Origin of the sequence: Azospirillum sp. SYSU D00513, from assembly GCF_017356015.1 — a bacterium.
Classification (GTDB): domain Bacteria; phylum Pseudomonadota; class Alphaproteobacteria; order Azospirillales; family Azospirillaceae; genus Azospirillum.
This window is the reverse complement of sequence record NZ_JAFIQV010000007.1, coordinates 110,893-164,156: the sequence shown is the minus strand read 5'-3', so window position 1 is coordinate 164,156 and position 53,264 is coordinate 110,893. Positions and strand designations below refer to the sequence as shown.

The following is a 53,264-nucleotide window of genomic DNA, read 5'->3' as shown; positions in this document are numbered from 1 at the left end:
GTCGACCAGCGAGATCGTCAACACCGCCAAGCGGACCGGCGCTCGGGTGCGCGGGCCCATCCCGCTGCCCACGCTGATCGAGAAGTTTACGGTCAACCGCTCGCCGCACATCGACAAGAAGTCGCGCGAGCAGTTCGAGATCCGCACCCACAAGCGGCTTCTCGACATCGTCGACCCGACCCCGCAGACCGTGGACGCGCTGATGAAGCTCGACCTCGCCGCCGGTGTCGACGTCGAGATCAAGCTCTGATTTGTTTCGCGTAAGGGACCTCTCCCTTCACGAGGATGTCCCTTTTTAGGAGATAGAGAACAATGCGGTCCGGTTTGATCGCACAGAAAGTGGGCATGACCCGTCTCTTCACGGATGACGGGCAGCATGTTCCGGTGACTGTGCTGAAAGTCGACAACTGCCAGGTCGTCGCTGTTCGCACCGAGGAAAAGGACGGCTACAGCGCCGTTCAGCTCGGCGCCGGCGCCATCAAGGTCAAGAACGTCACGAAGCCGATGCGCGGCCACTTCGCCGCCGCACAGGTCGAGCCCAAGCGCAAGGTCGTGGAATTCCGCGTCGCCCCCGATGCGCTGATCGAAGTCGGTGCCGAGCTGTCGGCCGCCCATTTCGTTCCGGGCCAGTTCGTGGACGTGACCGGCACCTCCATCGGTAAGGGTTTTGCCGGTGCGATGAAGCGCTGGAACTTCGGCGGTCTTCGTGCAACGCACGGCGTGTCGGTGTCGCACCGCTCGCATGGTTCGACGGGTAACCGCCAGGACCCCGGCAAGGTCTTCAAGAACAAGAAGATGGCCGGTCACCTCGGCGACGAGCGCGTCACGGTCCAGAACCTCACCGTCGTCCAGGTCGACGAAGCCCGTGGCCTGATCATGGTCAAGGGTGCCGTCCCGGGCTCCGAGGGTGGCTGGGTCCGCGTGTCCGACGCGGTCAAGAAGAAGGCTCCGGAAGGTCTGCCCTTCCCGGCCGGCATCAAGTCGGCTCCGGCCGCCGAAGCCGCCGCCGAGCCGCAGGAGTGAGCGCGATGAAGGCGACGATCAAGAACTTCAACAACGAAGCCGTCGGTGAGATCGATCTCGCCGAAGAGGTCTTCGGTCTGCCCGCGCGCACCGACCTGCTGGCCCGGATGGTGAACTGGCAGCTGGCCAAGCGCCGCTCCGGCAACCACAAGACCAAGGGCATCAGCGACATCCAGGGTACGACGAAGAAGCCGTACCGTCAGAAGGGCACCGGCCGTGCCCGTCAGGGTTCGACCCGCTCGCCGCAGTTCCGCGGCGGTGCCACCATCTTCGGCCCGGTCGTCCGCTCGCACGAGCATGACCTGACCAAGAAGGTCCGCAAGCTGGCCCTGAAGACCGCCCTGTCGACCAAGCTCGCCGACGGCAAGCTGATCGTGGTCGATCTGGCGACGGCCGACAGCCACAAGACCAAGGAGCTGGCGGCTCGTTTCGCCACGCTCGGCCTGACCTCCGCGCTGATCATCGACGGCTCGAACCTGGACGAGAACTTCGCCCGGGCCTCGCGCAACATCCCGCTGATCGACGTGCTGCCGGAGCAGGGCGCCAACGTCTATGACATTCTCCGCCGCGACACGCTGGTCCTGACCCGCAACGCGGTTGAGCAACTGGAGGCTCGCCTGAAATGAGCAAGCAGTCGAAACCTGCGGTGAGCCGGGAGCGGATGTACGACCTGATCCTGGCTCCGGTGATCACCGAGAAGTCGACGATGGTCTCGGAGCACAACCAGGTCACCTTCCGCGTGCCCCTCTCGGCGTCCAAGCCGGAGATCAAGGCCGCGGTCGAGGGTCTGTTCAATGTGAAGGTGACCGCCGTGAACACGCTGATTGCCAAGGGCAAGGAAAAGCGTTTTCGTGGCACCATCGGCCGTCGCTCGGACGTCAAGAAGGCCGTCGTGACCCTCGCCGAGGGGAACAAGATCGACGTGACCACGGGTATCTGAGCGGGAGTGTGATCCGATGGCATTGAAGCAATACCGCCCGATTACTCCGTCGCTCCGCCAGCTGGTCATCGTCGACCGCTCGGAGCTTTGGAAGGGCAAGCCGGTCAAGACCCTCACCGAGGGCCTGACCAAGTCCGGTGGCCGCAACAACACCGGCCGCATCACCGCGCGCCGGATGGGTGGCGGTCACAAGCGCGTCTACCGCCTGGTGGACTTCAAGCGTCGCAAGTTCGACGTGCCGGCGACGGTGGAGCGGATCGAGTACGATCCGAACCGCACCGCCTTCATCGCGCTCATCCGGTATGAGGACGGCACGCTGTCCTACATCCTGGCCCCGCAGCGCCTGAAGGCCGGCGACACGGTGATCTCCGGCGACCGCGTCGACGTGAAGCCCGGCAACGCCATGCCGCTTCGCAGCATCCCGGTCGGCTCCGTCGTGCACAACGTCGAGCTGAAGCCCGGCAAGGGCGGCCAGATGGCCCGTTCGGCAGGCACCTACCTGCAGCTGGTCGGCCGCGACGGCGGCTACGCCCAGCTGAAGCTCCCCTCGGGCGAGCTTCGCGTGGTGCGCGGCGACTGCATGGCCACCCTGGGTGCCGTGTCGAACCCGGACCAGATGAACACCAATCTGGGCAAGGCCGGCCGCAACCGCTGGCTCGGCCAGCGCCCGTCGGTCCGTGGCGTCGCCATGAACCCGATCGACCACCCGCATGGTGGTGGTGAGGGTCGCACCTCGGGCGGCCGTCATCCGGTCACGCCGTGGGGCAAGCCGACCAAGGGCAAGAAGACGCGTAGCAACAAGAAGACGGACGGCATGATCCTGCGCCGCCGTCATTCGAAGTAAGGAGGTCGGACCGTGGCACGCTCCGTTTGGAAGGGCCCGTTCGTCGACGGCTTTATGCTGAAGAAGGCCGACAAGGCCCGGGCTTCCGGCCGCAACGAGATCATCAAGATCTGGTCGCGCCGTTCGACCATCCTGCCGCAGTTCGTGGGTCTCACGTTCGGCGTCTACAATGGCCATAAGTTCCTGCCGGTTCTGGTGACCGAGAACATGATCGGTCACAAGTTCGGTGAGTTCGCTCCGACCCGTACCTTCTACGGCCACGCGGCGGACAAGAAGGCGAAGAGGAAGTAAGTATGGGCAAGTCTGCAAACCCCAGCCGCATCGCCGAGAACGAGGCCCTGGCCTCGGCTCCGATGATCCGGACCAGCCCGCGCAAGCTCAACCTCGTCGCCCAGCTGATCCGCAACATGGACGCCAGCCGCGCCGTGGCCGAGCTGACCTTCTCCAAGCGCCGCATCGCGGTCGAGGTGAAGAAGGTTCTGCAGGCCGCGATCGCCAACGCGGAGAACAACCACCAGCTCGACGTCGACCGCCTGTACGTCTCCTCGGCGACGGTCGGCCGCGCGCTGGTGATGAAGCGCTTCCACGCCCGTGCCCGCGGCCGCGGCGCCCGGATCGAGAAGCCGTTCAGCAACCTGACGATCATCGTGCGTGAGCGCGAGGAAGCCGCCGCCGAAGGGGCCGAGTAAGATGGGTCAGAAAATCAATCCGATCGGGCTGCGCCTCGGCATCAATCGGACCTGGGACAGCCGCTGGTTCGCCAAGCGCGAATACGCGACGATGCTGCACCAGGACCTTAAGCTGCGCGGCTTTCTCCAGGGCCGCCTGCAGCAGGCCGGCGTGTCCCGCGTGGTCATCGAGCGTCCGGCCAAGAAGGCCCGCGTCACCATTCACTCGGCCCGTCCGGGCGTGGTGATCGGCAAGAAGGGCGCGGACATCGAGAAGCTGCGTCTCGAGCTGGGCAAGATGACCGGCGCAGACGTGAGCCTCAACATCGTCGAGATCCGCAAGCCGGAAATCGACGCGCGTCTGATCGCCGAGAACATCGCCAGCCAGCTGGAGCGCCGCGTGGCCTTCCGCCGCGCCATGAAGCGCGCCGTGCAGTCCGCGATGCGTCTGGGCGCCCAGGGCATCCGGATCAACTGCTCCGGCCGTCTCGGCGGCGCCGAGATCGCCCGCATGGAGTGGTACCGCGAGGGCCGCGTTCCCCTGCACACCCTTCGCGCCGACATCGACTATGGCGTCGCCACCGCGAAGACCACCTACGGCACCTGCGGCGTCAAGGTGTGGGTGTTCAAGGGCGAGGTGATGGCCCACGATCCGATGGCCCAGGACAAGCGCATGGGCTCCGAGGCAGTTGCGACCGACGGCGAGCCGCGCCGGGATCGCCGGGACCGCGATGACCGCGGTGACCGTCGTGACCGTCGCGACCGCGGCCCGCGCGGCGAGTGAGGTAACGAGCGATGCTTTCTCCGAAACGTACCAAGTACCGCAAGGCCCACAAGGGCCGGATCCACGGCAACGCCAAGGGCGGCACCGAGCTGAACTTCGGCGCCTTCGGCCTGAAGGCCCTGGAGCCGGAGCGGATCACGGCGCGTCAGATCGAAGCGGCCCGCCGTACGATCACCCGCCACATGAAGCGTCAGGGCCGTGTGTGGATCCGCGTTTTCCCGGATCTGCCGGTCTCCACCAAGCCCGCCGAAGTCCGCATGGGCTCCGGTAAGGGTTCGCCGGAATACTGGGCAGCGCGCGTCCACCCGGGCCGCATCCTGTTCGAGCTGGATGGCGTCCCCTACGACCTGGCGAAGCGTGCGTTCGAACTGGCGGCTGCCAAGCTGCCGATCAAGACCAAGTTCGTGACCCGGCTTGGCGAGGAGGTGGCGGCATGAAGGCCGTAGACATTCGTACCCAGAGCGTGGACGAGCTGAACGATCAGCTCCTCCAGCTCAAGAAGGAGCAGTTCAACCTGCGTTTCCAGCGTGCTTCCGGCCAGCTGGAGAACACGGCGCGGGTGAACACGGTGCGTCGCGACATCGCCCGCATCAAGACGATCCTCGGCGAGCGTTCGCGCTCGACCGAAGCCGGCAAGTAAGGAGAGCACTATGCCTCGCCGCGTTCTGCAAGGCACGGTGGTCAGCGACAAGGGCGATAAGACGATTATCGTCCTCGTCGAGCGCCGCGTGATGCATCCCGTGTACAAGAAGTTCATCCGGCAGTCGAAGAAGTACGCCGCCCACGACGAAGCCAACCGCTTCAAGACGGGTGACGTCGTTTCGATCGTCGAATGCCGTCCGATCTCCAAGCGCAAGCGCTGGGAAGTCGTGATCGAGTCCGCCGCCGTTAGCGGCGCCGCGTGATAACGAAAGGTCTCAATCCATGATCCAGATGCAAACCAACCTGGAAGTCGCCGACAATAGCGGGGCGCGCCGGGTGCAGTGCATCAAGGTGCTGGGCGGGTCCAAGCGGAAGGTTGCGACCGTTGGCGACGTGATCGTCGTCTCGGTCAAGGAGGCCATTCCGCGTGGTCGCGTAAAGAAGGGTGACGTCCATCGCGCCGTCATCGTCCGCACTGCGAAGGAACTGCGCCGCGACGACGGCTCCGCGATCCGGTTCGACCGGAACGCGGCTGTCCTGATCAACAAGCAGGGCGAGCCGATCGGCACCCGTATCTTCGGGCCGGTCACTCGCGAACTTCGCGGCAAGAAGTTCATGAAGATCATCTCGCTGGCGCCGGAGGTGCTGTGATGGCCGCGAAGATCAAGACCAAGGACAAGGTCGTCGTCCTGACCGGTAAGGACAAGGGCAAGACCGGCGAGGTCGTTCGCGTTCTCCCCAGCGAGAACCGCGTGGTTGTCCAGGGCGTGAACGTCGTCAAGCGTCACCAGCGCCCCACCGCCACCTCGCAGGGCGGCATCGTCGAGAAGGAGGCGCCGATTCACGTCTCCAACGTCGCGCATGTCGACCCCACAGACAACAAGCCGACCCGTGTTGGGTTCAAGACCCTCGAGGACGGCCGCAAGGTCCGCGTCTCGAAGCGGTCCGGCGAAGTCATCGACCGGTGAGGGTGGACATGGCTGCTCGTTTGAAAGAAGTCTACGACGCGAAGATCCGCGCCGCTCTGAAGTCGGAATTCGGCTACAAGAACGACCTGGAAGTTCCGCGCCTCGAGAAGATCGTGATCAACATGGGTGTCGGCGAGGCTGTCGCCGACTCCAAGAAGATCCAGCTGGCCGCCGGCGAACTCGCCGCGATCACGGGTCAGAAGCCGGTGATCACCAAGTCTCGCAAGTCGATCGCGCAGTTCAAGCTGCGTGAGGGTATGGCCGTCGGGTGCAAGGTCACGCTTCGCCGTGACCGCATGTACGAGTTCCTCGACCGACTGGTCACGATCGCTCTGCCGCGTGTCCGCGATTTCCGCGGCATCCCCGGCAACAGCTTCGACGGCCGTGGCAACTATGCCATGGGCGTGAAGGAGCAGATCATTTTCCCCGAGATCGATTACGACAAGATCGATCAGATCCGCGGCATGGACATCATTTTCGTGACGTCCGCGAAGACCGACAAGGAAGCCAAGGCGCTCCTCAAGGCCTTCGACATGCCGTTCGTGAGCTGAGGCTGGAGCACCACCATGGCCAAGACCAGTGCCGTCGAGAAGAACAAGCGGCGCATCAAGATGGCGAAGCAATTCGCCGACAAGCGCGCCCGCCTGAAGGCGATCGCCAAGGATCCGTCCGTTTCTCCCGAGGACCAGTTCGCCGCCCGCCTCAAGCTGGCCGAACTGCCGCGCAACTCTTCGAAGGTGCGTGTCCGCAACCGTTGCGAAATGACGGGCCGTCCGCGCGCCTACTATCGCAAGTTCAAGCTTTCGCGCGTCACGCTGCGTGATCTGGCCTCAAACGGCCAGATCCCGGGCATGACGAAGTCGAGCTGGTAAGGAGGGTCGGAAAATGTCTTTGAGCGATCCGCTCGGCGATATGCTGACCCGTATTCGCAACGGTCAGCATGCTCGCATGTCTGTCGTTGTGAGCCCGGCGTCGAAGCTGCGCACCAACGTTCTCGAGGTCCTCAAGCGTGAGGGCTTCATCCGCGGCTATTCCGAGGAGCAGGTCCGTCCGGGCGTGCGCAACCTCAAGATCGAGCTGAAGTATCACGAGGGCGAGCCTGTCATTAAGCAGATCTCGCGCGTGTCCAAGCCCGGTCGCCGTGTCTATTCGAAGATCGCGGACATGCCGCGGGTCTACAACGGCCTGGGCATCTCGATCCTGTCGACGCCTCGCGGCGTCATGTCGGACCTTGAGGCCCGCGCTGCCAATGTTGGCGGCGAAGTCCTCTGCCGCGTGTTCTAAGGAGGCCCCGATGTCACGCATTGGCAAGCATCCGGTGCCGGTCCCGGCGGGCGTTGACGTGAACGTCAGCGGCCAGACGGTTTCGGCCAAGGGCAAGCTGGGCTCGCTCAGCCTGACGGTCATCGATGACATCCTCGCGACTCTCGAGGATGGCAAGGTGGTCGTCGCCCCCAGGAACGACAGCAAGCGCGCCCGCAACATGTGGGCGACCACCCGCACGCTGATCTCGAACATGATCACCGGCGTCAGCACCGGTTACACGGTGAACCTGGAGATCAACGGCGTCGGTTACCGCGCGGCCGTGCAGGGCAAGGAGCTGGTCATGCAGCTCGGCTACAGCCACGACGTGAAGTACCCGATCCCGGAAGGCATCGCGATCAAGTGCGACAAGCCCACCGCGATCTCGGTGTCCGGCTTCGACAAGCAGAAGGTCGGCCAGGTCGCGGCCGAGATCCGCGGTTGGAAGCCGCCCGAGCCCTATAAGGGCAAGGGCATCAAGTACGAGACCGAGACCGTCCTCCGCAAGGAAGGCAAGAAGAAGTAAGGCCCGCCATGCTGAAGCCCAAGCAACTCCACGAGCGGCGCAAGCAGCGCGTCCGCTCCCAGATTGCCAAGAAGGCCGGCGGGCGCGTTCGCCTCTCCGTCTTCCGGTCCAATCTGCACATCTACGCCCAGCTCATCGACGACGTGAACGGGAAGACCCTCGCGTCCGCCTCGTCGCTCGAGAAGGATCTGCGCGAGCAGCTGAAGCACGGCGCCAACGTCGATGCGGCCAAGCGCATCGGCGCCCTGATCGCCGAGCGCGGCAAGGCTGCCGGCGTCTCCGAGGTCGTCTTCGACCGCGGCGGCTATCTTTACCATGGCCGGGTGAAAGCCCTGGCCGACGCCGCCCGCGAGGGCGGGCTGTCGTTCTAAGGAGGTCCGAATATGGCACGTGAACAAGGCGGCCGGGACAACCGTGATCGTCAGCCCCGCGAGCGGGGTGAAGAGAGCGAGCTGATCGAAAAGCTCGTCGGCATCAACCGCGTCGCCAAGGTCGTCAAGGGTGGCCGTCGGTTCGGCTTCGCCGCCCTGGTCGTCGTCGGTGACGGCAAGGGCCGCGTCGGCGTCGGTTCCGGCAAGGCCCGTGAGGTCCCGGAAGCGATCCGCAAGGCCACCGATCAGGCGAAGCGCGGCATGATCCGCGTTCCGCTCCGCGAGGGCCGCACCCTGCACCACGACGTGAACGGCCACTTCGGTGCCGGCCGCGTCGTTCTGCGGGCCGCTCCGGCCGGTACCGGCATCATCGCCGGTGGTCCGATGCGCGCGATCTTCGAAGCCCTTGGCGTGGCGGACGTGGTGACGAAGTCCATCGGCACTTCCAACCCGCACAACATGATCAAGGCGACCTTCGACGCTCTCGGTCAGGTGGTCAGCCCGCGCAGCGTGGCCGCCCGCCGCGGCCGCCGCGTCAGCGACATCCTCGGCAAGCGGGAAGCCGCAGCCGGGGCGCAGGAGGCTTGATCATGGCTGACAAGAAGACCGTCATCGTCACCCAGGTGGGGAGCCCGATCGGGCGCGAGAAGGACCAGCGCGCCACGCTGGTCGGCCTGGGCCTGAACAAGCTGCACCGGACGCGCGAGCTGGAGGACACCCCGGCGGTCCGCGGCATGATTGCCAAGGTCGCGCATCTGGTCCGCGTCGAGAACGAGGGCTGATGCCATGAAGCTGAACGAACTCCGGGACAATCCCGGCGCCCGCAAGGAGCGCACCCGCGTCGGCCGTGGTATCGGTTCCGGCAAGGGCAAGACCGGCGGCCGCGGCGTGAAGGGTCAGACCTCGCGCACGGGCGTCTCGATCAATGGCTTTGAAGGCGGCCAGATGCCCCTTCACCGCCGCCTTCCGAAGCGCGGTTTCCGCAACATCTTCGCGAAGGAATACACGGTGGTGAATCTGGGCCTGATCCAGAAGGCCATCGACGCGGGCAAGCTCGACGCCGGTCAGACGATCGACGCCGAGGCCCTGCGGAACGCCGGCGTGTGCGGCAAGATCATGAAGGACGGCGTCCGCCTGCTGGGCAAGGGCGCCATCACCTCCAAGGTCAGCTTCACGGTCGCCGGTGCGTCCAAGTCGGCGGTCGAGGCCGTGGAGAAGGCGGGTGGCAGCGTCACGCTGACCGGCCCCGCCGCCGCCGAAGCCGCCGAGTGACCGGAACGCCCGTCCTCGCGGGCGGGCGTCTTCGGAGCGTAAACGAAGCGAAATTGCGATGGGGCGGCCCGCGTCAGCGGTGCCGCCCCGTTTGCACGTAGGGGCGAGGATACGACCCATGGCATCAGCGGCCGAACAGCTTGCCGCGAATATCAATTTCGGCACCTTCGCGAAAGCCACCGAGCTGAAGAAGCGGATCTGGTTCACGCTCGGGGCGCTGATCATCTTCCGGCTGGGCACCTACATCCCGGTTCCCGGCATCGACCCGCGCGTCCTGAACGAGGTGTTCCAGCAGCAGGGCAGCGGCATCCTGGGCATGTTCGACATGTTCGCCGGTGGCGCGCTCAGCCGCATGACCATCTTCGCGCTGAACATCATGCCGTACATCTCGGCCTCCATCATCGTTCAGCTGCTGACCGCGGTGTCGCCGCAGCTCGAGACCTTGAAGAAGGAAGGCGAGTCGGGACGCAAGAAGCTCAACCAGTACACCCGCTACGGCACGGTGCTCCTCGCGACGGTGCAGGCCTGGGGCCTAGCCATCGGCATGGAGGCCATGAGCGGGGCTTCGGGTCCCGCGGTCGTCGAGCCGGGGATGTTCTTCCGCATCGCCACGGTGATCACGCTGGTCGGCGGCACCATGTTCCTGATGTGGCTGGGCGAACAGATCACCGCCCGCGGCATCGGCAACGGCATCTCGCTGATCATTTTCGCCGGCATCGTCGCCGAGCTGCCGCGCGCTCTGGTGAGCACGCTGGAGTTGGGCCGCACCGGTGCCCTGTCCGCGCTCTTCATCATCTTCCTGCTGGTGATGGCTGCGGCCGTGGTGTTCTTCATCGTCTTCATGGAGCGCGCGCAGCGCCGGCTTCTGGTGCAGTATCCCAAGCGCCAGGTCGGCAACCGCGTGTTCGGCGGCGAGGCCTCGCATCTGCCGCTGAAGATCAACACCGCGGGCGTCATCCCGCCGATCTTCGCGTCCTCGCTCCTGCTGCTGCCTCTGACCGCCGTCGGCTTCGCCGGCAACGGCGGCCCGGAATGGCTGCGCACGGCCTCCGCCTATCTCGCGCACGGCACCTTGCTCTACATGGTGCTCTATGCCGCGATGATCGTGTTCTTCAGCTTCTTCTACACGGCCATCGTCTTCAACCCGGCCGAGACGGCGGACAACCTCCGCAAGAACGGCGGCTTCCTGCCGGGCGTGCGGCCGGGCAAGAACACGGCCGACTTCATCGACTACACGCTGACCCGCCTCACGGTGATCGGGTCGGCCTATATGGTCGCAGTCTGCCTCCTGCCGGAAATCCTGATTTCCCAGCACTCCGTTCCGTTCTATTTTGGCGGCACGAGTCTGCTGATCGTGGTCACGGTGACGATGGACACGGTCGCGCAGATTCACTCCCATCTGCTGGCGCACCAGTATGAGGGGCTGATCAAAAGAGCGAAGCTGCGGGGGAAAAAATAATGAATCTGATACTGCTCGGGCCTCCGGGCGCCGGCAAGGGCACGCAGGCCCGTCGCCTGGAAGAGAGCCGCGGCCTGGTCCAGCTCTCCACCGGCGACATGCTGCGCGCCCTGGTCGCCGAAGGCGGGCCTCTCGGTCAGCAGGCCAAAGACATAATGGCCGCCGGCAAGCTCATGCCGGACAGCCTGATGGTCGAGATGATCGGCGAGCGTATCTCCAAGCCGGACGTGTCGAAGGGGTTCATCCTCGACGGTTTCCCGCGCACGGTCGCGCAGGCCACGGCGCTGGACACCATGCTGTCGGAAAAGGGTCTGAAGCTCGACCATGTGATCGAGATGCAGGTCGTTGACGACATCCTGGTGGACCGCATCACCGGCCGCTACACCTGCGCCAAGTGCGGCAAGGGCTATCACGACCGGTTCGAGCAGCCGAAGGTTCAGGGCGTCTGCGACGCGTGCGGCTCCACGGAGTTCAAGCGCCGCGCCGACGACAAGGCCGAGACGGTCAGCACCCGACTCGAACAGTACCATCAGCAGACCGCGCCGATTCTTCCCTATTACCGGGACCGCGGCGTGCTGAAGTCGGTGGACGGCATGGCCGACATCGACGAGGTCACCCGCCAGATCGAGGCGGTCCTGGCCGGCTGAGGCCGGGATCGTTGCTGCGGAACCGGCATCCCGGCCTTCGGTGGAGGGCAGGGGATTGTGGTTTACTGTTTCGGTGACACATCTGGTTGACAAGGGCGCGCAACGTCATATACTGCGCGCCCTTGGACCCTTTCGGGGTCCAAACGAATTCCTATATCCTGGCTCCTCCACCTCTGAGCCGGGTCGTGTTGGTCGAGAGCAGCCCCGGAAGGGGCAGCAGAGAGAATCTGAGGAGAGCAGGCGTGGCGCGTATTGCTGGCGTCAACATTCCCACGCAGAAGCGCGTGGAGATCGCGTTGACCTACATTCATGGTATCGGTCCGTCGAAGGCCAAGGAAATCTGCGGCAAGCTGAGCATCCCGGTGGAACGCCGGGTGAACCAGCTGACCGACGACGAGGTCCTTCGGATCCGCGAGACCATCGACAGCGACTATTCGGTCGAGGGTGACCTCCGCCGTTCGGTCGCGATGAACATCAAGCGTCTGATGGACATGGCGTCCTACCGTGGCCTGCGTCACCGTAAGGGCCTGCCGGTCCACGGTCAGCGCACCCACACCAACGCCCGCACCCGCAAGGGTCCGGCGAAGCCGATCGCCGGCAAGAAGAAGTAAGACAGAGGATTACCTTCCATGGCTAAGCCTTCCGCTGCTTCGCAGCGTCTGCGTCGTCGTGAGCGCAAGAACATCACCGCCGGCGTCGCCCACGTGAACGCCTCGTTCAACAACACGATGATCACCATCACCGACGCGCAGGGCAACACCATCGCCTGGTCGTCCTCGGGCACGATGGGCTTCAAGGGCTCGCGCAAGTCGACCCCCTATGCCGCCCAGGTGGCTGCCGAGGATGCCGGCCGGAAGGCGCAGGAACACGGCATGAAGACCCTCGAGGTTGAGGTGAAGGGTCCGGGTTCGGGGCGTGAGTCGGCACTGCGCGCCCTGCAGTCGATCGGCTTCCAGATCACCTCGATCCGCGACGTCACGCCGATCCCGCACAACGGCGTTCGCCCGCCGAAGAAGCGCCGCGTCTAAAGGTCTCTCTGTTTCTCCGCTGCTGCGGGGACCGACCGTTCCGGGAAAGGCGGCCGCCAGCCATCGCGGCCACCCCAGCATGGGAACGGAGTTCGGTCCCCGCAGTCGTGCGTCCACCCGATGGCAAGAGGTGTTTCCGTGCTCCAGAAGAACTGGCAGGAACTGATTAAGCCGAACAAGCTCGACATCCAGCCGGGCGACGACGCCGACCGTCAGGCGACGGTCGTTGCCGAACCGCTCGAGCGGGGCTTCGGCCTGACCCTCGGCAACGCGCTGCGCCGCGTTCTGCTCTCCTCGCTGCAGGGTGCGGCCGTCACGTCGATCCAGATCGACGGCGTTCTGCACGAGTTCTCGTCCATCCCCGGCGTCCGCGAGGATGTGACCGACATCGTCCTGAACATCAAGACGATGGGTCTGCGCATGGGCGGCGAAGGCCCCAAGCGCATGCGCCTGCGCGCGGAAGGGCCGGGCGAGGTCAAGGCCGGCATGATCGAATCCGGCGCCGACATCCAGGTCATGGACCCGGACCTGGTCATCTGCACGCTGGACGCCGGCGCGCGGCTGAATATGGAACTGACGGTCGAGAGCGGGAAGGGCTACGTCCCGGCCAGCCAGAACCGTCCGGAAGACGCGCCGATCGGCCTGATCCCGGTCGATGCGCTGTTCTCCCCGGTCCGCAAGGTGTCCTACAAGGTCGACAACGCCCGCGTCGGGCAGGTCACCGACTATGACCGCCTGACCATGGTGCTGGAGACCAACGGTTCGGTGAAGCCGGACGATGCCGTGGCGCTCGCCGCCCGCATCCTGCAGGACCAGCTGCAGCTCTTCATCAACTTCGAGGAGCCGACGCACGCCGTCTCCGAGGAGAAGCACGAGGAGGTTCCGTTCAACAAGAACCTGCTCCGCAAGGTGGACGAGCTGGAGCTGTCGGTCCGTTCGGCCAACTGCCTCAAGAACGACAACATCGTCTACATCGGCGACCTCGTGCAGAAGACGGAGGCGGAAATGCTCCGCACCCCGAACTTCGGCCGCAAGTCGCTGAACGAGATCAAGGAAGTGCTGGCCCAGATGGGTCTGCACCTCGGCATGGAAATCCCGAACTGGCCGCCCGAGAACATCGAGGAACTGGCCAAGCGTCTGGAAGAGCCGTATTGATCTTCGCCTGACGATCCGTGTATGACACGGGCGCGTTCCGACCGGGGCCGAAAGGCCCCGGTCTTTTTATGAGAGCCGGTTTCGGGCGCTCGCTGCTTTCAGGACCGGATCGGTCCGCCTCCGTCCGTACCAGTCTCCTCCGTCACGCGCGGCGGCCTGGGCGGCGGGGTTCACCATCGGCTCCCCGAGGGGGGCCAAGCCATGCAGGAGGACCAAAATGCGTCACGGCGTATCTGGACGTAAACTGAGCAAGACCACCAGCCACCGTAAGGCCATGTTCTCCAACATGGCGAACGCGCTGATCAAGCACGAGCAGATCAAGACGACCCTGCCGAAGGCCAAGGAGCTGCGTCCGATCGTCGAGCGTCTGATCACGCTCGGCAAGAAGGGTGGCCTCGCCAACCGCCGTCTCGCCTTCGCGCAGCTGCGCGACGACGCGATGGTGACGAAGCTCTTCACCGCCGTCGCCGACCGCTACAAGGACCGCCAGGGTGGCTACACCCGCGTCCTGAAGGCCGGTTTCCGCTACGGCGACGCGGCCCCGATGGGCGTGATCGAGCTGGTGGACCGCGACGTCGATGCGAAGGGCCAGGACTCCGGTCCGGTCCAGATCAACGACGAAGACACCGACCAGGCCGCCTGAGTGCGGTTTCCGACCGGCCGGGCCTGAAAGGGCCGGGCCGGCGGTCGGGTCAAAAGGAGCCCTTCTTCCGGAGCGATCCGGGGGAAGGGCTTTTTTCTTGGGCTTTTCTTGAGCGCGGCCGTTCCTTTCGGGAGTTTCAGGGCGGCGGAGCCGTGGATCAATCCCATGTGGGTCCTGTTCCGCTCTTCGTGTCTGTCGTACCTTGTTCCGGACCGTCCGGCATGCCGGCGGGAAGCCTCGCGCCTCGGGCGCGGGTGCGCCACCATGGGCCACGGCCCGCGCGTCACGTACAGGAGCCCTAGCCGAGATGTTTCGTCGGATCACCCTTGTTTCCCTGCTGCTGCTGGCCGTTTCGGCCTGCGCGGATGCTCCGGCGCGCCCCGCGGCCTCCGGCGTCGAGGCGCAGCCGCGCACCGTGCAGTCGGTGCCCCAATCCACCCCGCGTCCGGGCGACGATTCGCCGCTCCTGAATGACCACTCCGGTGGCAACCAGCAATCCTGCCAGCGGCAGTGCGAGCGCACCTTCAACATTTGCGGCGATTCGGTCGCGGCGCGGTCGCAGAGCGGCGACGACAGCCCGGACCGCCCGGGCCTGTTCTCGCCGATCAACAACTGCCGCGACGAGATGCAGCGCTGCCTGCGCCGCTGCGGCTCGCCGAACTGACGGCCGTGTAGGGCCGGGGGAGCGCGGCATGGCGCGCATGGGCGACGCGGGTGCGGGTCTGTTCGACGGGGAGGCCCCGCGCCCCTTGGCCGACCGGCTGCGGCCGCGCGGCCTGGGCGAAGTGGTCGGGCAGGAGCATTTGCTGAAGCCCGAGGGGCCGCTCGGCCGGATGGTCGCGGCCCGCCGTCTTGCCTCCATGATCCTGTGGGGGCCGCCGGGCTGCGGCAAGACGACCATCGCCCGCCTGCTCGCCCAATCGACCGAGCTGCATTTCGAACCCCTGTCCGCCGTCTTCAGCGGCGTCGCCGACCTGCGCAAGATCTTCGAGGCGGCGCGAGGCCGGCGGACGGCGGGGCAGGGCACGCTGCTCTTCATCGACGAGATCCACCGCTTCAACCGCGCCCAGCAGGACGGCTTCCTCCCCTATGTGGAGGACGGCACTGTCACGCTGGTCGGGGCGACGACCGAGAACCCCTCCTTCGAACTGAACGCGGCTCTCCTGTCGCGTGCCCAGGTCTTCGTGCTGAACCGGCTGGACGACGCGGCGCTGGAGCGGCTGCTGGCGCGGGCAGAGGAGGTGACGGAACGCGCGCTGCCGCTGGACGCTGATGCCCGCGCCGCGCTGAAGGCCATGGCCGACGGCGACGGCCGTTTCCTGCTGAACCTGTGCGAGGAGCTGTTCGCCCTTCCGTCCCCGGGGGAGGGTGGAACGGTGCTCGACACCAACGCCCTGACGGCGACGGTCCAGCGCCGCGCCCCCGTCTACGACAAGGCGCAGGAGGGGCACTACAACCTCATCAGCGCGCTTCACAAGTCTCTGCGGGGCTCCGACACCGACGCCGGTCTCTATTGGCTCGCCCGCATGCTGGCGGGCGGCGAGGACCCCCGCTTCATCGCCCGGCGCCTGACGCGCTTCGCGGTGGAGGATGTGGGCATGGCCGATCCCGGCGCCCTGACCCAGTCCATCGCCGCCTGGGAAGCCTATGAGCGGCTCGGCAGCCCGGAGGGGGAGCTGGCCCTCGCGCAGCTCGTCATCTATCTCGGCACCGCGCCCAAGTCGAACGCCGGCTACAACGCCTACAAGGGCGCCATGCGCGCGGCGAAGGAGACGGGCTCGCTCATGCCGCCAAAGCACATCCTGAACGCGCCGACGAAGCTGATGAAGCAGATCGGCTATGGCGCGGGCTACGAGTACGACCATGATTCGGCCGACGGCTTCAGCGGCCAGAACTATTTTCCCGACGGCATGCCGCGCCGCCGTTTCTACGATCCGGTCGAGCGCGGCTTCGAGCGGGAGATCCGCAAGCGGCTGGATTATTGGGCGAAGCTGCGCGAGCGGCGGGCCGCCGAGACGTGACGCCTTCCTTCCCCCGCTTCGTCGCCATCGACTGGTCGGGCGCCCGGGGCAAGCGCTACGCGGGCGTGGCCGTGGCGGAATGCGGGCCGGGCAACGAAGCACCCCGGATCGTGCCGGGGCCGGGCGGTTGGTGGTCGCGGACGGCGGTGCATGACTGGCTGCTGGAGTTGCTGGGGCGTGGGCCGGCTCTGGTCGGGATCGACTGCGCCTTCTCGCTGCCCTTCGCGGTCGCCGCGCGCTATTTCGCCGATCCCGACGCTGCGACCGCCTTCGACCTGTGGGACCGGGTGGAGGAGGTCGCCTCCGTTGAGCCGGACTTCGCGGGCGGCGCCTTCGCCGAGCATCCCGACTATGGGCGCGACTTCTGGCGCGCCGGCCTCCAGCCGGACTGGTATCGGGATCCGCACCGCCTGACCGAACGGGTCTGCCGCGCCGATGGCTACGGCAGCCCGCAGAGCCCCTACAAGCTGATCGGCTCCAAGCAGGTGGGGAAGGGCGCCCTCGCCGGCATGCGCATGCTGCGCGCCCTGAGGGCGGCGGCACCGGACCGCGTGGCGGTCTGGCCATTCGAGGCGCCCGGAGCGGATGGTGCGCTGTTCCTGGAGATCTACCCGCGCCTGTTCCTGAAGCGCGCGGGCTTCGGCCTGCGCAAGATCCGCAGCGCCTCCGACATCGACGCCGCTCTCGGCTTTCTCGGATCGCGCCCGGCGGGGTTGGGTGCGTCGGTCAGCGACCATGACGCCGACGCCCTGGTCTCCGCCGCCGGGCTGCGGTGGCTGGCCTCCCGCCCCGAGGTCTGGTCGCCCCCGGCCATGGACGAGAACGCCCGCAGGCGCGAGGGGTGGATCTTCGGGGTCGGCGACCGGGATTAAGCGGTCGGGTCCGAGAGCGCCGACAGCACCGCCGCCGTGTCCGTCACCGTCGCGTATTCGCCGTCCATGTTGGCGAGCGACAGGTCGTGCACCTCCGCCGCCGTCCGCATCCGTCCGGAGAAATCGGGCCGTGCGAAGGTGAAGCAGGCGTCCGCGGCCAGATAGGTCTGGAAGCCGAGATTGCCGGCCATGCGCACGGTGGCCTCGACGCTGTTGTTGGTGATGACGCCGGCCACCACCAGCGTGCCGATTCCCGCCGCGCGCAGCCGGGCCTCCAGGTCCGTGCGGATGAAGGCGCTGTTCGCCGTCATCGGCACGACCGTCTCGCCGGGCTGCGGCATGGCCTCCGGCTTGAAGGCGTGGCCGGGCGTGCCGGGCCGGTAGCTGGAGGCGGGCTCCGTCGAATCGTGCCGTATGTGGAAGAGCGGGCGCCCCTCGCGTCGCCATGCGGCGAGCAGGGCGGCGACCCTGGCCTCGGCATCCGGGTTGTTGCGCGGGCCGTGCCGCGCCCAGCGCGGGTCGTCGATGGCCCGTTGCAGATCGACCAGGAGGAGGGCGGCGTTTCGAGGGAGGGTCGGCGCGGTCATGGCGCCAGCATGGCACGGGGGCGGAAGGCTCGCCAGCCATGCTCCGCCGTTCCCTCCATTCGCGTGACAATCCCGGCTTTTTCTGGCTCTAATCCCGCCCGAAACCATGCCGGAGGCCCCGTGTCCGCACCGCCCGCCACACTCCTCGCCGTCGCCGCCGGCGGTGCGGTCGGATCGGTGGCCCGTTACCTGGCGGCCGCGGCGGTCGGGCAATGGCTCGGCACGCGCTTCCCCTTCGGCACGCTGGCCGTGAACGTCCTCGGATGCTTCACGATGGGCGTGCTGTCGGAGACGGCCCTGCGGGTCTGGGAGCCGGGGCCGGAGCTTCGCGCCTTCCTGCTCGTCGGCCTGCTCGGCGGTTTCACGACCTTTTCGTCCTTCTCCCTGGACGTCGGGACCCTGGTCGGCCGGAACGAACTCCTGCCGGCGATGGGTTATGTTTTGGCCTCGGTGGTGTTGACCATACTGGGCTTCTTTGCCGGCCTCGCGGCCGTGCGCTTCCTTTCAGCGGTGTCCGTGTCATGACTGCTTCCGATTCGACCTCCTCCTCCTCCCAGCGCGCCGGCAGCATCGTCACCCGGACCGTCGAACGCGACGAGGCCGACGTCCGGCTCGACCGCTGGTTCAAGCGCCACTACCCGGACGTGACGCACGGCCACCTTCAGCGCCTGCTGCGCACCGGTCAGGTGCGGGTGGACGGCAAGCGGGCGGAGGCCAACTCGCGCCTCAGCCCCGGCCAGCAGATCCGCATCCCGCCGCTCGGCCACGCCGCACCGGTCGAGGAGATGCTGCGCCCGGCACCGAAGAAGCCAGCCATCTCCGACAAGGACGCCGCCGCCCTCCAGGCCATGGTGCTGTTCCGGGACGATGACGTGATCGCCATCAACAAGCCGGCGGGCCTCGCCGTGCAGGGCGGCACGGGCACGACCAAGCATCTGGACGCCATGCTCGACGTTCTGCGCTTCGACGGGAAGGAGCGGCCGAAGCTGGTCCACCGGCTCGACAAGGACACGTCCGGCGTGCTGCTGCTCGCCCGCACGACCTTTGCCGCCAGCCGCCTGACGGAGATGTTCCGCGGCAAGGACGTGAAGAAGATCTACTGGGCGGTCACCGTCGGCGTGCCCAAGCCCTACCAGGGCAAGATCGACCTGGCGCTCGCCAAGGAAGGCGGGCCGGGCGGCGAGCGCGTGGCCGGCGACGACGACGACGGCAAGCGGGCGCTGACCTATTTCAGCGTGCTGGAGAACGCCGGCAAGCAGGCGGCCTTCGTCGCCATGTGGCCGCGCACCGGCCGCACCCACCAGCTCCGCGTCCACATGGCCGCCATCGGCACGCCGATTCTCGGCGACGGCAAATACGCGGGTCAGGGCGCCATCATCCCCGGCGCCGAAGTGCCCAAGAAGCTGCACCTCCACGCCCGCCGCCTGATCCTGCCGCACCCCCGCGGCAACAAGACCATCGACGTCACCGCCCCTCTGCCGGACCACATGCTGCAGACCTGGAAATACATGGACTTCAGCGCCAACCTCCGCGAAGACCCGTTCGTGGACGTGGAATGAGGTAGCACTCCAAAGGGCGGTCTGCCGCCTCGGCGATAAAATGGCGCCGAGGCTATCTCCTCCCGCTTGCGAGAATGCCGTCAGGCTCGGTACGTCAGATGGACACCCCCGCCGACTGTGGGCTTTTACGAAGAGTGCGGCGGTGTAGCGGGGTGCCTACACCGCCAGCACGACTCGATATCAGTAGGCGTTTGGCCGCGCCTTATCTGAGCAAATTTCAGCTGGACACTTTCTCCGAGTAGGATGCCGCAGTTTGCCGCAGACGTTCGGCAAACCCGTAGATGTCATCAACGCTATCAATCTTGATACGCTCTTCCTGTTTGTCCGCAGTGAACAGGCTGATGTACTTGACCGTCTTCGCGTTGAAGTGCAGGCGGGCAAGCGGCTTTCTGTTGCTGTCGTCTATAATAATGGCGCAATATCTTTGTGCGTCCCGCATTGTGACCCGATCCGCTTTGATCTCTGAGCGGACAATGGCCTTTATGATGTGGTAGGCCTCGATTTCCTCGGGAGTGGTCACAACACCTTCTTCCCCGCCGCTGCTATCCGCACTGACTGGCTCGATCACAGAAACGGCTGGCGGTGTTGGCCAGTTGGTCGTGCCGACTTCCAAAGCCGTGGCGAGTCTCCGGTCGATCATGTCGCGGATGGCGTCCTTGATCGCAACGGCCACCAGCGGGGCGAATTCCTCTTTGACCTTCTGAATGAACCGCCCCTCATAAACGCGGGCGACCATCATCCTGACGAGTTCTTCGGACGGGTTATCGAATTCCTTGATCAGCTCAGCCTTTATAGCGGAGCTGTATTTCAAGTTGCTCGCTGTCGAAAGGATTGTATCCAGATCGAACATGTCGATAGCAAACTTCTGGAGTTCGGCAACGTCGTCGGGGCGATGGTCCAGAATGTTGAATTGAAAGAACGGCCTCTGATCCATTTTGTTCGGCTCGTCCAAGTCCGAATAGAACCAGTAGTCAATTCCATTGGTCAGGATGGCGAAACGGGCATCCGTGACAGAGAAATAGCGATAGAGTTGGGACATATGGCTAACGGCAAGATTGGCGCCGCAGCCCTTGCACTCCACCAGCATGGAAATTTTGCCGTTGAGCTTGATGGCGTAATCGACCTTTTCGCCCTTCTTCACACCCACATCGGCCGTGAACTCCGGTACAACGATGTCGGGATCGAACACGTCGTAACCAAGGGCGCTGAGGAACGGCATGACGAAAGCATTTTTGCATGCTTCTTCAGTCAGGACGCTTGCCCGCTGCTTTTCGATACGACCACCAAGTGTCTTGATCTTATCGGCCAGTTCCACGCCACACCCCCGCATGTGTATTTAGGTGCGCATTGCTCACGCTTGAGCGCAACGCATGCGGGTAAAAATACCGCAGGGCCAAGGGGGAAGTCACGTTCCCTCAGCGTTCAGCAACCTGCCTGGAGCGAGGACTCCATTCGCACTCTGCGGGGGTCGGTGGGTCTCCGAGCTTCGCTTCCTTACGTGACGCCTTTCTCATCCGCGCTGTTGAGTGAAGCCAAGCCAGCGGCTAGGTTGAAACGATCCTGTTGACCAGAGCCAACTCGGAGCGGGCGTTTGCCACCTAACTCTTTGAAACTCGCCCTCTTCGACTGCGACGGCACGCTGGTGGACAGGCAGTTCGCCATCATTGAGGCCATGACCACGGCCTGGGCGGAGCATGGGCTGGGGGAGCCCAGCGCCATGGCGGTGCGGGGGCTGGTCGGGTTGCCGCTGGTCGAGGCGGTGGCGCGGCTGCTGCCGGGGGCGGACGCAAACCTGCATGAGCGGGTGGCGGAGAGCTACAAAGCGGCCTTCGCGGCGCAGCGGCAGCGCGGCGACCTGCACGAGCCGCTGTTCCCGGGCATCCGCGAGGTGCTGGACGCGCTCGACGGCGCCAACGTGCTGCTCGGCGTCGCCACGGGGAAGTCGCGGCGGGGGCTGCTGGCGGTGCTGGAGCGGCACGGGCTGCGGGACCGCTTCGTCACCTTGCAGACCAGCGACATCGGCCCCGGCAAGCCGCATCCGGACATGGTGCTGCGCGCGCTGGCGGAAACCGGCGCGGACGCCGACGACACGGTTGTGATCGGCGACACGACATACGACATACAGATGGCGCGCAGCGCGCGGGTCTGGTCGGTCGGGGTGTCCTGGGGCTATCCGCGGTTCCCGACCTGGAGAAGGCCGGGGCCGACCGCATCGTCCACAACGGGCCGGAGGCCGCGAGGGCGATGCTGGAGCTGCTGCGCGTGGGTGAGACTGTTTCTGCCAAGGGTGCCGAATGAAGCGTTTTTACAAGGCCGTCTCGGTCGAGGCCGTGGACGGCGGGTTCGATGTGCGCCTCGACGGCCGCCCGATCCGCAGCCCGGCCAAGGCCCCGCTGGTGATCCCGTCGGAGCCTCTGGCGCGGGGCATCGCCGCGGAGTGGGAGGCCCAGGGCGACGACATCAAGCCGAGCGACATGCCGCTGATGCAGCTCGCCAGCACGGCGGTGGACCTGATCGGCAAGGGGCGGGCGCAGATCGTGGACGGAGTCGTCGGCTATGCCGGCACCGACCTGCTCTGCTACCGCGCCGAACACCCGCAGCCGCTGGTGGACCGCCAGGCACGGCTGTGGCAGCCGCTGCTGGACTGGGCGACGCTGCGCTACGACGCGCCGCTGCAGGTCTGCGCCGGGCTGATGCCGAAGCCCCAGCCGGAACACGCCATCCGCGCCCTGCGGGCGGCGGTGGAGGAAATGGACGACTGGACCCTCTCCGCCTTCCAGACGGCGACGGGGGCCTGCGGCTCGCTGGTCGTGGCGCTCGCCCTGTTCGAGGGGCGCATCGACGCCGAGGAGGCCTTCGAGGTCTCGCAGCTTGATGAGACCTTCCAGATCGAGCAGTGGGGCGAGGACGCCGAGGCGACCAAGCGCCGCGCCAACCTGCGCGCGGACATCGCCTCCTGCCGTCGCTTCGTGGACCTGCTGCGCGCCTGACGCCACGGGCCGTTTGACAGGAGCCGGCGCACGAAAAAGCCCCCGCGGATCGCTCCGCGGGGGCTTTCCGTCTTACGTCGGTCCGAGCGGTTACTGGCCGCTGGTGCCGCCGTTGACGTTGTTGGAGCCGGTGGCGGGGCCGCCCATCGGGGTGGCGGTCGTACCCGTACCGGTCGCCGGGGCCGGGGCGTTCATCGTGTCCGGCTTGTTGGCCTTGGCGTCGCCCTTGTCGCCGCGGTTCAGCGAGGTCATGCTGTCGTTGTACTCGAACTCCGGCATCGACTCGACGTCCTGCTGGGTCATGCCGGTGATGTCCACGCGCCCCTCCTCGGCGTTCAGCTTCGCCTGGGAGACGTCGATGGCGATTTGCTTGGCGCCGATCCCGAGGAAGCCGCCGGACGACACCACGAGCTGCTGCGGCTGGCCGTCCGTGCCGAGGATGACGTCCTCGACTTCGCCGATCTTCTCGTCGTTCGCGCCGTAGACGGTCTTGCCCATCATCTCCTCGGCGCTGGCGCTCATCGACGAGCTGTCCATCGAGGTGGAAGAGGAGGTGGAGGCGCCGCTCTGGGCCTGGTCGCCGGTCATGCCGGTGCTGGTGCCGGTGGCGTTCGAGGTGCCGGCGCCGTTCTGCGTGGTCATGCCCGCGGCATCGGAAGTGCCGCCGGGCGAACTGGTGTCCGTCGAGGAAGTCTGAGCGAATGCCGCACCAGTCATGAGGGCAAACGCCGACACGGCCGCGATAAGTTCCTTCCGCATGATCGACTCCTTGTTTTATGGCGGGGGCGTGTTGTTCTCACGCCCTTGCTTGTCTTGCTGACAAAGTTATTAACGCCTGAGGAAGTCGATTAATCCCATACCGGGCCGCCATCATTCGGGGCAACCCCTTCGATGGTGGTTTCCGATATGTCAGAAACTTAAAAACTGGCCCAATCCGGCTTGCGAGCCGTTACCTTTGTTTCACCGGCCAGCAGCTTTGACTTGTCCGTTTCCGCGCGGGCCGCCTCCTCGAGCCGCAGCAGGGCCAGCGCCTGCCCGTCGCGGCCGCTGCGGATCTCCCCGACCTCGCGCCCGTCCAGCGTCACCGGGGTGCCCGGCTCGGGCAACGGGCCGTCGAGCGTCACGGGGAACAGCTTCTTCTTGATCAGGGCCCGGTATTTGGTGCGCGCCGTCAGCTCCTGGCCCATGTAGCAGCCCTTGTCCCAGGAAATGGCGTTCAGATCGTCCAGCCCGTTCTCCAGCGCGATGGCCTTCTCGGGCACGAGATCGCGGCTGCCGTCCGGAACGCCGAGCGACAGCCGCAGCCGGTCGTAATCCGCCGCGTCCTGCACCGCCAGTCCGGCTCCCTCCAGCGCCGCCGCCGCACCTTCGGCCGGCAGGATCGCCCGCGCCCCAAGGGCGGGCAGGCGCGGGTCGGTGAAGACGATTCCGCCGCCGAAGGGGCGGGCGGCGCCGGCCTCTGCCGGCAGGCCCAGCCGGTCCAGGGCACCCTGGCCGAAGACCGCCGCGACGGCGAAGGTCCCGGCCCGGTCCTCAAGCGCGACCTTGGAGCGCAGCTTGTACATGCGCAGACGGCGCAGCAGGTCCTCGCGTCGCGCCGCCTCAACGTCCAGAAGGATGGCGCCCTCATGCTCGGCCAGCAGGAAATCGTGCATGTACTTGCCCTGCGGCGTCAGGAACAGGCTGTAGAGCGCCCGTTCCCCGGAGGCGCGGCGCATGTCGTTGGACACCAGCCCTTGCAGGAAGGTGGCGCGGTCCTCGCCGCTCACCGCCAGAACGCCCCGGTCCCCCAGAATCGCGTACCCCGCCCGACCGTCCGTCATGCCGTCCTCCAGAACCCGTGGGGCAAAAACCACATGGCGCGGGCCGCATGAACGCGCCCGCGCTTAGCCGATAGTTGGGCGGGAAGCTTGGGCAAGACAAGACCGCCCGCGGCGGCGGGGCGGGGCCAGCGGGCAGGGCAGGGATGCACCGCGACAGAAGGGGCAGGGGCCTAACCCGTAGGGCGTCCGCCCGCGCTTGCGCCCTTGCAGGGTTGGTAAACCCATTCCTGCTCTTTTCTCCTCACGCCGAAAGAGGCATCGTGCGGCCATGCCCGAGTCGGACGACGGCCCGGGCCGATCACCCGTTCCGAGGACCGTCCGCGCATGAGCACCCTTCCCGTTTCCCGCAATTCCGCCGGAAAAATCGTTCCCGTCCTGCTGTCGGGCGGGACGGGCTCCCGGCTCTGGCCGCTGTCGCGGGAACTCTACCCGAAGCAGCTCCTGGCGCTTTGCTCGGACCGGTCGATGCTTCAGGACACCGCGACGCGCGTCACCGACGCCGACCGGTTCGCCGCCCCGCTGGTGATCTGCAACCAGGAGCACCGCTTCATCATCGCCGAGCAGATGCGCCAGAGCGGCATCCGCCCCGGCGCCATCCTGCTGGAGCCGGTCGGCCGCAACACCGCCGCCGCCTGCGCCGTGGCCGCCCTGACGGCGGTCCGCGAGGATGAGGACGCGCTGCTGCTCGTGCTGCCCGCCGACCATCTCGTGCGCGACCTGCCGGCCTTCGGCGCGGCGGTGGACCGCGCCGCCGAGGCGGCGGCCAAGGGCCTGCTGGTGACCTTCGGCATCACCCCGACGGCACCCGAGACGGGCTATGGCTACATTCGGCGCGGCGCGCCGCTCGACGCGGTGGACGGCGCCTTCCGCGTCGCCGAGTTCGTCGAAAAGCCGGCGCGGCGCACCGCCGAGAGCTATGTGGCGAGCGGCGACTACGCCTGGAACAGCGGCATGTTCCTGTTCCCCGCCGCCGCCATGCTGGCGGAGCTGGAGCGGCACGCGCCCGAGGTGCTGGAGGGCGCCCGCGCGGCGCTGGACCGGGCCGCGCGCGATCTCGACTTCCTCCGTCTGGACGAATCGGCCTTTGCCGCCATCCCCTCCATCTCCATCGACTACGCGTTGATGGAGCGCACCGATTCGGCCGTGGTGGTCCCCTGCGACCTGGGCTGGACCGACGTCGGCTCCTGGTCGGCCCTGTGGGACGTCGGGACCAAGGACCTGAACGGCAACGTCGCGCTCGGCGACGTGATGACGGAGGACGCCCGGAACTGCTACGTCAACAGCGATGGGCACCTGACGGCGCTGGTCGGGGTCGAGGACGTGGTGGTGGTCGTCACCGACGACGCGGTGCTGGTCGCCGGCCGCGACAAGGCGCAGGACGTGAAGCTGGTGGTCGAGCGGCTCAAGAAGGAGGGCCGTCCGGAGCCGCTGAACCACCGCAAGGTCCATCGCCCCTGGGGTTCCTACCAGTCCGTGCACTCGGGCGCGCGCTTCCAGGTCAAGAACCTGACCGTCCTGCCCGGCGCCCGCCTGTCGCTGCAACGCCACCATCACCGCGCCGAACATTGGGTGGTGGTGCAGGGGACGGCGCTGGTCACGCGCGGCGAGGAGCAGGTCCACGTCTACGAGAACCAGTCCATCTACATCCCCATGGGCACCGTCCACCGGCTGGAGAATCCCGGCAAGGTGCCGCTCCAGCTCATCGAGGTGCAGTCCGGCTCCTACCTGGGCGAGGACGACATCGTGCGTATCGAGGACAATTACGGCCGCGGCTGAACCCGGCGGGAATTCTGCGGCAGGAATGGGCAATTGCCCAGGGAACGGGCGGACCGTTCGGCTATTGACGGCTGTAGCGCCCTAAGCGCTACTCTGTCCGGACGTGGCATGGCTTTGGCATGTCCGGCACCACCCGTCTGAATTGGATCCGCCCTCCTTGGATTCCCCATCCCCGTTCCCGCCGGCCTCCCAGCCGTCCCCGCCGCCCCGCTCCTCCGCGCCCCGCCTCGTCCTGCGGGGCGTCACGAAGCGCTTCCCGGGCTGTCTCGCCAACGACTCGGTCGACCTCGTGCTGCAGCCGGGCGAGATCCACGCGCTGCTGGGCGAGAACGGCGCCGGCAAGTCGACGCTGGTGAAGATCATCTACGGCGTCCTGCACGCCGACTCCGGCTCCCTGCTCTGGGAGGGGGAGGAGGTGACGGTCGCCGATCCCGCCGCCGCCCGGCGGCTGGGAATCGGCATGGTCTTCCAGCATTTCTCGCTCTTCGACACGCTGACGGTCACGGAGAACATCTCCCTCGGCCTCGACAATCCGGGGCCGATGAAGGATCTGGCCGAGCGGGTGCGCGCGGTGTCGGAGCGCTACGGGCTGGCGCTCGACCCCGGCCGCCATGTCCACAGCCTGTCGGTCGGCGAGCGGCAGCGCGTGGAGATCGTGCGCTGCCTTCTCCAGAACCCGAAGCTCCTGATCATGGACGAGCCGACCTCCGTGCTGACGCCGCAGGAGGTGGAGAAGCTGTTCGAGACCCTGCGCCGGCTGGCGGCGGAGGGCTGCACCATCCTCTACATCAGCCACAAGCTGGAGGAGATCCGCAGCCTGTGCGACCGCGCCACCGTGCTGCGCGGCGGCCGGGTGGTCGGCGCGTGCGACCCGCGCCGGGAAACCGCGCGTGGCCTCGCCGAGATGATGATCGGCACCGAGCTGGCAGCACCCGTGCGCCCGCCGCAGGCCGCACCCGGTGCGGCACGGCTCCAGGTCCGGGGCCTCTCAACCCGCTCGGCCGATCCCTTCGCCACCAACCTGAAGGACATCGGCTTCGAGGTGCGGGCCGGCGAGATCCTGGGCATCGCCGGGGTCGCCGGCAACGGCCAGGCGGAGCTGATGGCGGCGCTGAGCGGCGAGGAACCGTCCGCCGACCCGGACGCCGTGCGCATCGACGGCACGCCCGCCGGGCGGCTGGGGCCGAAGCAGCGGCGCCGGCTCGGCCTCGCCTTCGTGCCGGAGGAGCGTCTGGGCCGCGGCGCTGTGCCGGAGATGAGCCTCGCCGACAACGCGCTGCTGTCGGGATACGCGCGCGAGCCGCTGGTGAGCGGCGGCATGGTCCGGCACGGGCGCGCCCGCGCCTACGCCGACCGGATCATCGGCGCCTTCAACGTGGTCGCGCGCGGCCATGGCGCGGAGGCGCGGTCCCTGTCCGGCGGCAACCTCCAGAAATTCATCATCGGCCGCGAGATCCTGCAACGGCCGGGGCTGCTGGTCGTCGGCCAGCCGACCTGGGGCGTGGACGCGGGTGCGGCGGCCGCCATCCACAAGGCTCTGATCGAGCTGGCGCGCGGCGGGGCCGCCGTGCTGGTCATCAGCCAGGACCTGGACGAGCTGTTCGTGCTGAGCGACCGCATCGCGGTCCTGTTCCACGGCCGGCTGTCGGACAGCCGCCCGGCCCAGGAGACCAGCGTGGAGGAGATCGGGCTGCTGATGGGCGGCATGTTCGGGAACGGGTCGGACGGCGGCGAGGCCGCCGGCAACGGGGAGACGGCGCGTGCGGTGTGAGTTCGGCCGGTTCGAGGATGGGCAAGGGTGTGACGAATGAGCCTCTTTCGGCTTGAACCGCGCGGCGAGGCGTCCAAGACGATGCTCTACGCGACGCCGCTGCTGGCGGTGGCGCTGACGCTCGCCAGCGGCTTTCTTCTTTTCCTGGCGCTGGGCTTCGACCCGGTGCGGGCGCTGCACGCCTTCTTCGTGGCGCCGGTCAGCAGCCTGCGCGGCCTGGGCGAGCTGGCTCTGAAGGCGACGCCGCTGGTGCTCTGCGCCATCGGCCTGTCCATCGGCTTCCGCGCCAACGTCTGGAACATCGGGGCGGAGGGGCAGCTGACACTCGGCGCCATCGCGGGCGGCGGCGTGGCGCTGGCCTTCTATGGGGAGGGGGCCGGCTGGTGGCTGCTGCCGCTGATGATGCTGGCGGGCATCGCCGGCGGCATGCTGTGGGCGGCGATCCCCGCCTTCCTGCGGGTCCGCTTCAACGCCAGCGAGATCCTGACCAGCCTGATGCTGACCTACGTGGCGCTCCTGCTGCTGAACTACATGGTGAACGGGCCCTACCGTGACCCGGACGGCTTCGCCTTCCCCGAATCGCGCCTGTTCGAGGAGGCCGCGACGCTGCCCATCCTGATCGCGGGCACCCGCGTGCATCTGGGGGCGCTCTTCGCGCTGCTGGCGGTGGCGGGCGGCTGGGTGCTGATGGCCCGCACCTTCATCGGCTTCCAGATCAAGGTCATCGGGCTGACGCCGCAGGCCGCCGGCTACGCCGGCTTCAGCCAGAAGCGCATCATCTGGCTGTGCATGCTGCTGTCGGGCGGGCTGGCCGGGCTGGCCGGGGTCGGCGAGATCGCCGGACCCATCGGCCAGATCACGCCGAGCATCTCGCCGGGCTACGGCTTCACCGCGATCATCGTCGCCTTCCTCGGGCGGCTGCACCCGCTGGGCATCCTGCTGGCCGGGCTGCTGATGGCGCTGTCCTTCATCGGCGGCGAGGCGGCGCAGATCGAACTCAGCCTGCCGAAGGCGATCACCGGGGTGTTCCAGGGCATGCTTCTGTTCTTCCTGCTCGCCACCGACGTGCTCATCCGATACCGCGTGCGGTTCGGCGCCCGGAGGGCCGCGGCATGACCGAACTGGCTCTCCTGGGACCGATCCTCGCCGCCATGATGACGGCGGCCACGCCGCTGCTCTTCGCGGCGCTGGGCGAACTGGTGGTCGAGAAGTCCGGCGTCCTCAACCTCGGCGTCGAGGGCATGATGCTGGTGGGGGCCGTCTGCGGCTTCGCGGCCGCCGTGACCACCGGCAGCTCGACCGTCGGCTTCATCGGCGGTGCGGCGGCGGGGGCGGCGGTGTCCGCCGTGTTCGGCGTGCTGGTGCTGTTCCTGCTCGCCAACCAGGTGGCGACCGGCCTGGCCCTGACGCTGTTCGGCATCGGCCTGTCGGCCCTGATCGGGCAGGGCTTCGTCGGCATCCCGCTGGCCGACCTGCCGGAGCTGAACGTTCCCGGCCTCACCGACCTGCCGGTGATCGGCAAGGCGCTGTTCGGGCAGGACGCGCTGGTCTATCTGGCGCTGTTCATGGTGCCGGCCGTGCACTGGTTCCTGTTCCACACGCGCGCCGGGCTGAAGCTGCGCGCGGTGGGCGAGAACCAGTCCGCCGCCCACGCGCTGGGCTACAAGGTGATCGGCATCCGCTTCCTGGCCGTGCTGTTCGGCGGCGCCATGAGCGGCATGGCCGGGGCCTACCTGTCGCTCTCCTACACGCCGATGTGGGCGGAAGGGCTGACGGGCGGACGCGGCTGGATCGCGGTGGCGCTGGTCGTCTTCGCGACCTGGAAGCCGGCCCGCGTGCTGGTCGGCGCCTGGCTCTTCGGCGGCGTCACCATCGCCCAGCTCCACATCCAGGGCCTCGGGATCGAGGTCCCGTCGCAGCTCTTGTCCATGTTGCCGTATATAGCTACGGTCGTAGTCCTGGTGGTGATATCGCGGGACGTGGCCCGCATCCGCCTGAACGCGCCGGCCAGCCTCGGCAAGGTCTTCCATCCGGACGCCTGAGGCCGGGAACGGCGCGCGGCGGTCCTTCACGCATCATCGATGCGAACATCTTCGAGCGAACAGGGAGCATACACGTGAACAGAAGGACGTTGGGCAAGACCCTCCTGGGCGGCCTCGCCGCCGCGGCCGTGGCGCTCGGCGCCGGCGGGTTCGGCGCCGGCCCGGCGGCCGCGCAGGAGAAGCTGAAGGTCGGCTTCGTCTATGTCGGTCCGGTCAGCGACCACGGCTACAGCTACCAGCACGACCTCGGCCGCCTGGCGGTGGAGAAGGAACTCGGCGACAAGGTCACCACCAGCTACGTCGAGAACGTGCCGGAGGGCGCCGACGCCGAGCGCGTGATCGAACAGCTCGCCGCCGGCGGCCACAAGCTGATCTTCACGACCTCCTTCGGCTTCATGAACCCGACGCTGCGGGTGGCCCAGCGCTACCCCGACGTGAAGTTCGAGCACGCCACCGGCTACCGCCGCTCCAAGAACGTCGCGACCTACGCCGCGCGCTTCTACGAGGGCCGCACCCCGCTTGGCCTCATCGCCGGCAAGATGACGAAGTCGAACATCATCGGCTACATCGGGTCCTTCCCGATCCCCGAGGTGGTCAGCGGCATCAACGCCTTCACCCTGGCGCTGCGCGAGGCCAACCCGCAGGCCGAGGTGCGCGTCGTCTGGGTGAACAGCTGGTACGATCCCGGCAAGGAAGCCGAGGCGGCCAAGGCCCTGATCGACCAGGGCGCCGATGTCATCTCGCTGCACACCGACAGCCCGGCGGCCATCCAGGTCGCGCAGGAGCGCGGCCTCTACGCCTTCGGCCAGTCGTCCGACATGACCCGCTTCGGCCCGAAGGCGCATCTGACCGCCATCGTGGACGAGTGGGACCAGTACTACATCTCCCGCGTCAAGGCGGTGCTGGACGGCACCTGGAAGGCCGAGGACACCTGGGGCGGCTTCAAGGACAAGATGCTGTACCTGGCCCCCTACAACCCGGCCCTGCCGCAGGACGTCGTTGCGCTGGCCGAGAAGGCCCGCACCGACATCATGGAAGGCAAGCGCCACTCCTTCCAGGGCCCGGTGAAGGACCAGTCCGGCAAGGTCGTCATCCCGGCCGGCCAGAACGCCACGGACGAGCAGATCCTGAAAATGGACTGGTACGTCGAGGGCGTCGTCGGCAAGGTTCCCAAGTAACCAGCCGCCGGCCTGACGAAGAACAAGCCCGAAGCGTCCGCTTCGGGCTTGTTTCATTTTGGGGCGGCCTGCCGTCCCAGGCGCGGGCGGTTGTCCGGCGGCGGCCGCTTCTTTCCGGAGGCCGGGAGCCGCGTTCTAGATGGCCGGCGCGGTCTCGCGCGATCCGACGCCGGGCGTTCCGAACAGCATGGGCTCCAGGTCGTCGGGGGTCAGCGGGCGGCTGAACAGATAGCCCTGGTAGCTCTGGCAGTTCAGCTGGCGCAGCAGCTTCAGCTGCCCCTCCGTCTCCACGCCCTCCGCCACCACGGACAGGCCGAGGCTGCGGCCCAGCCCGACGATGGCGCGGGGGATGGAATCGCCGATCCCGTCCTGCTCCAGGTCGTTGATGAAGGAGCGGTCGATCTTCAGCTTGTCGATCGGGAAGCGGTGCAGGTAGCTGAGCGAGGAATAGCCGGTGCCGAAATCGTCCAGCGCCACCAGCACGCCGCGCGCCTTCAGGGAGCGCAGCGTGGCGACGGCGGCGGGGATGTCGTCGATCAGGGTGCTCTCGGTGACCTCGATCTCCAGGTCGCGTCCCTCCAGCCCGGCGGCGGCCAGCGCGGCGGCGATCTTGTCGGGCAGCCCCTTGTCGCGGAACTGGGTGCCCGACAGGTTGATCGCGACCGGCACCGACAGCCCGTGGCGCTCCTTCCAGCGGCGGATCTGGGCGCAGGCCTCGTGCAGCACCCAATCGCCGATTTCCTGGATCATGCCGGTCTCCTCGGCGATGGACAGGAAGCGGTCGGGCTGGATCAGGCCGGCCTCGGGGTGTCGCCAGCGCAGCAGCGCCTCCAGCCCGACGACGTGCCCCTCGGTGATGTGGACCTGCGGCTGGTAGACGAGGAACAGCTCGTCGCCACCGAGCGCGCGGCGCAGGCTGGCCTCCAGATCGAGCCGCTCGCGCGAGCGCGCGCCCATCTCCTTCGTCACGAACCGGTAGGCGTTCCGGCCGCCGTCCTTGGCGTTGTACATCGCGATGTCGGCGCAGCGGATCAGCCCCTCGGCGTCGTCCGCGTCGTCGGGGAACAGGCTGATGCCGATGCTCGGGGAGACGTTGAAGGTCTTGCCCTGCACCGCAAAGGGGCTGGCGAGCTGGGCCAGCACCTTTTCCGCCACGGCCGAGGCGTCCGTGGGCTCCTCGATGCCGGGCACGACGATCAGGAACTCGTCTCCGCCGAGCCGCGCCACCGTGTCCGTCTCGCGCAGCCCGCCGCTCAGCCGCCGCGCGACCGAGCGAAGGATCTCGTCGCCGTAGGAGTGGCCCAGGCTGTCGTTGATGACCTTGAAGCGGTCGAGGTCGATGAAGAGGACGGCAAGCTTGCTCCCCTGGCGCCGCGCCAGTCTCAGCGCCTGGCCCAGTCGGTCGAACAGCAGGACCCGGTTCGGCAGGCCGGTCAGCGAGTCGTAATGGGCGAGATATTGAATGTGCTGCTCGGCCCGGCGCTTCTCGCCGATGTCCTCGATGAAGGCCTGGACGAACAGCAGCTCCTGCTGCTCGTAGACCGGCTGGAGATGAACGCTGACATGGCTGGCGCGGCCGCCGGCGAAGCTCAGCTGCTCGACCTCCAGGCTGGCGCTCCGTCCGGCGATGGCGTTCTCGATGGCGGCGACGAGGGTGGCGTCCTTCAGCTGGGCCAGCGTGTCGAAGCCGATCAGCCGGTCGCGCGGCGCCCCGGTCACCCGCGCGAAGGCGGCGTTGCAGTCCTCGACATGGCCGTCGGCGCCGATCAGCGCGATGCCAAGCGGCGCCTGACTGAAGAGCTGGTGCAGCTCCGCCTCGCGGCGGCGGAGCGAGGCGGTCATGCGTTGGGCGAGCTGCTCGGCCCGCCGGCGCGTCATGGTCAGCGTCCACAGCAGGATGAAGAGCGAGACGCTCAGCGCCGTGCCCGAGCCGAGGACGAGCAGGGGCCACCAGTGCTGCTCGCCCGTCTCGAATCCGGGCTGCGTGTCGAAGCGGAGCGTCCAGTCCCTGCCACCCATCCGGATCTCCCGGATGTCGGTCAGGAAGGGCCGGTCCGCAGCAGCGGTGACCTCCCGGCTCAGCAGCGCCTTGCCGCGGGTCAGGATCCGCTCGGGCGTCGCCGCCGCCCTGGCGTTCGCCGGGTTGTCGAAGAGACGGATCGCGATGTCCGAGCTTTCCTCGTCATGCACCGAGGCGAGGAGCGGGTTGACGCGGATCGGCAGCAGCACCACCCCGGCGAAGGCCTGGCGGCGTTCCTCCAGCGTGGCCGGCACGCCGCCCCCGCGATAGACGCTCTGGAAGAGGATGAAGGACGGCTGCGCGCCCTGCTCCTCGTCGATCTTCAGCGTCACGAGCGGCGAGACGGACGGGAAGCCGGTGTCGCGGGTGCGTTCGACAGCGGTCCGGCGCGTCGCGTCGGACATCAGGTCGTAGCCCAGCGCGATCCGGTTCGATTCGGTGTTCGGGGAGGTGTAGAAATTGACGACGCGCTCCCCCGTGGCCGGCACGGGACGGATCCGGAAGGACGTCACGCCGTCCGCATGGGCGGCCGATTCGGTTTCCGCCTCGGTGCCGGGCATGACCCGCCGGGCGAGGGCGACGGACACGATGCCGGGGAAACTCTCCCCAAGCTCCAGCCCCTCGATGTAGCGCTGCCACTGCAGCCGGCTCGTGTCCGGGAAGGCGTTCATCAGGGCGGCGGCGGACCGGGCGACCTGCTCATAGGTCCGGGTGTAGTCGTTGATCCGGCTGTGCAGCTTGGCGACGCGCAACGAGAAACGGTGCTGGGCGTCCGCCCGCACGGTCTGGGATGCCTGGTGCCAGACCAGCATCGTCAGGAGCAGACCCGCGGTCAGCGCCAGCCAGGGAAGCCGGCGATGGTAGTCGCCGACCGTCGGGCTCCGGCCGCGCGGGTCGGACGCCGCGGACTCGAAGACGTGATGGCCGACCTTGTCGTAACCGTTGGGGGCGGCGTCGGCGATGCGGGCCGAGGTTGTCTTGAGCCAGACCATGCTTCTCCCGCGGCAGTGTTGGCTGGCGGGGCGGCTCTCCCGTCCCCGGCAGCCGCCCGTTCGACGGACAGCCCTTGTTCGGCTCGAAGTTTACCTATAACGATAGGCGTATGTAAAGTGGCCTGCACGAACCCCAGGTAGTCCTGCGCCCGGGTAGGGGGGATCAGAACTCCTCCAGCACCTTCGGGCTGGTCTGGAGAAGCGCCCCGATCATCACCAGGATCTGTTCGATCTTGGTGCGGGTGGCGTCCAGCTCGTCGGCGGTCTTGTCGTCGATGCCCGCTTCCATCAGCATCATGTCGAAGGCGTTCAGCGTCTCGGTGAAGGCCTTGTGCTCCGACTGGAGCACGTCGAAGGCGCCGAGCGAGGAGGTAAGCGCCAGCGGCGGGTCGCTGATGAAGTCGTGGCTGATGTCCGTGAAGATGGCGATGGCCGTCAGCTTCTGGCGGATGACCCATTGCGCGAAGTTCGGCGGCAGGCTCGGTCCCGCCGGCACGATCCGGTCCTGGATCGAGAAGATCAGACCCTGGATGTCCAGATGCAGGTCGCGGATGCCGCGGAAGTGGGGGAAGGTCTTCGGTTTTCCCGCCTCCCGCCGGCGCCGCAGGCGGACGATGTCCTCGGTCAGCTTGCGCGCCATCTGAAGCACGACATCCGAAACCTTCACCATCACCGCCTCCCGCGACCCCTTCGCCGGGGATGCTACATCAGAAGCCCTGTCCTTGTTACCTCGAATGCGCGGAATGGGAGGGTTCAGGACTCCGGGATGTCACGACGGCAACATGTCGGGACATTGGGCATCAAGACAACAGGGCGTCGGCGATCAGGCGGGCCAGCGGCAATCCGTTGGTCGGGTGGGGCACGCCGTCGCAGGAGAGCGGCGTGCCCAGCCCTTCCGCCTCGAAGCGGGCGGCGACGTCCGGGCCGAACAGCGCGTGCACCCCGAACACCCGCAGGGAGGAGGCGCCGCGCGCCCGCGCCTCGCGCGCGCAGCAGAAGATGGTCATGCCCGAGCTGATCACGTCGTCCACGATGATCACCGGCCGGCCCTCCATCGGCGCGTCCGGCGGCAGCTCGACGGTCACGTCCCGGTCGCCGCGCCGGACCTTCCGGCCGACCACCGGCACCAGCCCGAGCGGCCCGGCGATGCCCTCGACCAGCGGGGCCGACTCCTCGTCCGGCCCGACGATGACGGTGCCCGCCGGAACCCCCTCGGCGCGCAGCCGCTCCACGATCGGGCCGGCGCCGGACAGGGCGATGGAGGGGCGTCCGACGAACACCTCGTCCAGCGTGTGGGTGCGGTGAAGGTGCGGCTCGACGCAGACGAACCGGTCGAAGCAGCGGCCCAGCCACTCGCCGACGATGGTCTGGCTGACCGGCTCGCCCGGCCGGAAGACCGCGTCCTGGCGCATGTAGGCCATGTAGGGCGCCACGAGGCAAATCTCCGAGGCACCCTGCCGGCGCAGCACGGAGGCGGCCAGCGTCAGCTCCACCAGCTTGTCGTTCGGCCGGTCAAGGGAGCGGTAGACCACGGCCCGCTCCAGCGTTTCCGGCAGCCGGACGAGGCTTTCGCCGTCGGGGAAGCGGTGCAGTTCCGCGATGTGGCAGGGCACCCCGAGCGCCTCGGCGAGGCGCCGCGCTCCATCCGCCGATTCCGGAAAGCCGTAAACGCCCGTGTAGCGGGTCATGCCCTATCCCCCTCCCGCGCCGTCCCGGTCCAGCGGCCGGCGCCAAATCGTTCCCGCATGCACGGGCTTCATCCACGGCCAAGGCCGAGGCAAGGAGATCACCTTGTCGCAGGCAATCCCGCCGGGTCAAGCAAGGAACCACAGAAACGGGTTGTATATCCCCTACCCGAATCGGAGGGAGGATAACCGGGCGAAGGGCATAGGCGGGGGAGGCTGAGGCGCCAGAGGAGGCGTCGGGATGCGCGTCAGCTCCCGCCTTCGGGCTGGGGCGTGCGGACCGCCGTCGCGGCGAGATACTGCGCGGTGGAGCGCAGCAGGAACTCGGCGACCGCCATGTCGCCAAGGTCGCGGTCGGCGTCGTCGAGGCGGTTGCGGTGTTCCGCGTCGATCAGGGCGCTGGCGACGACCTGCGCGCCCAGCCAGGCCCGCTGCTCCGCCTCCGGCACGCTCGCCATGCGGTCGAGCAGGTCGGTGCAGGCCCGGTCGATGGTGTCCAGCCCTGGGCGGTCGGAGGCGAGATAGGCGGACTCGTCCGCCGGGGCGCCGTCCCCGACATAGCTGCGGGCGAGCAGGGCGGTTTCCAATGCGAGGCGGAAGGTGGTGCGGCGCGGCCGGGCGCGGCGGCGCAGGCGCAGCGCCATCATGGCGAAGAGCTGGGCCACACCTTCCGCGCGGTCGGCGGGGACCTCGTCCAGAATGTCCAGGATGCCGGCGGAGACGGCGTTGCGCGGCTTGGGCGCTCCCGGACGCACGACCGAGGTGGCGAAGGTGGCGATCAGCGTGCGCAGGGCCTCGGCCTGCTCGTCGGGGGAAATGCGACCGATGTCGGCGGGATCGAACATGGCGGCTCCGCTGCTGGCGATGGGCTATGGAGTCAATCTTGGAAGCGCCATCGCCTTTGGGAAGCCGCCATCGCCATCCCCCTCAACCGGGCTTACCCCGTTCGGCCCGGAGGCTTTTCCCAGAACCGCGGGATGCCGTCACCGCAGGATGCGCCATGTGCCGTCCGGCTCGCGGCAGGCCATGCCGGTTACCTGCTGGCGGCCGCGGCCGTCGATGCTGGCTTCCGTCACATATTCGCGGCAGGGGTTGCCGTGCCGCTCGAAGCCGCGTGTGGGCGTGACTTGGTACCAGCCGCCTTCCGGGTTCCGCCAGGCGATTGGCTGGTTGGGCTGGCCGTATTCCAGCGCTTGGCCGACGCAGGCCTGGTCCGCCTGGTCCATGCCGCGCCCGATCGAGCCGCCGACGATGGCGCCGATCACGGCACCGCCGATGGTCGCGGCGGCGTTCCCGGCACCCCGTCCGAACTGGTTCCCGAGCACGCCGCCAGCCGCCCCGCCGAGCAGCCCGCCGATCAGGTCGCGGTTGCAGGCGATGCCCGGCATGCCCGGCACGGGGCCGACCGCCATCGGCATGCCACCCATGAAGACGCCGGGCGACGGGTCGTAGCTGTTCTGCGGGGCGGGCACGGCATAGACCGGGGCAGGGGCGGGGGGCGGGACGACATAGACCGGCTCGCGGTGCCGGTGGTCGTCGCGGCCGCCCTTGCATTTGCGCTCTTCCTTGTAGTCGCCGTCACGCTCCCACTTGCGTTCGACCTTGCAGTTGCCGTCCCAGTATTCCTCCTTCCATTCGGCACGGTCGCCACGGCGCCCGCCGTCCCGGTCGCCTCGCCATTCTCCCTCGTGATGGTGACCATGACGGTAGCGCCCATGGCCGCTCTCGTCCTTCCAGGGATCGGCCCAGGCCGTTCCGGAAAGGACCGGCACCATCGACAGGGTGCCGGCCAGGAAAGCCGCCGTAAGGGGCATGCGGGACATCGTTCGCTCCAAACCCGTTCGTTTCCGAGGCGGGGCGCCGGACGGGCGGTCCGAGCGCCTTTGTGCCTCATCCAAGATGAACGGGGGCCGGGCGAGCTTTATTCCTTGGGAGACGGCGTCCGGCGGCCGGTCGAAGCCTTCCCGGTCCGCGTGGAACCAGGGAAGGGCGCCAGCCGGCAGGGCTCAGTTCGCGCCGGGCGTGTCGGTGTCGTAGAGGCGGCTTCCCTCGCCGTCCAGCGTGCCGGGGTAGTAGGCGCGGTTGCCGCCGGTCGCGTCGGCGTCCATGCCGCCGGACCGCGATCCGGCCATCGGGGTAGCCCCGGGAGCGGAGCCAGCGCCCATGGAGTTGCCCGAACCGGCGCTGTCGTTCGAGCCGAACATGCTGTTGTCGGCGCAGGCCCCGAGGCTGAACAGGGCCAGCGCGCAGGCCACGACGGTAAGCTTCTGACGCATCGTCCTTCCTTCCTTATCCGATCGAAGCCGGAGCCTTGCCGGCCATGAGGATCCAACACGCAATGGGGTGAATTCGTCGCGGGACAGTCGCGCCGAGAGGATGGCAGGCCCTAGAATGTGGTCTGCGAAGCATAGCGAGGGGGAGGAACCCGGCCATGAAGGGCAGCCACGAGCACCGGCACGTCCACACGCACCCGCACACCCATGTGCACACGCACGAGCACCGGCATGGCGATCTGGTCCACAGCCACGAACACGCCCACACGCACACGCACGAGCACATCCACCAGCACCGCCATCCGCACGGCCACAGCCATGATCACAGTCACGGCCACGACGCGGATCACCGCCACGACGACGCGGTCCATGAGCTGAAGCCGCACGAGCATGTCCACGCTCCGGAGGAGCTGGGGCCGCACGATGATGAGCACGGTCACAGCCACTGACGGCCGGCAGTGTGTCAGCGGTAGCGTCGTGAGGTCGCGCGGTGGGCGAGGCCGAGTTCGGCCTGCAGCCGGTCGATCCCGGTCCCGGAGGCCAGCAGCTCGCGGGCGAAGGCCTGGCGCAAGGCGTGCGGCGTCGTTCCCGGCGGCAGGCCGAGATGGGCGCGCAGCCGGCGCATCTGCCGCTGCACCACGCCAGGGTTGAGCGGCCCGCCGCGCTCCCCGACGAAGAGCGGTTCGCCGGCCCGCAGGTCGCGCGGGCAGGCGCGCAGGTAATCGGCCAGCGCCTCTGCCGCTGCGGGCGGCAGGCGCAGCCCCCGCGCTCCGCCGTCGAGCCGGAGCGTGGGCGGCCCGTCCCGCGAAAAGTCCGCACGGGACAGGGCCAGAACCTCGCCGATCTTCAGCCCGGCGAGCAGCATCAGCGAGAGCACCGCGCGGTCCCGCTTGCCGACCCACGGCTCGTCGCTCATCAGCCCGACGAGCGACAGGGCGCGCTGCCCCGCGCCGGGCGCGATGGCGGGCGCCGGCCGGCGGGGAACGGCGGGGCCGCCGATGCCGCCGAGCGTGGGGTCGGCCAGCAGGCCGCAGGCCCGTATATGGCCGTAGAAGCCGCGCAGGGCCGACAGCCGGCGGGCGACCGTCGCCGGGGTGGCGCCCGCGCGCTCCATCGCCTCGGCGAAGCCCCTGAAGTCATCGGCGCCGAGCGCCGCCAGGGCCGGACCGTCAGAGGCGCCCGCGCGGGCGGCATGCTCCAGGAAGCAGAGAACGTCGCGCCGGTAGGCGTCCCGCGTGCGGGGGCTGCCGGCCTTCGCCGCGAGCCAGCCGTCGAGCAGCGCTTCAGGCGTGGCGTCCAGCGGCTTCCCCGTTTCCGTCACCGCGCGGCCATCCCCGGCGGCAGGGGGGGCAGGACGGCGTCGAAGAGGGCGCGGGCGGCCGGATGGCGGGCCATGCTCTCTATGCCCGCGGCGGGACCCTCCTCGACGATCCGGCCCCCGTCCATCACTGCCACCCGGTCGCAGAAGCGGCGGGCCAGCCGGATCTCGTGGGTGATGAAGAGGCAGGCGGTGCCCAGACTCCGCCGCAGGCCGGCCAGAAGGTCGAGAAGCCGGGCCTGCCCGACGAGGTCGAGGCTGCTGACCGCCTCGTCCATCACGATCAGCCTCGGGGTCGGGGCGAGCGCGCGGGCGATGCAGATCCGCTGGAGCTGCCCGCCGCTGAACTGGCCCGGCAGCTTTCCGGCATCCTCGGGCCTGAGCCCCACCATTTCCAGCAGTTCGGCCACGCGCGCCGCCCGGCCCCGGCGGTCCAGCGGCTCGAAGTTGCGCAGTGGCTCGGCGATGGAGGCGCCGGCGGTCAGGCGCGGGTTGAGGGAGACGGCGGCGCTCTGGAAGACGAGCTGGAGGTCGCGCCGGGCCTGTCTGGCCTCCGCCCCGCGCAGTCCGGCGAGCGGCCGGCCCCGGTACAGGACGGCGCCCGTGTCCGGCCGCTCCAGCCCCAGGGCGATGCGGGCGAGCGTGCTCTTGCCGCAGCCGCTTTGCCCCAGCAGCCCCAGCCATTCCCCGTCCCGCACGGCGAGGTCGAGGCCGCGCAGGACGGGATGGCCGGGACGGTAGGACTTGCCGACGCCCTCCAGGGCCAGAAGGGTCATGCCACTGCCCCGACGGTCGCTGTCTTGGCGGGTGGACGGTCGTCCGCGCAGAGCATGGCGTGGGCAGCGAGCAGATCGCGCGTGTGGCGGTGGGCGGGGGCGGCGAAGAGCCGCGCGGTGGGGGCGGTCTCCACGATCCGCCCACCCTGCATCACCGCCACCTCGTCGGCGAGCCGGGCCGCGACGCCGAGGTCGTGGGTGACCAGCAGCATGCCCAGCCCCCGCCGTGCCCGGAGCCCCGCCAGAAGGTCCATCAGCCGCGCGCGGGCGACCGGGTCCAGGTCGGTCGTCGGCTCGTCGGCGATCAGGAAGGGCGCCTCCCGGATCAGGGCCAGCGCGATCATCGCCCGTTGCAGCATGCCGCCGGACATCTCCCCGGGCAGCAGGCCGGGAACGGCCGGGTCGTCGAGGCCAACCTCAGCCAGTGCCGAGGCGAGGCGCGCGTCGGCCTCGGCCTTGCGGACCTCCAGCGTCTCGCGCGCATGGGCTCGCAGGGTGAGCAGCGGGTTGAAGGCCTCGCGCGGGTTCTGGAGCACGGTCGCCACGATCCCGCCGCGCAGCTCCCGCCCGGCGCAGGGCCGGCCATCCAGGGCGACCACGCCGCCCATGCGCCTCAGCCCGGGCGGCAGGGCATCGAGCGCACCGAGGAGGGAGAGCGACTTGCCGCAGCCGCTCTCCCCGAGCAGCGCCAGGATACGCCCGGCCCGCAAGGTGAGGCTGACGCCCCGGACCAGCGGACGGCCGGATCCTGTCGCGACCGCAAGATCCTCGATGGACAGCAGGCGGGTCATGGCGCCTTGCCCCCGGCTTGCAGGGCGGGGTCGAGCGCGTCGCGCAGCCCGTCACCCAGCCGGTTGAAGGTCATGACGGTGAGCATGATCATCAGGCCGGGCCACAGCACCAGGACCGGCTGTGTCCACAGCACCGCCCGCGCGTCGTTGATCATGACGCCCCATTCCGGGTCCGGCGGAGTCACGCCGAGGCCGAGGAAGGAGAGGCCGGAGACGTGCAGCATCATGTGGCCGATGTCGAGCGAGGCGAGGATCGCCATCTGCGCCAGCACCGCCGGCAGAATGTGGCGGACGACCGTCATCAGCCGCCCGGTCCCGGCCACCCGTGCGGCCAGCACATAGTCCTGCCGCTTCAGCCCGGCGACCAGCGCCCGCGCCATCCGCGCGTACCAGGCCCAGTGCGACAGCACGACGGCGGTCACGACGTTGGCCGGGCCGGTGCCCAGCACCCCGACGAAGAAGAGGGCGAGGATGAAGGTCGGGATGGTCAGGAAGGCGTCGCAGACCCTCATGATCGCGGCATCCGTCCGCCCGCCAGCCATGCCGGCGAGGCTGCCGATCCCGACACCCAGCGTCAGCACCAGCGCCAGGATCGCCGCGACGGCCCCCAGCGAGACTTGCGCCCCGGCCATCAGGCGGGACAGCACGTCGCGCCCGAGATGGTCGGTGCCGAGCGGGTGCGCGAGGCTCGGCCCCATGAGCTTGAGGTCCAGCGCCACCTCCGTCGGGTCATAGGGCGCCAGCCAAGGGCCGAACAGCATCAGCCCGGCCAGCAGCAGCGCCGAAACGGAAGCCAGCCGCAGGCCGGGCGGTGGGCGCAGGGCCATGCCCGCTTGGAGCAGCGTCATGGCAAGAACTCCCGGCGCCCGCCCATGGCAAGCCGGCGCTGGCGCGGGTCGATCCAGGCTCCGGCGATGTCCACCGCGAGATTGCACAGCACGAAGACGACGGTCATCAGCAGGATGAAGCCTTGAAGCACCGGGTAATCGCGGTTGTGGATCGCCGAGACGGCCAGCCGCCCGATGCCGGGCCAGCCGAAGATGCTTTCCACCACCATGGTCCCGCCGAGCAGTTCGCCGAGATGCATGCCGGTCGCGGTGACGACGGGGACCAGCGCGTTGCGCAGCACATGGCGGGTGAGGACGCGGTGTTCGGGCAGGCCGCGCAGCCGGGCGTAGAGAACATGGCGCTGATTCAGGACCTCCAGCGCCGCCGCGCGCACAAGCCGCGTGTTGATGCAGAGCGACATCAGCGACACGGCCAGCACCGGCATGACCATGTGCTGCCACCCGCCGCGCCCCATCGCCGGCAGCCAGCCGAGCGTCACGGAGAAGAGCAGGACCAGAAGGAAGCCCAGCCAGAAGTTCGGCACCGACACCCCGACGAAGGCCAGCCCGCGCGCCACCCGGTCCGGCCAGCGGTCCCGCCGCAAGGCCGCCCAGAGGCCGAGCGGGACGCTGAACGCCAGCGTCACCAGCAGTGACACGCCCGCGAGCTGGAGGGTTGCCGGCAGGTGGTGCAGGATCTCGTCCAGCACCGGCCGGCCGGTGACGTAGGAGCGGCCGAAATCGAGCCGTGCCGCGTCGGCGAGCCATGACCAATATTGTTCGGGCAATGGGCGGTCGAGGCCGAGCAGGCGCCGGGCCTCCAGAAGGGCCGCGTCGCTCGGCGGGATGCCGGAGATCCGCAGATAGTCCAGCGCCGGATCGCCGCGCCCCAGCCGCAGCACCGTGAAGACCGCCAGCGAGACGGCCAGCAGCATCGGCCCCAGCAGAAGCAGCCGCACGGCGATCAGGCGCCTCATGGCGTGCCGTCTCCCGGCGCTTTCCCCTCCACTTTGTCCATGGCCTCGAAGGGGATCTCGTACATGGTCCAGCCGAAGCGGACGCCGGTCACGTTCGCGCCATGGACGAAGCTGCCGGCCATGTGGGAGAGCGGCAGGTATATGGCCTGCTCGTGCAGGGTGGTCAGGACCTTGCGGTAAAGAGACTTGCGCTCCGCCTCGTCGCTGGAGACCAGCGCGCGGCCGATGCCGGCGTCGATCTCCGCCTTCATGGGCAGGGCGCGCTGCGCCTGGTAATCGGCGTGGCTCGGCACCCGCATGGAACCGAGGAAGCTGTGCGGGTCGTAGGGCGCCCCCCAGCTGTCGGCGAAGACCATGCCGAAGCGGCCGGTGCGCATGCGCTCGGCGATGGCGTTCGCCTCCTCGCCGACCAGCAGGGCGCGGATGCCCACGCGCTTCAGGTCGGACTGGACCACCTCGGCGACGGCCTTCTGCTGGGGATCGTTGCCGATGAAGCAGAGTTCGACGGCGAGTTCCCGTCCGTCCTTCTCCCGGTAGGGCCGGCCGGGCGTCGCGGCCCAGCCGCTTCCCTCCAGCAGCGCCATGGCGGCGGCCGGGTCGTGGGGCGGGGCGGTCAGGCCAAGATCGGCGTAGGGAAGGTTCGGCGCGAACAGCGCCTCGGCCGGATGCTCCATCCCCTCCAGCACCGCCCTGAGGAGCAGCGGGCGGTTCACCGCGCGCTGGATGGCCCGGCGGACGTCCAGTTCGGCGGTTGGGCCGTCGCTGCCGTTCAGCGTCAGGGTGCGCGTCGCCAGCGGTTCCGACAGGGCGGTGCGCCAGCGCCCGGACTCCGCGAAGCGCCGGAAGCTGTCGGGGCCGATCTGGCTGTCGCCGGACCCGTAGATCAAGTCCAGCTCGCCCGCCTCGAAGGCGAGCAGCCGGCTGTTCGGGTCGGGAATGACCTTCACCAGCACGCGGTCGAACCTCGGCCTCTCGCCCCAGTAATGGTCGTTGCGGACGAACAGGTCGTACTCGCCCCGGCGCGTCTCCGCCAGGACCCAGGGGCCGGTGCCGACGGGGGCCTTGATGCCGCGCGCGGTGTTGCCGTCCTCCGGCATGGCGGCGGGTGACAGGAAGCGCAGTGGGCGGACCAGCGCCAGTTCCTGCAAGGCGGGCTGGTAGGGCTGTTTCAGGCGCAGCCGGAGGGTCAAGGGATCGAGCGCGTCGGCGCCCTCAATCTGCGCCACCAGCTCCAGCCAGCCGTGCCGCTCAGGTGCGGCGAGCACCGCTTCGATGTTGCGCTTCACGGCGTCCGCGTCGAAGGGCGTGCCGTCGGAAAAGCGCACGCCATGGCGCAGGCGGAAGGTGTAGGCGCGCCCATCGCCGGACACCTCCCAGGTCTCGGCCAGCCAGGGCACGATGCGCCCGCCCGGCCCGTAGCGGACCAGCGGCTCGTAGACCATGGCCTGCGCGAACATCTGGTTCGGCGCGTAGAGATGCGGGTTCAGCGGTCCGACGTTGGACGGCCAGGAATAGGTGAGCGTCCTGGGCTCCGCCGCCGCTGCGGGAAACAGGGCGCCGGGAAGGAGAAGTGCCGCGAGAAGGCCGAACAGTGCGGGTCCTGGCATGCGCGGCCTTCCGAACATTATGCGACTGGGTAATGGCTGTCCTAGCGGTAGGGCCGGCGGCGGGGGTGTGTCAAGGCCGGGACTTGCCGTCCCCGGCGCAAACGCGCTACCGAGGCGGCCACGGAACCGTACGATCCCGCAAGAAGGAGAACCCGCCCATGAGCCAGACGCCCGATCCCAAGCAGGCCTTGCGCGCGCTGCTGGAGGGTTTCCTCGGCTGCCCGACGGAGCCCGCCCTGACCGAACTGGAACAGGCGTTGCGGGCCTACCAGACGGAGTGGATACGCGCCCGCGCGGGCGGCGACGCGCCGCCGGCCAGGGAGGCGGCGAGGCCGGCCGGGGCGAAGCCGCGCTTCCCCATCCCCTCGGCCGACCTGGACACCCTCGGCAAGATCGCCGATGGCTGGGCCGCGACGACGGCGGAGGTCCGCCGCTGGGCCTGGCTGGAGGACCGCGAACTGGTGGTGCTGGAGCCGAACCCGGCGGGAACCGGGCCGGAACTGCTGCGCCTCGCCCCGGCCGGATGGGCCGCCATCGGGCGCGCGCCCGGCGCGTGACCGGAACCCGCCGGCCGGAAGCCGTCAGTCTCGGAAGACGACCTCACGCTCCTCGGTGGCGACATGGGCGGGCTTGGCGTTGTGGCCGAGCGTGCGGTGGCGGCCCGGCAGGTCGGCATGGCGGCCTGCGTGCTGGCCATCGCGGGCCGCCGTTCCGTCCTGGCGCGTCCAGCCCCGTCTGACGGCGGCGCCGGCCAGGATGCCGAAGCCGGCGACCAGCGCCGCGCTGACCCAGGGGTGCATCTGGGCGGCGGTGTAGAGGCTCGTCTCGCGGACGAAGCCGTGCCGCCGCGCGCGGTCGATCCCGTCCTCGCCCGGCGCGTGCAGGGCGTCGTTGCGCGGCCGCTTCATCCCGCCGGAGCGCTGCATGCGGGTGAGCTGCCGCTCCATCACATAGTCGGTCAGCCGCGGGGCGAAGGTCTCGGCCAGCGAGAACATCTTGGCGGCCCCGCCGATGTAGAGGTCGCGCACCGGCGTCTCCACCGCGTGCAGGATGCCCTCGGCCACCAGTTCGGGCGCGTAGACGGGCGGCGGGTTGGACGGTTCGGTGTCCAGGAAGTTCTTCGCGTGCGCCTCGTACATGGTGTCGATGGCCGCCGGCTTGATCAGCGTGACCGACACCGGCGCCCCTTCGGCCTCCAGCTCCATGCGCAAGCTGTCGGTGAAGGCCTTCACCGCGTGCTTGGTGGCGCAGTAGGGACCCTGCAAGGGGATGGCCCGGTCGGACAGGGTGCTTCCGACATTGACGATGGACCCGCCATCGCGGCGGAGATGCTGCATGGCGATGCGCGACCCGATCACCACGCCCCAGTAGTTCGTCTCGAACAGCCGCCGGTGATCCTCCATGGGGACATCGGCGATGCGGCCGTAGATCGAGACGCCGGCGTTGTTCACCCAGCTGTCGAAGCCGTCATAGGCGCGCAGCGCGGTCGCCGCGACCTGGCGCATCTCTATCTCGTCCGCGACGTCGGCGACGCAATGGACGGCCTGGCCGCCATTGCGGCGGATCTCGTCGGCGACCTGGGCCAGCGCCTCCCGGTCGCGCGCGGCGAGCACGACGCGGGCGCCGCGCTCCGCCGCCATGCGGGCCGTCACGAGGCCGATGCCGCTCGTGGCGCCGGTGATGACGATCACCTGCTCATCGATGGGTTTCAGACGGACGCTCATGGTCTTCTCCTCTCCTTCCCGGCGGCACTCCGCCAGGGGCTGCGGTGGCATGCGCCCATGGCAACAGCCCCGCCGCCGCGCCGTTGCCCGCGATGCCCGCAAGCCTGGAGGAAGGGCGTGGGGGAGTGCGCGGGATTGGGCCGATGGCCTATCCGTCCTGGCCGATTGCCGGCCGGCTCCCCAATGCCACCTTGCTCGATACAGGGGCTGGCCTGCGTCGGGGTCAGGGAACAGCCAAGCTTGAGCGGGGTTGTTCACGCAGCCCCGGAACAATCAGGACGATCCGCATGAACATTCTCGAGCGCATCAAGAAGGACCACGACACCCTGCGCAGCCTCCTCGACAAGGCGGAAGAGGCGGAGGGCAAGGAGGTCTTCGAGGAATTGCAGCGCGAGTTGTGGGCCCACGCCAAGGCCGAGGAGACCATCTTCTACGCGGCGCTGGCGCAGGCCAAGACGGCGAAGATGGAGACGGTCGAAGGGCTGAACGAGCATCACATGATCAACACGCTCCTGGACGAGCTGAACGCGATGCCGGCCGAAGGCATCGCCTGGAAGGCGAAGCTCCAGGTGCTGGGCGAACTGGTCCGCCACCACCTCGACGAGGAGGAGGAGGAGATGTTCGAGGACGCCGAGAAGGCGCTCGACGACAAGCGCTCGACCGAACTCGGCGCGCTCTACGCGGATCGCAAGAAGCACGCGATGGCGGCGCTGGAGCCACTGCCGAAAGGCTGAGCCGTCCTTGATAAGCCGGCCGGGCGCCCCGTTCCTCATGGGGCAGGGCGCCCGGGCTCGGCCGGTACCGGCTCTCCCGCGTAGGGGGCCTTCCGGAAAAGGGCGGCGATGCCGGTCAGGAGGGCCGTTCGACTGCCCGCGCCTCCAGCCGACGCCGTTTCTCGGAGGACGGCAGCGGTATCGGAGGGGCGGAACCGGGAGCCGCGGCTGAGGCGTTCGGCAGCGCGTTCGCCAGTTCCCGCGTGACGGTCTCGATGCGTTCGTCGAGCAGCCGCCGGAGATGCGGCGCCGATTGCGGCCGTATCAGAAGTCTCTCCTCCCTGAGGCGCCGCAGCGTGATGACCTTCTTCCTGATGTCCTCACGCGTGAACTGCGCCCGCGCGCCAGTGTCCATGGGTTCCATGGCTCCTCCCCTCACTGCAACACCCCCGACAACAAGCGAAGCGCCGGGAGCGTCAGCAGGAAAAGGGCTGAGAGGGGTACCTCTTGGGCGCGTAATCCACCCCGCTTTCGCCGCGTTTTTCCGGTACAAGACCCGCTTTTTCCCGAGCAGCCCTGCCGGAAGGGGGAAAGTGCCGTGATCCGCGATTCGATTCGGCCAGGGAACGTCCTTCGCCGCGGCCCTGTTGGCAACCCCAGGATGATCAGCAAGGGGGACTCCGGAACATGGCTCAGCACGATTATGTCCGCCACACGCTCGACTGCCTGGAAGAGGCCCAGGCCGCCCTGCATCTTGCCCAGCGCAAGGGTCAGATCGAGCCGAAGGACGAAGCCAGCCTGGTCCGGCGCCTCAGCACCCTGACCGAGGACCTGAACCGGGTTCAGGACGTGCCTTGATCGACAGCCGGCTGTGGAAGGGGAGGCCGCCGGGCTGGAACTCCGGCCGCCTCTGCCTTTGCGCATACTCCAGCATGGCGGGTTGGCGAAGGCGTTTGGCATTTGGTACACATTAATACAGCATTGTAACAAACGCGGTCGGGCACGGGAAACCGGCGGCCCCCGCGATCTCTGACGCAGGCACCATGGATTATGATGTCGTTCGCCAAGCCGTGAATCTGGCCCGCCTTGTCGGCGCGACCGACGGTGAGGTCCGTTTCATCGCTGAAAAAATCTACCTGGAACGGCATCCCGGCACGCAGGCCACGGAACTGCCTCGTCTGCTCGAACCGATTTTGGGATGCGGAGCGCGGGCGGAGAATCCGGAACTGGTTTAAGGTGAATAAGCGGGATCGGGGGAGTGACGGCGGAAACAGCTGGGTTTTCAAAACCCGCATCCGCTGTTTTCAAAGCCTGCCGGCTCGACGGGGCACAAGAATAAGGTCGGCCGCGCGAAGCGTAATCGCGTCGGCAATCCGTCCACGGGTGCTGTGCCGAAGCTGATTTCAAAGATGGGGAAGATGGTGCTGCCAGAGAGGATTGAACTCTCGACCTCTCCCTTACCAAGGGAGTGCTCTACCACTGAGCTACGGCAGCGCCGGGACCCGCGATTTACTATGGGGCAGGGCCGATGTCAACAGCCTTGCCCGCCTTTTCGCCGGCCTGTCCTCGTCGGGCCGCCGTCCGTGCCGGCCGCCCTCCGAAGTGGCGCGGGTTATGCCACAGGCTTTTCCCCGATGCAAGCCCGCTCGTTCCTGATTTCCTACACCTGAAGCCCGGCCTGCGGCAGCACCGCTTCCGACCGGAAGTCCGGCACGATGTTCGACAGGATGGTCAGGACGCGTTCCGTGTCGCCGGCTCGGGCAGCCGTTTCCAGCTCGTTCAGCGCGCGGTTCACCAGGGCGTAGTCGATGACGCGTGGCGAGGCCAGGAAGACGCCGTCGGCCTCCGTCCGGGAGGGGGTTTCCGCGGCAGTCAGGATTTCCTCGAACAGCTTCTCGCCCGGGCGTAGTCCGGTGTACTCGATCTGCACGTCCACGCCCGGCCGGTATCCGGCGAGATGGATCATCTGGCGGGCAAGATCGACGATCTTCACCGGCTCGCCCATGTCGAGCACCAGGACCTTGCCGCGGTCCTCCCCGCGCGCCGCACCATGCGCCGAGGCCTGAAGCACGAGTTCCACCGCCTCGCGCACGGTCATGAAGTAGCGGCGCATGTCCGGATGGGTGACCGTCAGCGGCCCGCCCTGGGCGAGCTGGCGCGTGAAGAGCGGCACCACGGACCCCGACGAGCCCAGCACGTTGCCGAAGCGAACGGTCATGTAGCGCGTCGCCGTCTCCGTCCCGTCGCGCGGCGGCAGCAGGTCGAGCGCCTGGCAATAGGACTCGGCGAAACGCTTCGTGGCGCCCATGACGCTGGTCGGGCGGATCGCCTTGTCGGTCGAGATCAGCACCATGGCGAGGCAGCCCGAGGCGCGGGCGGCATCCGCGACGTTGCGCGTGCCGGCGACATTGGTCAGGGCGCCCTCGGTGGGGTTCGCCTCGACCAGCGGCACATGCTTCAGTGCCGCGGCGTGGAAGACCAGGTCCGGCCGGTGGTCCTGGAACAGGCGGAACACCCGGTCGCGCTCGCGCACGTCGGCGAGGACGGCGTGCAGCTCCATCCCGGGGAAGCTTTCCCGGATCTCCAGGTCGATCGAATAAAGGTTGAACTCGCCAGCATCGACGAGCACCAGCGACGCCGGGTTCAGGGCGGCGATCTGGCGCACCAATTCGCTGCCGATGGTGCCGCCGGCTCCGGTGACCAGGACGCGGCGCCCGCCGACCATGCCTTCGATGGCGCCGCGGTCGAGCACGGCCTGGGGCCGCCCCAGGAGATCCTCCAGCGCGATGGGGCGCACCTCGATCTTGCCCTCGTCCAGCGCCGACTTGAACTCGGTCAGGCTGGGCAGGCGGGACAGGGTCAGGCCGAGGGACTCCCCCTGGTCGAGCAGCGTACGCAGCAAGGCGCTGGGGATCTCGGTGCGGCCCTTGGTGACGATCAGCCGCTGCGGCCGGTCGCCGCGCCCCTCCAGCTCCTCCACCACGCGGGCGAGGTCGTTGGGGCCGCCGAGCACCGGGATGCCGCGCACCTCGTGGCCGACGCGGCGGCCCTTCTCGTCGAGAAGCCCGACCACCCGGTAGCTGCCCTGGCCGTTGTGGTCGAGCGAACGGATGAAGGCCTCCGCCGCGTCGCCGACGCCGAGCAGGAGGACGGGGATGCGGGGCGTCCCCAGCTCGTCCATGGCCGACCGCCGCAGGTAGCGGTGCTTGAGGAGGCGGTAGGCGAAGCGCGGTGCGCCGAGCAGCACGAGTTGCACGAACCACAGGATCAGCGGCAGGGAGCGTGGAAGGGCTTCCAGCCGCGTCAGCAGGAACATGATGAGGATGAAGGCCAGAACGGCGACCGACACCGCCCGCGCGAGCTGCAGGAGGTCGGGCAGGGAGGCGTAGCGCCAGATGCCGCGATACAGGCCGAACAGCCGGAACGTGATGGCGGCGACCACCATCATGATCGGCAGCGCCAGCACCAGCGCGTCCATGTAATAGCCGAACGCCTGCCCGCCGACGCGCAGATAGAGCGCCAGCGCGAAAGCGATGCCGGTCATCACGACATCGTGCAGGTAGGCGAGGAGCGCTCGGGTGGACGGGAGGAACATGCCGCGTGCCTTAAGCCATCGTTCGATCAGCAGCCGGAAGCTTTGAACCATCCGGCCGTTGCGCGCAAGCCGATGGCTGGATCAAAAGGAGGACTCCAGCCGAGCGCGCGGCGGATCGCGCCGTCCTCGACTGTCAGTGAGCCGGCGACGCGGTCGAACATGGCCGTGCGCCCGGTCATCCTCGCGCCCAGCTTCAGGAGCGACGGCGGCGCCTTGAGCAGGCGTGCAGGCCGCCCGAGCGCCTCGCCCAGGGCGCGGACCAGTTCCGCCGTGGAGTAGGGGCGGCCGTCATGGACCAGGAAGCGCCCGCCGGCCGCCTGCGGGTGGGTCAGGCAGGTGGCGATGGCGTCGGCGAGGTTGCCGGCGTAGATCAGGCTGCGCCGGTTCTCCAGCGCGCCCAGCGGCAGCGGCAGGCCCGCCGACACCGCCTTCAGCAGGGTGAGGAAGTTGCCGCCGACGCCCGGACCGTAGACCAGCGGCGGCCGGATCACCGCGACCTCCAGCCCGGAGCGGGTGGCGATCTCGGTCAGGGCGCGCTCGGCCTCCAGCTTGGACAGGCCATAGGGGCTGTGCGGGTCGGGCGTGGTCGCCTCGTCCAGCGGTTCATCCCGCCCCTCGTCGGCCAGCGCCTTGACGCTGCTGAGATGGACCAACCGCTTGACGCCCCCGGCGGCGGCGGCCTCGGCGAGCCTGCGGGTGCCTTCCGTGTTGACGCGGCGGAACGCGGCCAGGGGGTCGGGCGCCGTGTCCTTCATCACATGGACCCGTGCGGCGAGATGGACGACCGCCTCGATCCCGTCGAGCGCGGCGCTCCAGTCCGTGTCGGGGCCGACCTCGGGGACGATGACGGTCTCCGCCACCTCCTCGGGGAAGGCGGCCTCGGGCCGGCGCAGCGCTGCGCGGACATGGTGGCCGAGCCCAGCCAGATGGGGAACGGTGTGCCGGCCGACGAAGCCGCTGGCGCCGGTTACGAGAATGCGCATGGCACGCGGTCCGCGTTCGGAATGCTGGTGGTCATTTCTGTGGGTTCACGCTGTCTGGAATGCGGTGCCCGGTGCCGGGACCCGTCGCGCCGGGTGCCGGCACCGGGCTCGCGGGGTGTCTTGCCGGATCGGGATTCTTGCCGGGGGACGTCGGGACACCGGTGACATGATTTGGGCACGGGGCCGTGTCTTGCACAAATCCGCAGCCGAGGTAAAGTCCAGATCCGTTCGCGCCCTTCAGATAAGCACAGCCATCGAAAAATGACAGAGCCCGCCGGAGTATCCCCGAGATACGGGCGCATTGTTGTGGTCAGCTACAATTGCGCGAGCTTTGTGAACCGGCTGTTCGGCTGCCTCCTGGCGCAGACCGAACAGGATTTCGAACTCGTCCTCGTCGACAACGCCTCGGCGGATGCGGCGGAGATCGCCATGCCCGACGATTCGCGATTCACGCTGATCCGGCTGGACCGTAACCTGGGCTTTGCCGCCGCCAACAACCTCGGTGCCAGGGGAGCCCGGACGGAGTGGATCGTCACGCTCAACCCGGATGCCTTTCCGGACCCGGACTGGCTCGCCCGCCTCTATGAGGCGGCGCGCCGCCACCCGGAAGCGGCGATGTTCGGATCCACGCAGCTGTTCGAGCATGATCCCGGCCTGCTGGACGGGGCGGGCGACCTCTATTCGGTCTTCGGGGTCGCGCGCCGGATCGGATACCGGACCCGCGCCGTGCCGCCCTACAGATCGGGCGAGGTGTTCTCGCCCTGCGCCGCGGCGGCCATGTACCGGCGCGACGCCTTCGAGGCCGCCCAGGGTTTCGACAAGGATTTCTTCTGCTACTGCGAGGACGTGGACCTCGGCTTCCGCATCCGGCTGGCCGGCGGCATGGCGCTCCAGGTCGGCGAGGCCGTCGTCCACCATGTCAGCAGCGGCGTGTCCAGCCAGTACGGCACCTTCGCCCTGTATCACGGCATCCGGAACCAGATCTGGACGCTGGTCAAGAACGTGCCGTCCGCCCTGCTGCCGCTGGCCCTGTGCGGCCACGCGGCGGCGCTGGCGGTCATGTTCGCGCTGCGGTGGCGCGGCGAGGAGGCGCGGGCGGCAGGGCGCGGCATCCGCGACGCCCTGCGTGGGCTTGGCGGGGTGCTGGCCAAGCGGCGCAAGGTCCAGCGCGCGCGCCGGGCGTCGCTGGGTGCCGTGGCCCGCGTGCTCACCTGGAACCCCTTGGCCGTGTTGCGCCGGGGCTGACCGGTCCCGGCGGAGGGCCGCTCAGTACAGCTTCCAGCCGTGCTTGTGGAAGAAGCGGAAGGCCGACTGTGCGAAGAGCCGGATGTGGGTGGCGCCCTTGCGCGCTGCGTTGCCGCCGAAATGAACGAGCCGCACGGCCGGCACATAGGTGACGTCGCCCAGCCGGGCGGCGCGGCGGGACAGGTCGAAATCCTCGAAATAGAGGAAGAAGCCTTCGTCGAAGCCGCCGAGCCGGACCAGCGCGTCGCGGCGGAACAGCATGAAGGCACCGCCCACATGCTCCAGCCCGCCGACGACGCTGTCGCGGGTGAGGTCGCGCATCTCGTAATGGTCCAGATAGCGCCGGAACAGGCGCCTCACCGCCACCGGCATCGCCGCGCGCAGGCCGAGGTTCAGAACCGACGGCATGCGCTTGCAGATGAACTGCTGCTCGCCCGTTCCGTCGAAGACCTTCGGCGTCAGCAGGATGGTGGAGGGGTTTGCCTCCATGAAGCCGAGGGCCGCGACGAGCGCGTCGCGGTCGAGGACGACGTCGTAGTTCAGGACCAGATGGAGGTCGGAGGCGCCGCGCCGGATGGCGAGGTTGTGGCCGGCGCCGTAACCGACATTCCCATGCCCGGCGATCATCTCCACCGACAGCGGGCCGCCGTCGCCCAGCGACTCGATGGCGGCGCGTACCGCGGGCTGGAGCGGCTCCCGGTCGTTGTCGACGATCCACAGGCGGCAGGCGGTGCCAGCCCGCTCGTACAGCAGCCGCGCCGCGGCGGCGACGCTGTCGAGCGATGCGCGGAACAGCTCCGCGTCGGGCCGGAAGAGGACGATGGAGATGTCGAGGGAGGGCGTCGGG

The 53,264-nt window shown here is 68.4% G+C and carries 65 protein-coding genes, 1 tRNA gene and 1 pseudogene (2 of these 67 only partly in view); 45 read left to right on the top strand and 22 right to left on the bottom strand.

The window, feature by feature from the left end; all coding sequences use genetic code 11:
• The 30 genes from rpsJ to JUB11_RS07715 form a co-directional block, all read left to right on the top strand.
• Positions 1-250 carry the 3' portion of a 30S ribosomal protein S10 gene (rpsJ, locus tag JUB11_RS07860; RefSeq protein ID WP_207457964.1) on the top strand. It extends 59 nt beyond the left edge of the window, so the window shows 250 of its 309 coding nt (coding positions 60-309); its start codon lies off the left edge, out of view; it ends in the stop codon at positions 248-250.
• A 62-nt stretch (positions 251-312) separates the two neighbouring features.
• On the top strand, positions 313-1,023 hold the full coding sequence (gene rplC / locus JUB11_RS07855; RefSeq protein ID WP_207457963.1) for a 50S ribosomal protein L3: 711 nt from the start codon (positions 313-315) through the stop codon (positions 1,021-1,023).
• 5 nt (positions 1,024-1,028) lie between these two features.
• On the top strand, positions 1,029-1,649 hold the full coding sequence (gene rplD, locus JUB11_RS07850; protein WP_207457962.1) for a 50S ribosomal protein L4: 621 nt from the start codon (positions 1,029-1,031) through the stop codon (positions 1,647-1,649).
• Entirely contained in the window at positions 1,646-1,963 is a 318-nt protein-coding gene (locus tag JUB11_RS07845) for a 50S ribosomal protein L23 (protein ID WP_207457961.1), read from the top strand. The genes rplD and JUB11_RS07845 overlap by 4 nt, the downstream gene beginning before the upstream one ends.
• Positions 1,964-1,979: 16 nt before the next feature.
• A complete protein-coding gene (gene rplB / locus JUB11_RS07840) occupies positions 1,980-2,807 on the top strand; it encodes a 50S ribosomal protein L2 (protein ID WP_207457960.1) in 828 nt (275 codons plus the stop codon).
• A gap of 12 nt (positions 2,808-2,819) precedes the next feature.
• Positions 2,820-3,098 (top strand): 30S ribosomal protein S19, encoded by a 279-nt coding sequence (gene rpsS, locus JUB11_RS07835; protein WP_207457959.1) that lies wholly within the window; start codon positions 2,820-2,822, stop codon positions 3,096-3,098.
• A gap of 2 nt (positions 3,099-3,100) precedes the next feature.
• On the top strand, positions 3,101-3,496 hold the full coding sequence (gene rplV / locus JUB11_RS07830; protein WP_138063026.1) for a 50S ribosomal protein L22: 396 nt from the start codon (positions 3,101-3,103) through the stop codon (positions 3,494-3,496).
• A gap of 1 nt (position 3,497) precedes the next feature.
• A complete protein-coding gene (gene rpsC, locus JUB11_RS07825) occupies positions 3,498-4,259 on the top strand; it encodes a 30S ribosomal protein S3 (RefSeq protein WP_207457958.1) in 762 nt (253 codons plus the stop codon).
• Positions 4,260-4,270: 11 nt separating this feature from the next.
• Positions 4,271-4,696, top strand: coding sequence for a 50S ribosomal protein L16 (gene rplP, locus JUB11_RS07820; RefSeq protein ID WP_138063024.1), 426 nt, complete (start codon positions 4,271-4,273; stop codon positions 4,694-4,696).
• On the top strand, positions 4,693-4,899 hold the full coding sequence (gene rpmC, locus JUB11_RS07815; RefSeq protein WP_207457957.1) for a 50S ribosomal protein L29: 207 nt from the start codon (positions 4,693-4,695) through the stop codon (positions 4,897-4,899). Before rplP ends, rpmC begins: the two co-directional genes overlap by 4 nt.
• A gap of 10 nt (positions 4,900-4,909) precedes the next feature.
• Positions 4,910-5,164, top strand: coding sequence for a 30S ribosomal protein S17 (gene rpsQ, locus JUB11_RS07810; RefSeq protein ID WP_207457956.1), 255 nt, complete (start codon positions 4,910-4,912; stop codon positions 5,162-5,164).
• Between the two features lie 19 nt (positions 5,165-5,183).
• Positions 5,184-5,552: a 50S ribosomal protein L14 gene (gene rplN, locus JUB11_RS07805; RefSeq protein WP_207457955.1), complete on the top strand. Its 369-nt coding sequence runs from the start codon at positions 5,184-5,186 to the stop codon at positions 5,550-5,552.
• A complete protein-coding gene (rplX, locus tag JUB11_RS07800) occupies positions 5,549-5,869 on the top strand; it encodes a 50S ribosomal protein L24 (RefSeq protein WP_348771382.1) in 321 nt (106 codons plus the stop codon). Before rplN ends, rplX begins: the two co-directional genes overlap by 4 nt.
• Positions 5,870-5,877: 8 nt before the next feature.
• Complete coding sequence (rplE, locus tag JUB11_RS07795) at positions 5,878-6,420, top strand: 50S ribosomal protein L5 (protein ID WP_207457953.1); 543 nt, start codon at positions 5,878-5,880, stop codon at positions 6,418-6,420.
• A 15-nt stretch (positions 6,421-6,435) separates the two neighbouring features.
• Complete coding sequence (gene rpsN, locus JUB11_RS07790; protein ID WP_207457952.1) at positions 6,436-6,741, top strand: 30S ribosomal protein S14; 306 nt, start codon at positions 6,436-6,438, stop codon at positions 6,739-6,741.
• A 13-nt stretch (positions 6,742-6,754) separates the two neighbouring features.
• Positions 6,755-7,153, top strand: coding sequence for a 30S ribosomal protein S8 (gene rpsH, locus JUB11_RS07785; RefSeq protein WP_207457951.1), 399 nt, complete (start codon positions 6,755-6,757; stop codon positions 7,151-7,153).
• 10 nt (positions 7,154-7,163) lie between these two features.
• Complete coding sequence (gene rplF / locus JUB11_RS07780) at positions 7,164-7,697, top strand: 50S ribosomal protein L6 (protein WP_207457950.1); 534 nt, start codon at positions 7,164-7,166, stop codon at positions 7,695-7,697.
• Positions 7,698-7,705: 8 nt separating this feature from the next.
• On the top strand, positions 7,706-8,068 hold the full coding sequence (gene rplR / locus JUB11_RS07775; protein ID WP_207457949.1) for a 50S ribosomal protein L18: 363 nt from the start codon (positions 7,706-7,708) through the stop codon (positions 8,066-8,068).
• A gap of 12 nt (positions 8,069-8,080) precedes the next feature.
• Positions 8,081-8,656, top strand: a complete 576-nt coding sequence (gene rpsE, locus JUB11_RS07770) for a 30S ribosomal protein S5 (RefSeq protein ID WP_207457948.1) — start codon at positions 8,081-8,083, stop codon at positions 8,654-8,656.
• Positions 8,657-8,658: 2 nt separating this feature from the next.
• Complete coding sequence (gene rpmD, locus JUB11_RS07765) at positions 8,659-8,850, top strand: 50S ribosomal protein L30 (protein WP_207457947.1); 192 nt, start codon at positions 8,659-8,661, stop codon at positions 8,848-8,850.
• A gap of 4 nt (positions 8,851-8,854) precedes the next feature.
• Positions 8,855-9,340 carry a 50S ribosomal protein L15 gene (gene rplO, locus JUB11_RS07760; RefSeq protein WP_207457946.1) on the top strand — a complete coding sequence of 162 codons (486 nt, stop codon included), beginning with the start codon at positions 8,855-8,857 and terminating at the stop codon, positions 9,338-9,340.
• 118 nt (positions 9,341-9,458) lie between these two features.
• Entirely contained in the window at positions 9,459-10,799 is a 1,341-nt protein-coding gene (secY, locus tag JUB11_RS07755; protein WP_207457945.1) for a preprotein translocase subunit SecY, read from the top strand.
• Positions 10,799-11,446 carry an adenylate kinase gene (locus JUB11_RS07750; protein WP_207457944.1) on the top strand — a complete coding sequence of 216 codons (648 nt, stop codon included), beginning with the start codon at positions 10,799-10,801 and terminating at the stop codon, positions 11,444-11,446. The genes secY and JUB11_RS07750 overlap by 1 nt, the downstream gene beginning before the upstream one ends.
• 242 nt (positions 11,447-11,688) lie before the next feature.
• Positions 11,689-12,057 (top strand): 30S ribosomal protein S13, encoded by a 369-nt coding sequence (gene rpsM / locus JUB11_RS07745; protein ID WP_207457943.1) that lies wholly within the window; start codon positions 11,689-11,691, stop codon positions 12,055-12,057.
• 18 nt (positions 12,058-12,075) lie between these two features.
• Positions 12,076-12,474 carry a 30S ribosomal protein S11 gene (gene rpsK, locus JUB11_RS07740; RefSeq protein WP_012974490.1) on the top strand — a complete coding sequence of 133 codons (399 nt, stop codon included), beginning with the start codon at positions 12,076-12,078 and terminating at the stop codon, positions 12,472-12,474.
• Between the two features lie 138 nt (positions 12,475-12,612).
• Complete coding sequence (locus tag JUB11_RS07735) at positions 12,613-13,629, top strand: DNA-directed RNA polymerase subunit alpha (RefSeq protein ID WP_207457942.1); 1,017 nt, start codon at positions 12,613-12,615, stop codon at positions 13,627-13,629.
• Between the two features lie 217 nt (positions 13,630-13,846).
• Entirely contained in the window at positions 13,847-14,272 is a 426-nt protein-coding gene (rplQ, locus tag JUB11_RS07730) for a 50S ribosomal protein L17 (RefSeq protein WP_207457941.1), read from the top strand.
• A gap of 307 nt (positions 14,273-14,579) precedes the next feature.
• Complete coding sequence (locus JUB11_RS07725; RefSeq protein ID WP_207457940.1) at positions 14,580-14,936, top strand: hypothetical protein; 357 nt, start codon at positions 14,580-14,582, stop codon at positions 14,934-14,936.
• 28 nt (positions 14,937-14,964) lie between these two features.
• Complete coding sequence (locus tag JUB11_RS07720) at positions 14,965-16,293, top strand: replication-associated recombination protein A (RefSeq protein ID WP_207457939.1); 1,329 nt, start codon at positions 14,965-14,967, stop codon at positions 16,291-16,293.
• A complete protein-coding gene (locus JUB11_RS07715) occupies positions 16,290-17,165 on the top strand; it encodes a hypothetical protein (protein WP_207457938.1) in 876 nt (291 codons plus the stop codon). The genes JUB11_RS07720 and JUB11_RS07715 overlap by 4 nt, the downstream gene beginning before the upstream one ends.
• Here JUB11_RS07715 and JUB11_RS07710 read toward each other — a convergent pair.
• On the bottom strand, positions 17,162-17,752 hold the full coding sequence (locus JUB11_RS07710) for a cysteine hydrolase family protein (protein ID WP_207457937.1): 591 nt from the start codon (positions 17,750-17,752) through the stop codon (positions 17,162-17,164). The genes JUB11_RS07715 and JUB11_RS07710 overlap by 4 nt on opposite strands.
• Positions 17,753-17,872: 120 nt before the next feature.
• On the opposite strand from JUB11_RS07710, the gene crcB reads away from it, so the two are divergent.
• On the top strand, positions 17,873-18,277 hold the full coding sequence (crcB, locus tag JUB11_RS07705; RefSeq protein WP_207457936.1) for a fluoride efflux transporter CrcB: 405 nt from the start codon (positions 17,873-17,875) through the stop codon (positions 18,275-18,277).
• Positions 18,274-19,311, top strand: coding sequence for an RluA family pseudouridine synthase (locus JUB11_RS07700; protein ID WP_207457935.1), 1,038 nt, complete (start codon positions 18,274-18,276; stop codon positions 19,309-19,311). Before crcB ends, JUB11_RS07700 begins: the two co-directional genes overlap by 4 nt.
• Positions 19,312-19,528: 217 nt before the next feature.
• On the opposite strand, the gene JUB11_RS07695 is transcribed toward JUB11_RS07700, so the two are convergent.
• Positions 19,529-20,626, bottom strand: coding sequence for a type I restriction endonuclease (locus tag JUB11_RS07695; protein WP_207457934.1), 1,098 nt, complete (start codon positions 20,624-20,626; stop codon positions 19,529-19,531).
• Between the two features lie 327 nt (positions 20,627-20,953).
• On the opposite strand from JUB11_RS07695, the pseudogene JUB11_RS07690 reads away from it, so the two are divergent.
• Both JUB11_RS07690 and JUB11_RS07685 read left to right on the top strand, forming a co-directional pair.
• Positions 20,954-21,415: pseudogene (locus JUB11_RS07690) on the top strand (HAD hydrolase-like protein); the annotation flags it as partial.
• 190 nt (positions 21,416-21,605) lie between these two features.
• Positions 21,606-22,301: an ATP12 family protein gene (locus JUB11_RS07685; protein WP_207457933.1), complete on the top strand. Its 696-nt coding sequence runs from the start codon at positions 21,606-21,608 to the stop codon at positions 22,299-22,301.
• 90 nt (positions 22,302-22,391) lie between these two features.
• Here the strand turns inward: JUB11_RS07685 and JUB11_RS07680 are convergent, their stop codons facing one another.
• Complete coding sequence (locus JUB11_RS07680) at positions 22,392-23,060, bottom strand: PRC-barrel domain-containing protein (RefSeq protein ID WP_207457932.1); 669 nt, start codon at positions 23,058-23,060, stop codon at positions 22,392-22,394.
• A 158-nt stretch (positions 23,061-23,218) separates the two neighbouring features.
• Complete coding sequence (locus JUB11_RS07675) at positions 23,219-24,124, bottom strand: folate-binding protein YgfZ (protein WP_207457931.1); 906 nt, start codon at positions 24,122-24,124, stop codon at positions 23,219-23,221.
• Between the two features lie 324 nt (positions 24,125-24,448).
• Here JUB11_RS07675 and JUB11_RS07670 point away from each other — a divergent pair, with 324 nt between their 5' ends.
• The 5 genes from JUB11_RS07670 to JUB11_RS07650 all read left to right on the top strand — a co-directional run bounded on the left by JUB11_RS07670 (position 24,449) and on the right by JUB11_RS07650 (position 30,891).
• Positions 24,449-25,900: a mannose-1-phosphate guanylyltransferase/mannose-6-phosphate isomerase gene (locus JUB11_RS07670; protein ID WP_207457930.1), complete on the top strand. Its 1,452-nt coding sequence runs from the start codon at positions 24,449-24,451 to the stop codon at positions 25,898-25,900.
• A 232-nt stretch (positions 25,901-26,132) separates the two neighbouring features.
• A complete protein-coding gene (locus JUB11_RS07665; protein WP_247886917.1) occupies positions 26,133-27,671 on the top strand; it encodes an ABC transporter ATP-binding protein in 1,539 nt (512 codons plus the stop codon).
• A gap of 36 nt (positions 27,672-27,707) precedes the next feature.
• Complete coding sequence (locus tag JUB11_RS07660; RefSeq protein WP_207457928.1) at positions 27,708-28,787, top strand: ABC transporter permease; 1,080 nt, start codon at positions 27,708-27,710, stop codon at positions 28,785-28,787.
• Complete coding sequence (locus tag JUB11_RS07655; RefSeq protein ID WP_207457927.1) at positions 28,784-29,713, top strand: ABC transporter permease; 930 nt, start codon at positions 28,784-28,786, stop codon at positions 29,711-29,713. Before JUB11_RS07660 ends, JUB11_RS07655 begins: the two co-directional genes overlap by 4 nt.
• Before the next feature lie 68 nt (positions 29,714-29,781).
• Positions 29,782-30,891, top strand: a complete 1,110-nt coding sequence (locus JUB11_RS07650; protein WP_348771383.1) for a BMP family ABC transporter substrate-binding protein — start codon at positions 29,782-29,784, stop codon at positions 30,889-30,891.
• A 135-nt stretch (positions 30,892-31,026) separates the two neighbouring features.
• Here JUB11_RS07650 and JUB11_RS33135 read toward each other — a convergent pair whose 3' ends face one another.
• From JUB11_RS33135 to JUB11_RS07620, 6 genes are all read right to left on the bottom strand, one after another.
• A complete protein-coding gene (locus tag JUB11_RS33135) occupies positions 31,027-33,903 on the bottom strand; it encodes an EAL domain-containing protein (RefSeq protein WP_282189022.1) in 2,877 nt (958 codons plus the stop codon).
• A 163-nt stretch (positions 33,904-34,066) separates the two neighbouring features.
• Positions 34,067-34,573: a hypothetical protein gene (locus JUB11_RS07640; protein ID WP_207457926.1), complete on the bottom strand. Its 507-nt coding sequence runs from the start codon at positions 34,571-34,573 to the stop codon at positions 34,067-34,069.
• A gap of 130 nt (positions 34,574-34,703) precedes the next feature.
• Positions 34,704-35,591 (bottom strand): ribose-phosphate diphosphokinase, encoded by an 888-nt coding sequence (gene prs / locus JUB11_RS07635; protein ID WP_207457925.1) that lies wholly within the window; start codon positions 35,589-35,591, stop codon positions 34,704-34,706.
• A gap of 245 nt (positions 35,592-35,836) precedes the next feature.
• Positions 35,837-36,433, bottom strand: coding sequence for a hypothetical protein (locus JUB11_RS07630; RefSeq protein ID WP_207457924.1), 597 nt, complete (start codon positions 36,431-36,433; stop codon positions 35,837-35,839).
• A gap of 138 nt (positions 36,434-36,571) precedes the next feature.
• On the bottom strand, positions 36,572-37,411 hold the full coding sequence (locus JUB11_RS07625) for a glycine zipper 2TM domain-containing protein (RefSeq protein ID WP_207457923.1): 840 nt from the start codon (positions 37,409-37,411) through the stop codon (positions 36,572-36,574).
• A 183-nt stretch (positions 37,412-37,594) separates the two neighbouring features.
• A complete protein-coding gene (locus JUB11_RS07620; RefSeq protein WP_207457922.1) occupies positions 37,595-37,864 on the bottom strand; it encodes a hypothetical protein in 270 nt (89 codons plus the stop codon).
• A gap of 155 nt (positions 37,865-38,019) precedes the next feature.
• On the opposite strand from JUB11_RS07620, the gene JUB11_RS07615 reads away from it, so the two are divergent.
• Positions 38,020-38,310, top strand: a complete 291-nt coding sequence (locus tag JUB11_RS07615) for a hypothetical protein (RefSeq protein ID WP_207457921.1) — start codon at positions 38,020-38,022, stop codon at positions 38,308-38,310.
• Between the two features lie 14 nt (positions 38,311-38,324).
• Here JUB11_RS07615 and JUB11_RS07610 read toward each other — a convergent pair whose 3' ends face one another.
• From JUB11_RS07610 to nikA, 6 genes are read right to left on the bottom strand one after another with little or no spacing between them, the layout of a single operon-like run.
• Positions 38,325-39,182, bottom strand: coding sequence for a tyrosine-type recombinase/integrase (locus tag JUB11_RS07610; protein ID WP_207457920.1), 858 nt, complete (start codon positions 39,180-39,182; stop codon positions 38,325-38,327).
• Entirely contained in the window at positions 39,179-39,955 is a 777-nt protein-coding gene (locus JUB11_RS07605; RefSeq protein ID WP_207457919.1) for an ATP-binding cassette domain-containing protein, read from the bottom strand. The genes JUB11_RS07610 and JUB11_RS07605 overlap by 4 nt, the downstream gene beginning before the upstream one ends.
• Complete coding sequence (locus JUB11_RS07600) at positions 39,952-40,746, bottom strand: ATP-binding cassette domain-containing protein (RefSeq protein WP_207457918.1); 795 nt, start codon at positions 40,744-40,746, stop codon at positions 39,952-39,954. Before JUB11_RS07600 ends, JUB11_RS07605 begins: the two co-directional genes overlap by 4 nt.
• Positions 40,743-41,594 carry a nickel ABC transporter permease subunit NikC gene (gene nikC / locus JUB11_RS07595; RefSeq protein ID WP_207457917.1) on the bottom strand — a complete coding sequence of 284 codons (852 nt, stop codon included), beginning with the start codon at positions 41,592-41,594 and terminating at the stop codon, positions 40,743-40,745. Before nikC ends, JUB11_RS07600 begins: the two co-directional genes overlap by 4 nt.
• Entirely contained in the window at positions 41,591-42,550 is a 960-nt protein-coding gene (gene nikB, locus JUB11_RS07590; protein ID WP_207457916.1) for a nickel ABC transporter permease subunit NikB, read from the bottom strand. Before nikB ends, nikC begins: the two co-directional genes overlap by 4 nt.
• On the bottom strand, positions 42,547-44,157 hold the full coding sequence (nikA, locus tag JUB11_RS07585) for a nickel ABC transporter substrate-binding protein (RefSeq protein ID WP_207457915.1): 1,611 nt from the start codon (positions 44,155-44,157) through the stop codon (positions 42,547-42,549). Before nikA ends, nikB begins: the two co-directional genes overlap by 4 nt.
• 158 nt (positions 44,158-44,315) lie before the next feature.
• Here nikA and JUB11_RS07580 point away from each other — a divergent pair, with 158 nt between their 5' ends.
• A complete protein-coding gene (locus tag JUB11_RS07580; RefSeq protein ID WP_207457914.1) occupies positions 44,316-44,714 on the top strand; it encodes a hypothetical protein in 399 nt (132 codons plus the stop codon).
• 24 nt (positions 44,715-44,738) lie between these two features.
• On the opposite strand, the gene JUB11_RS07575 is transcribed toward JUB11_RS07580, so the two are convergent.
• Positions 44,739-45,881, bottom strand: a complete 1,143-nt coding sequence (locus JUB11_RS07575; RefSeq protein ID WP_207457913.1) for an SDR family oxidoreductase — start codon at positions 45,879-45,881, stop codon at positions 44,739-44,741.
• 287 nt (positions 45,882-46,168) lie between these two features.
• On the opposite strand from JUB11_RS07575, the gene JUB11_RS07570 reads away from it, so the two are divergent.
• A complete protein-coding gene (locus JUB11_RS07570; protein ID WP_207457912.1) occupies positions 46,169-46,615 on the top strand; it encodes a hemerythrin domain-containing protein in 447 nt (148 codons plus the stop codon).
• 115 nt (positions 46,616-46,730) lie between these two features.
• Here the strand turns inward: JUB11_RS07570 and JUB11_RS07565 are convergent, their stop codons facing one another.
• Positions 46,731-47,018 carry a hypothetical protein gene (locus JUB11_RS07565; RefSeq protein ID WP_207457911.1) on the bottom strand — a complete coding sequence of 96 codons (288 nt, stop codon included), beginning with the start codon at positions 47,016-47,018 and terminating at the stop codon, positions 46,731-46,733.
• 263 nt (positions 47,019-47,281) lie between these two features.
• Here JUB11_RS07565 and JUB11_RS07560 point away from each other — a divergent pair, with 263 nt between their 5' ends.
• Together JUB11_RS07560 and JUB11_RS07555 are read left to right on the top strand one after the other, a co-directional pair.
• On the top strand, positions 47,282-47,452 hold the full coding sequence (locus tag JUB11_RS07560) for a hypothetical protein (RefSeq protein ID WP_207457910.1): 171 nt from the start codon (positions 47,282-47,284) through the stop codon (positions 47,450-47,452).
• Between the two features lie 185 nt (positions 47,453-47,637).
• A complete protein-coding gene (locus JUB11_RS07555; RefSeq protein ID WP_207457909.1) occupies positions 47,638-47,829 on the top strand; it encodes a hypothetical protein in 192 nt (63 codons plus the stop codon).
• Between the two features lie 184 nt (positions 47,830-48,013).
• On the opposite strand, the gene JUB11_RS07550 is transcribed toward JUB11_RS07555, so the two are convergent.
• The 3 genes from JUB11_RS07550 to JUB11_RS07540 all read right to left on the bottom strand — a co-directional run bounded on the left by JUB11_RS07550 (position 48,014) and on the right by JUB11_RS07540 (position 51,172).
• Positions 48,014-48,088 (bottom strand) — tRNA-Thr (locus JUB11_RS07550).
• Between the two features lie 166 nt (positions 48,089-48,254).
• Positions 48,255-50,189 (bottom strand): nucleoside-diphosphate sugar epimerase/dehydratase, encoded by a 1,935-nt coding sequence (locus tag JUB11_RS07545; RefSeq protein ID WP_207457908.1) that lies wholly within the window; start codon positions 50,187-50,189, stop codon positions 48,255-48,257.
• A 26-nt stretch (positions 50,190-50,215) separates the two neighbouring features.
• On the bottom strand, positions 50,216-51,172 hold the full coding sequence (locus JUB11_RS07540) for an SDR family oxidoreductase (RefSeq protein ID WP_207457907.1): 957 nt from the start codon (positions 51,170-51,172) through the stop codon (positions 50,216-50,218).
• Positions 51,173-51,478: 306 nt separating this feature from the next.
• Between JUB11_RS07540 and JUB11_RS07535 the strand changes: the two genes are divergently transcribed.
• Entirely contained in the window at positions 51,479-52,417 is a 939-nt protein-coding gene (locus tag JUB11_RS07535; protein WP_348771381.1) for a glycosyltransferase family 2 protein, read from the top strand.
• 21 nt (positions 52,418-52,438) lie between these two features.
• On the opposite strand, the gene JUB11_RS07530 is transcribed toward JUB11_RS07535, so the two are convergent.
• On the bottom strand, positions 52,439-53,264 hold the 3' portion of the coding sequence (locus tag JUB11_RS07530) for a glycosyltransferase (RefSeq protein ID WP_207457905.1). The gene runs 17 nt beyond the window's last position; 826 of the gene's 843 nt are visible here — the last part of the coding sequence; its start codon lies off the right edge, out of view; its stop codon occupies positions 52,439-52,441.

Coding starts and splice junctions, on each gene's coding strand:
- JUB11_RS07845 (WP_207457961.1), top strand. CDS start 1,646: ATGAGCAAGCAGTCGAAACCTGCGGTGAGCCGGGAGCGGATGTACGAC.
- JUB11_RS07555 (WP_207457909.1), top strand. CDS start 47,638: ATGGATTATGATGTCGTTCGCCAAGCCGTGAATCTGGCCCGCCTTGTC.
- nikA (WP_207457915.1), bottom strand. CDS start 44,157: ATGCCAGGACCCGCACTGTTCGGCCTTCTCGCGGCACTTCTCCTTCCC.
- JUB11_RS07640 (WP_207457926.1), bottom strand. CDS start 34,573: ATGGTGAAGGTTTCGGATGTCGTGCTTCAGATGGCGCGCAAGCTGACC.
- JUB11_RS07655 (WP_207457927.1), top strand. CDS start 28,784: ATGACCGAACTGGCTCTCCTGGGACCGATCCTCGCCGCCATGATGACG.
- rpsK (WP_012974490.1), top strand. CDS start 12,076: ATGGCTAAGCCTTCCGCTGCTTCGCAGCGTCTGCGTCGTCGTGAGCGC.
- JUB11_RS07685 (WP_207457933.1), top strand. CDS start 21,606: ATGAAGCGTTTTTACAAGGCCGTCTCGGTCGAGGCCGTGGACGGCGGG.
- JUB11_RS07625 (WP_207457923.1), bottom strand. CDS start 37,411: ATGTCCCGCATGCCCCTTACGGCGGCTTTCCTGGCCGGCACCCTGTCG.
- JUB11_RS07710 (WP_207457937.1), bottom strand. CDS start 17,752: ATGACCGCGCCGACCCTCCCTCGAAACGCCGCCCTCCTCCTGGTCGAT.
- prs (WP_207457925.1), bottom strand. CDS start 35,591: ATGACCCGCTACACGGGCGTTTACGGCTTTCCGGAATCGGCGGATGGA.
- JUB11_RS07680 (WP_207457932.1), bottom strand. CDS start 23,060: ATGCGGAAGGAACTTATCGCGGCCGTGTCGGCGTTTGCCCTCATGACT.
- rplV (WP_138063026.1), top strand. CDS start 3,101: ATGGGCAAGTCTGCAAACCCCAGCCGCATCGCCGAGAACGAGGCCCTG.
- JUB11_RS07545 (WP_207457908.1), bottom strand. CDS start 50,189: ATGTTCCTCCCGTCCACCCGAGCGCTCCTCGCCTACCTGCACGATGTC.
- rpsC (WP_207457958.1), top strand. CDS start 3,498: ATGGGTCAGAAAATCAATCCGATCGGGCTGCGCCTCGGCATCAATCGG.
- rpmD (WP_207457947.1), top strand. CDS start 8,659: ATGGCTGACAAGAAGACCGTCATCGTCACCCAGGTGGGGAGCCCGATC.
- JUB11_RS07700 (WP_207457935.1), top strand. CDS start 18,274: ATGACTGCTTCCGATTCGACCTCCTCCTCCTCCCAGCGCGCCGGCAGC.
- rplO (WP_207457946.1), top strand. CDS start 8,855: ATGAAGCTGAACGAACTCCGGGACAATCCCGGCGCCCGCAAGGAGCGC.
- rplE (WP_207457953.1), top strand. CDS start 5,878: ATGGCTGCTCGTTTGAAAGAAGTCTACGACGCGAAGATCCGCGCCGCT.
- JUB11_RS07565 (WP_207457911.1), bottom strand. CDS start 47,018: ATGGAACCCATGGACACTGGCGCGCGGGCGCAGTTCACGCGTGAGGAC.
- nikC (WP_207457917.1), bottom strand. CDS start 41,594: ATGACGCTGCTCCAAGCGGGCATGGCCCTGCGCCCACCGCCCGGCCTG.
- JUB11_RS07620 (WP_207457922.1), bottom strand. CDS start 37,864: ATGCGTCAGAAGCTTACCGTCGTGGCCTGCGCGCTGGCCCTGTTCAGC.
- rpsN (WP_207457952.1), top strand. CDS start 6,436: ATGGCCAAGACCAGTGCCGTCGAGAAGAACAAGCGGCGCATCAAGATG.
- rplR (WP_207457949.1), top strand. CDS start 7,706: ATGCTGAAGCCCAAGCAACTCCACGAGCGGCGCAAGCAGCGCGTCCGC.
- rplD (WP_207457962.1), top strand. CDS start 1,029: ATGAAGGCGACGATCAAGAACTTCAACAACGAAGCCGTCGGTGAGATC.
- JUB11_RS33135 (WP_282189022.1), bottom strand. CDS start 33,903: ATGGTCTGGCTCAAGACAACCTCGGCCCGCATCGCCGACGCCGCCCCC.
- rpsQ (WP_207457956.1), top strand. CDS start 4,910: ATGCCTCGCCGCGTTCTGCAAGGCACGGTGGTCAGCGACAAGGGCGAT.
- nikB (WP_207457916.1), bottom strand. CDS start 42,550: ATGAGGCGCCTGATCGCCGTGCGGCTGCTTCTGCTGGGGCCGATGCTG.
- JUB11_RS07660 (WP_207457928.1), top strand. CDS start 27,708: ATGAGCCTCTTTCGGCTTGAACCGCGCGGCGAGGCGTCCAAGACGATG.
- JUB11_RS07575 (WP_207457913.1), bottom strand. CDS start 45,881: ATGAGCGTCCGTCTGAAACCCATCGATGAGCAGGTGATCGTCATCACC.
- JUB11_RS07615 (WP_207457921.1), top strand. CDS start 38,020: ATGAAGGGCAGCCACGAGCACCGGCACGTCCACACGCACCCGCACACC.
- JUB11_RS07560 (WP_207457910.1), top strand. CDS start 47,282: ATGGCTCAGCACGATTATGTCCGCCACACGCTCGACTGCCTGGAAGAG.
- JUB11_RS07605 (WP_207457919.1), bottom strand. CDS start 39,955: ATGACCCTTCTGGCCCTGGAGGGCGTCGGCAAGTCCTACCGTCCCGGC.
- JUB11_RS07750 (WP_207457944.1), top strand. CDS start 10,799: ATGAATCTGATACTGCTCGGGCCTCCGGGCGCCGGCAAGGGCACGCAG.
- rplC (WP_207457963.1), top strand. CDS start 313: ATGCGGTCCGGTTTGATCGCACAGAAAGTGGGCATGACCCGTCTCTTC.
- JUB11_RS07670 (WP_207457930.1), top strand. CDS start 24,449: ATGAGCACCCTTCCCGTTTCCCGCAATTCCGCCGGAAAAATCGTTCCC.
- JUB11_RS07725 (WP_207457940.1), top strand. CDS start 14,580: ATGTTTCGTCGGATCACCCTTGTTTCCCTGCTGCTGCTGGCCGTTTCG.
- rplN (WP_207457955.1), top strand. CDS start 5,184: ATGATCCAGATGCAAACCAACCTGGAAGTCGCCGACAATAGCGGGGCG.
- rpsE (WP_207457948.1), top strand. CDS start 8,081: ATGGCACGTGAACAAGGCGGCCGGGACAACCGTGATCGTCAGCCCCGC.
- JUB11_RS07630 (WP_207457924.1), bottom strand. CDS start 36,433: ATGTTCGATCCCGCCGACATCGGTCGCATTTCCCCCGACGAGCAGGCC.
- rpsH (WP_207457951.1), top strand. CDS start 6,755: ATGTCTTTGAGCGATCCGCTCGGCGATATGCTGACCCGTATTCGCAAC.
- JUB11_RS07570 (WP_207457912.1), top strand. CDS start 46,169: ATGAACATTCTCGAGCGCATCAAGAAGGACCACGACACCCTGCGCAGC.
- rplF (WP_207457950.1), top strand. CDS start 7,164: ATGTCACGCATTGGCAAGCATCCGGTGCCGGTCCCGGCGGGCGTTGAC.
- JUB11_RS07600 (WP_207457918.1), bottom strand. CDS start 40,746: ATGACCCGCCTGCTGTCCATCGAGGATCTTGCGGTCGCGACAGGATCC.
- JUB11_RS07675 (WP_207457931.1), bottom strand. CDS start 24,124: ATGACGGACGGTCGGGCGGGGTACGCGATTCTGGGGGACCGGGGCGTT.
- JUB11_RS07540 (WP_207457907.1), bottom strand. CDS start 51,172: ATGCGCATTCTCGTAACCGGCGCCAGCGGCTTCGTCGGCCGGCACACC.
- rpmC (WP_207457957.1), top strand. CDS start 4,693: ATGAAGGCCGTAGACATTCGTACCCAGAGCGTGGACGAGCTGAACGAT.
- JUB11_RS07580 (WP_207457914.1), top strand. CDS start 44,316: ATGAGCCAGACGCCCGATCCCAAGCAGGCCTTGCGCGCGCTGCTGGAG.
- rplP (WP_138063024.1), top strand. CDS start 4,271: ATGCTTTCTCCGAAACGTACCAAGTACCGCAAGGCCCACAAGGGCCGG.
- rplQ (WP_207457941.1), top strand. CDS start 13,847: ATGCGTCACGGCGTATCTGGACGTAAACTGAGCAAGACCACCAGCCAC.
- secY (WP_207457945.1), top strand. CDS start 9,459: ATGGCATCAGCGGCCGAACAGCTTGCCGCGAATATCAATTTCGGCACC.
- JUB11_RS07720 (WP_207457939.1), top strand. CDS start 14,965: ATGGCGCGCATGGGCGACGCGGGTGCGGGTCTGTTCGACGGGGAGGCC.
- rplB (WP_207457960.1), top strand. CDS start 1,980: ATGGCATTGAAGCAATACCGCCCGATTACTCCGTCGCTCCGCCAGCTG.